Origin of the sequence: Pseudomonas sp. NPDC096917 (assembly GCF_044762555.1) — a bacterium.
Classification (GTDB): Bacteria; Pseudomonadota; Gammaproteobacteria; order Pseudomonadales; family Pseudomonadaceae; genus Aquipseudomonas.
Genome location: NZ_JBIWEO010000001.1, coordinates 237372 through 295042, shown reverse-complemented (window position 1 = coordinate 295042; position 57671 = coordinate 237372). Strand labels below are relative to the sequence as shown.

The window sequence follows — 57671 nt, the reverse complement described above, 5'->3', positions numbered from 1 at the left end:
CATTTGCTGCGGCAGACTGGCACGCGCCTGAAACTGGTTAACCACAATGCCTTCGACCAGCAACTCTTCGTTGTGGTCATCTTTGAGCTCTTCGATTTCGGCCATCAGGCCGTACAGCGCCTGGCGCGAAAAACTGTCGCAATCGAAGGGGATAAGCACACGATCACAGGCGATCAGCGCCGATACTGCGTAAAAATTCAACGCAGGAGGGGTGTCGATATAGATGCGGTCGTAGTCTTCGGCCAACTCATCCAGCAACTTCTTCAGCTTGTTGATCTTGTGCTTGGCTTCGAGCTTGGGCTGCAAATCAGCCAGCTCGGCGGTGGCCGTGATGATGTGCAGGTTTTCGAAAGGCGTTTCGTAAATATCGACCCGATTCTTCTTCGAACCCACACTGGCCGACAGGCTGTGCTTGAAGAACTCGGCAATCCCCATCGGGATATCGTCACCCGTCAACCCGGTGAGGTACTGAGTCGAGTTGGCCTGGGCATCCAGATCCACCAACAACGTTCGGTAACCCTCGCTGGCACTGACGGCCGCCAGGTTACAAGCGATGCTGGACTTGCCCACACCACCTTTTTGGTTGAACACCACGCGACGCATTTCAAAACCTCCCTGTATCAATAAGTGCCCGAGTGTAGATGCCATATAGACAGATTCGCTACTTAATAGGGAAATGAACTACAGCACAATCTGGATAACTAGACATAAAGACGAACTTATCCTGCTTTTATGACGCTTGATGTGTGTGTAGAGGCGATACAGACACGAAGGCGATGTGGCGCTCGCGGTGGAGCATTTGCTCCATCAGGTCAAGGCGTCTGTGGATACGTTGTTGCGCTCTTAAGCCAAAGCAGCTCGCTCCTACACGGGTTATGCACTCAAGGCGTTCGCCGTCTTGCGTGTCAGCAGCTGCGCAAACGCTTTGGCCATCGGCGATGGGCTTCCTTTGCGCTGCACCAGCCATACGGCGGTGTTGGCGTCCGGGTCGAGCAGGGGGCGGTAGACCACGCCTTTGATACGCATGTGCTGGAACGATGCCGGCAACACGGACACGCCCAATCCCGCCGATACCAGCCCAATGATGGTCATGGCTTCGCCCGCTTCTTGTGAGATGTGCGGGCTGAAACCGGCCTGGCGCGCCAGGCTCAGGAGTTGCGCATACAATCCGCTGCCGTAGCTGCGCGGGAAGAAGACAAAAGGCTCGTCAGCCAATGCCTTTATGTGGAGGCCGTGTTCGCTGCCCTGGGCCAGCGGGTGTTCCGCATGAATGACGGCCACTAAAGGCTCGCTGAACAGTTCCACCGCCACCAGGGTGTCCGGCAAGGCCAGCGGGCGCATCATGCCGATTTCGATGGATTCCTCCACCAGCGCTTCGGCGACCTCGCGGCTGCTCATTTCCTTGAGGTTGAGGTGCACCGCCGGGAAGGCCTGACGGAAGGCAAAAATGGCCTGCGGGATGCTTGAGCTGAACGGCGCCGATGAAGTGAAGCCAATCTTCATTGCGCCCAATTCGCCCAGTTGCGCACGGCGGGCCACGTCGGCGGCTTTGTCGACTTGCGCCAGCACTTGGCGCGCTTCCTCAAGAAACAATCGCCCCGCTTCGCTGAGTTCGACACGCCGATTGGTCCGCTCGAAAAGGCGCGCCCCGAGTTCTTGCTCCAGTGCCTGTATTTGCTGACTTAACGGCGGCTGCGAGATGCCCAGCAACTGGGCGGCTCGGCCAAAGTGCAGCTCTTCGGCGACGGCGATGAAGTAGCGTAAATGGCGCAGTTCCATACAAACTCCATTGAGTCGTTAAACCTATCAAACAGGTCGAATAATATATTGGAAAGAATCGTTAGCGACCTATATTCTTTTTGACATTGCCGCTCGGCTTTACGCGTTATGAGGTCCCCGTGAAAACTGCTGTCGCTCCCCTCGCTCACGAAATCCCGCCATCTGCGCTGGATGATGTTGTCGCGCAACTCAACGACGCGTTTATCGAGAAAGGCACTCCGATGTTTATGCGCACGGTGCTGGCACTGTTCTCAGGCGGTTTTGCAACCTTTGCCCTGCTGTATTGCGTGCAACCGATGATGCCGATGCTCTCCCATGAATACGGGATCAACGCCGCGCAAAGCAGTCTGATTCTGTCGGTGTCCACGGCGATGCTGGCGATTGGTCTGTTGATTACCGGGCCTATTTCCGATGCCGTCGGTCGCAAGCCGGTGATGGTGTTTGCGTTGTTCAGCGCAGCGGTTTTTACCCTACTCAGTGCGTTCATGCCGAGCTGGGAAGGCGTGCTCATTACCCGCGCGCTGGTCGGTTTATCGCTCAGCGGGCTGGCCGCCGTGGCGATGACGTATTTGAGTGAAGAGATCCACCCGCAACACATTGGCCTGGCGATGGGTTTGTATATCGGCGGCAATGCAATTGGCGGCATGAGCGGGCGTTTGATCACCGGCGTATTGATCGACTTTGTAAGCTGGCACACGGCAATGCTGGTGATCGGCAGCTTGGCGTTGATCGCCGCACTGGTGTTCGTGAGGATCTTGCCGGAGTCGCGCAACTTCCGCCCACAAACCATGAACCCGCGCAGTCTGTTGAACGGTTTCACCATGCACTTTCGCGATGCGGGTTTGCCGTGGCTGTTTCTGGAAGCGTTTCTGTTGATGGGCAGCTTCGTGACGCTGTTTAACTATATCGGTTACCGCTTGCTGGCCGACCCGTACAACATGAACCAGGCCGTGGTAGGCCTGCTCTCGGTGGTGTACTTGTCGGGCATTTACAGCTCGGCGCAGATTGGCGCACTGGCTGACAAACTGGGCCGGCGCAAGGTGTTGTGGGCCGTCATTGTGCTGATGCTGGCCGGTATCGTGCTGACCCTGCTCGAACCCATTGCGTTTGTGATTATTGGCATGCTGCTGTTCACCTTCGGCTTCTTTGGCGCGCACTCGGTGGCCAGTAGCTGGATCGGCCGCCGCGCGACCAAAGCCAAGGGCCAAGCCTCGTCGCTGTACCTGTTCAGTTACTACGCGGGCTCAAGTGTTGCCGGGACAGCCGGTGGCTTTTTCTGGCACTACGCGGGCTGGAATGGCATCGGTGCGTTTATCGTCGGTTTGCTGGTGATTGCCCTGCTGGTGGCGCTGCACCTGGCCAGGTTGCCTGCGTTGCCGGGTAATACGCCTAACGCGTGAATGCCCTAATACTCTACTTGCCACGCGATCTTTTAAAAGGTCAAAAGATCGCGAGGCAAGCTCACGCCTTAAGGGTTAGGCGTTGTTGATCTGTATCTGAACCTGCCACCTGCCTGAGTCCGACTTGTCGAGTTTTACTAGGCTAAATGCCTGGATTTTCGCGCCCCTACGCTCAATATCCCCAAGCCAGTACAGCAGATGAAGTGCGCTCCCGTTGATGGTCATGCGGATAACCTGGGCCTCGACTTCAAACTGCTTAAACTCCAAATGAGTGTGCTTACTCATCTCACTGAGGCGAGTCGATAACGGTTGATCATAATCAAACTCAACAGGATCAGGCTCGGCATACTTCATGATCTCGGCTAAATCATCGTGCTTTAAGTAAAGCGCTTGAGTCGCAATCAACCGCTTTTGTGCAGGCTCCCAAAGGCCATACCAAGCGAAAATCCCCAACAAGAATGCCGCCAGTACTGCAAGCATTTGCCGGTCACGACGTGATAATTGCTTCAACTTGTCACGTATACCCAGAACATCGCGCCTCATAACCTCTCCTCCAACGTCAGTACGACATGCACCTTGTTCCCCTGCTGACTCGCGGTGCCCAACTTGATGGGCAAACCACCTTGCACGCTATTGGAACGAAACTGCTCCAACTCGGCAAAACTATTGGCCGTAATGTTCAATATCCACCCTGTGTCGGCTTTCAGTTCTATGCGCTGCACTTCAATACTGCTCGCTGCCAACATCTGTTTCACCACTTGATCCAGCCTGCGCATGTAATTGCCACCGGGCTCAATGATTCGGCTGCTTAACATCTGACGCTGGGTTTTCAAATCACCCACACGCGGGTGATTGGGGTAAATCGTTTTAAAACGCTGCTCACTGAAATCACTCAACCGTGCTATTTGGGCTTCCATCGCGTAGATCCGGGCATAGGTAAATCCCAACTCCAGGACAAATACCATCATGAGTGAGCCGAGGATCAAGCGAAAAGGAAGGCGAGTTTTCTTCATAGGTTGAAACGTTCCTTGCAACAGGTTGATAGCGTGGCTTGGGGTAGCGCTCAGTAGCGCGCCTATCTGGGCCTCACTGCCTGCCTTACACTCAGTCACACCTTCGGCAAGCTCAGGTTTAACCGCTTCCAGGTCTGCCTTAGATAACGCCAGCCGCGCATGAATGCTCCCTCCAATCATCCAGCGCCCGTCCCACTCTGCGATGCACGGTTGATCACCCGGCAACAGGTCGGCGTCCACGTGTACGCTGACGATGTTCAATCCACGTTCATGCAACTGCGCCAAAATGCTTTTGAAGCGCTGGCGGTTAATCACCAGCAATGGATAGCGGCGTTGTGCATCCATGGGGCCGACGGCGATGTGCAGTTCATCAAGGTCATCGGCCAATTGGTCTTCCACCGAAAATGCCAGCGCCTGAAGGCTCGGTCGACGCCGACCCGGCCACGGTTCAGTGAGCAGCCAACTGCACAGTTCCATGGGCAAAATCAGCTTTACGTCACGTTCTTTGAGCGCCTCGACCGCGTCGTTCAGCGACGTTTGTTCCGCCGTTGTTTGCTCGTGCCATAGGTAGACGCGGGCGTGGTTGAGGTCGGTCTGCGCAACGCTTTGGGCAGTGAGATAAAGCCAGCTGTTCATCAAGAGGATTCGCTGTGTCCAGGCGCCAAAAAGCGCCGCTGTAAAAGGCGCCATTGGCCGGTTTTGAGGTCGCGGGCCATGTCGCTTTCAAGGCGTAGGCGGCTTTGCCCCAAACGCACATGGGTGGTGATGCGAAACCAGCGGCTGGTGGTGCCCAGGCCATTGGCGTGTACGCCAAGCCCGATCAACGCCGGGGTAAAGGTGAAGTCCTGAACGCTGGCAAAACCTTGCGCCGCACGTTCAGCAATTAATCGGCTCGCCAGGGCGGGCGTCACGCCTTCGAGCGTGGCGAGCAAGGTGGTGGAAGCGGTATTGATGTTGAGCGTCGCGTCTTTGCCCAGCAGCGCGATCCAGGGTTGCATGCGCGAATACCAATGCGCATCAACGCCCCGCACAAGACGCAATTGGCTGATGTCACTCAAGCTCAACCCTTGAAGCGCACGGGCGTCTATCGGGGGCAATTCAAGCAGGGTTTGCAGACGCAGCCAGCGTTGCACCAGCACTTCGTCGACAGGGCCCTGAGTGAGCAAGGCCGTGACGTTGAAGCGTGCTGCCAGGTCTTCGATTTCAACGTCGACCTGGCCGTTGTCGATCAGCAATTGGGGTTGCCCGTTGGACCAGGCTTGCCCGGCAGCGACAGCCAATTTTGGGTCAGGTAACCGCTCATGCAAACGCTGTCGCGCCCAGGCCTCGCCGGCAAAGCCCAACTGACGCAGTTGCAGTTGATGGATTTGTTGCGCGCTGCTGTGCAGGGCCAATCGGTGGCTGCGCAACATGCCTGCGGTGATCAATAACGCCAGGCTCGTCACCAGCAGCACGGTGATCAGTGCAATGCCCTGCTGGCCCCGGCGCATCACTCGCCCTCCGGCAGCAGAATGACGCGGCGAAGGTGCTCGAAACGCCCTGCCGAGAACTGTATTTCAAGGGCTTGCGGTATACCTTTGGGCGCCGTTTTGCCGGTCGGCCAATCGTTACGCCAGCCCACGTTGCGGTCGTACAGCCGCCAGCGCAGATCCCGCACGTCGCTGAGCAGTTTTTGCTGCTGCAACTCGCCGCCTTCAATCCCCTGGCTGTAACGCCAGAGCACGCCGTTTTCCAGGCGGTAGCTGACGTCTTGCAGTTCGCTGCGTGGTTGGCCCAGCGGGTTACGCCAGTTCGCACGGCGCAGGTTGAGCTGGTTGGGGTAAAGCGCCAGACCGGGGGCCTTGACCGAGGTTTGCAGGTGCAACACATCGCGTTCAATCAACGATACCGCACGCTGCACACCGCGCAGGGCTTGCTCGTGGGCGCTGTTGCTGCGTTCGGCGCGTATCACGCCGTCAAACAAGCGCCAGCAGCCCACCCCCAGCAGGGCGAAAATGGCGATCGCAATCACCAGTTCGAGCAAGGTGAAGCCCGCCTGCAGCTTAGTCATTCGTGGCTGCCAGCCAGTTGATCATGTTGAGCAACGGCTGTTCGCTGCCCGCGGGGCTGACACCCAGTTCCACACGTAACAGGCCGCTATCGGGCTCGGCCACGATGTATTGGGTCACGCGCCACTCACGCTGGGCAAAACGCTGAATGAGGGTCTTTCGGCCAGCCACCAAAGGCTGTGATTGCAAACGCAATTCGTTGAGGTGATTGTCGGCCACCCAGGTGGCAAACATCCGGGCTTCGACGCGGGAACTTTGCCCCAGCACATACTGGCTGGCCGACATGACCGCAGCCACCAGGGTGGCGAACACGGCCAGGGCAATCATGACTTCCAACAAGGTAAATCCTTTTTCAGCCTTCATGCGGCGTCTCGGGCACTTCGATCAGCGGATCGCCAAGGCCATCACTGCTGATGCTCAGCCAGCGCAGCGGCGGGCTGTCTAAATGCAAGGTAAAGGGGGTGTTCTCATCACTGCTCAGCCAGAGCAATTGCGGCGTGTCCACGCCCGCGGTGAGGCTGTGCGAGCGCCCTTCCAGGCTCAGGCTCAGCACAACCCCAGACGGCAACTGCACGGGTGCCTCTACGCTCTGCCAGGTGTCGGCCTCATAGCGCATCAGTTGGTAGGCTTCGGGCTCCAGCCGCAGGCCATACTCCAGCCCATCCAACACGGCCTTTTCGCGCAACCCCTGCATCAATCCAAGCAATACCTGAGCTTCTTGCTGCGCATCGCGGGCGCGGTTGTCGCCCTGGCTGATGTGCACCATTGAGACCAGCACACCTATCAGCACGATGACCACCATCAGCTCAATCAGGGTGAAGCCCAGCGATGAACCACGCATGCCTCATTGGCTCCAATTGCCGATGTCGGCAGCATGCTCTTCACCGCCGATCACACCGTCCGAGCCCAACGAAAACAGGTCATAGCCCGCCGAGTGGGTACCCGGATTGAGGTATTGATACGGTGTGCCCCAAGGGTCGACCGGCAGGCTTTTAAGGTAGCCCTGCGGGTTCCAGTTTTTCGCCACCGGGGCGCCGGACGGGCGGCTGACCAGCGCCTCAAGGCCTTGCTGGGTCGAGGGGTAGTTGAAGGTGTCGAGGCGGTACATTTCCAGCGCGGTGCTGATGGCCTGAATATCGGTGTGGGCAGCCGTGACTTTGGCCTGGTCAGGCCGGCTCATGAACTGCGGCACGACAATGGCGCCCAGCACGCCGATGATGACCACCACTACCATGATTTCAATCAGGGTAAAGCCACGCTGAGTAGATTTTCGAGAAGACTTCATCGGTCAATTCACCAGTTGATTGAGGCTAAGGATCGGCAACAGGATGGCCATGACGATCAGCAAAACCACGCCGCCCATCAGCACCAACATGATTGGTTCAAACAAACTCACCACCAGGGCAATGCGCGCCGCCAGGGTTTTTTCCTGCTGTTCGGCAGCCCGCGCCAACATGCTGTCCAGCTCACCGGCGCGTTCGCCGCTGGCAATCAGGTGCAGCATCATGGGCGGGATGTCCCCGCTGCGCTCCAGCCCACGGGCCAGGGTGCCGCCTTCGCGAACGCCGCGCGCGACATCGAGCATGCGTTGGCGAATGGCGAGGTTGGCAATGACCGTGGCCGAGATTTCCAGGGCATCCACCAGCGGCACGGCGCTCTTGCCCAGAATCGACAAGGTGCTGGCAAAACGGGCTGCCTCCATAGCGCGCAACACCCCGCCCACCATGGGCAGGTTGAGCAGCAGCGCATGCCAGCGACGTTTCAGTCGTGGTTGCAACAATGCCCATCGCGCCGCGCTTATTGCGCCGAGCAACAGCACCAGCAACAGCCAGCCGTAGTGACGCAAGCCATTGCTCAGGGCGATCATCGCCTGAGTCAGCACGGGCAGCGGCTGGCCGCTGTTGACGAAGATTTTGACCACGTCCGGTACGACGTAGCCCAGCAGAAAGCCGACGATGGCAAACGAGGCGATCAATAAAATCAGCGGATAAACCAGTGCCAGCTGGATCTTCTGGCGCGAGGCATGACGGGCTTCGGTGTAGTCAGCCAGTTGTTCGAGCACATGCCCCAAATGGCCGCTGCGCTCACCCGCCGCCACAGTGGCGCGAAACAGCTCCGGGAACGCTCGCGGGAATGCCGACAGCGCCGTGGCCAGGGCATGGCCTTCGGTGACGCGGCTGCGCACAGCGATCAATACCGTGCTCACGTGGCGCTTGGCGCTCTGTGCCGCTACCGCGCCCAAGGCTTCCTCAAGGGGCAGACCGGCATGGATCAAGGTCGACAGCTGCCGCGTGACAAGGGCCAGGTCGGTGACGCCAAGCCGTGCCCCTGACTGCGCCGAGCGGCTGGTTTTGGCTTCGCTCAAACGGCTCGGGCGCAAACCGCGCTCACGTAATAACTGCCGCGCCTGTCGCGCACTGTCGGCCTCTTGCTGACCTCGGCAGTTACGCCCGTTGGCGTCCTGCGCCCGATATTCGAAGGTCGGCATGTTCAGTCCTCCAGGGTCACGCGCAGCAGTTCGTCAAAGCTGGTCAGACCTTGGAGCACCAAACGCTGGCCGTCCTGAAACAAACTGGGAGAGTGTTCGCGCGCTTCACGGGTCAAGTCCGGTTCGCTGGCGCCCTGATGAATCAAACCCGCGAGCGCAGGCGTGATGCCGATCAGTTCATAAATCCCGGTGCGTCCGCGATAGCCCTGCTGGCACTGGCTACAGCCCTGCGGCTGATACAAGGTGACGACTGCCTGTGAATCAAGCCCCAAGCGCTGGCATTGTTGCGGCGCGGCGCGATAAGGGGTTTTGCAGTCAGCACACAAGGTGCGCAATAACCGCTGGGCCAGCACGCCGACCAGCGAGGACGCCAGCAGGTAGGCATCGATGCCCATGTCCACCAACCGGGTGACGGCGCCGATGGCACTGTTGGTGTGCAAGGTCGACAGCACGAGGTGCCCGGTCAACGAGGCCTGCACGGCAATTTCGGCGGTTTCGTGGTCGCGGATTTCGCCGACCATGACCACGTCAGGGTCCTGACGCAAAATCGCCCGTAAGCCACGGGCAAAGGTCATGTCAGCTTTGGTGTTGACCGGTGTTTGACCAATGCCGGGCAGGTGATATTCCACCGGGTCTTCGACGGTCAGGATGTTGCGCGTGGGGTGATTGAGGTGACTGAGCGCGGCATACAGGCTGGTGGTTTTGCCTGAACCTGTGGGGCCGGTCACCAGGAAGATGCCGTGGGGTCGGGCCAGGATGTGTTCAAAGCGGCTCAAGGTATGCGCGGTCATGCCCAGATAATTGAGGTCCAGGCGCCCGGCCTGTTTATCGAGCAGACGCATCACCACGCGCTCGCCGTGGGCCGAAGGCAAGGTCGAGACCCGCACATCCACTTCATGCCCCGCCAGGCGCAGGCTGATGCGGCCATCTTGCGGCACGCGTTTCTCGGCAATGTCCAAGCGCGCCATGACTTTGATCCGTGACACTAGCAGGTTGGCCAGCTCACGTTTGGGGCGCAGCACTTCGCGCAGTTGGCCGTCGATGCGCATGCGCACCGACAGGTAATGCTCGAAGGTTTCCAGGTGCACGTCTGAGGCCTTTTCGCGCATGGCTTCGCGCAACAGGGCGTTGATCAAGCGAATGATTGGCGCGTCACCTTCCTGCTCCAGCAAGTCGGCCGTTTGCGGCACTTGCTCGGCCACGCTCATCAGGTCGAGTTCGCTGTCCAGTCCTTGCGCCACTTGCTCGGCGGCGCTTTGCCCGGCGCTGTAGCTGCTGGTCAGGCGCTCGCTGAAGAGCGTATCCGGAACACGCTGCACCACCACGTCAACACCTGCCCAGCGCCGCACTTCGGCCAGCACGGTCAGCGGTGTATCGCTGCGTATCAACAGGCTCGCGGGGCAGGTCGAGTGGTCCAGCAACACCCCGAAACGCCGGGCAAAGCTGTAGGGCAAGCGCACGGGCGGCAGGCTCATGGGCGGACAGCTTTGGGTCGGCGCAGGTCAACGGCATCAGGGTCTTGCAGGTTGCCGTCAAACATCTGATGCGGGTCGCTGGGCAGTAACAACGAGTTGCTGTCTTTGGCCGAGGGCTGACTGAGATTTCGCAGAGCGTTGTAACGGTCTTCGCTGATCTCGCGGATATCGTTTTTGCTGCGCACGATGGTCGGGCGCAAAAACACCATCAGGTTGGTTTTGGTATGGGTGTCTTTGTTCCAGCGAAACAGCGCGCCCAAAAAGGGGATGTCGCGCAGCAATGGCACGCCGCTGACCTGAGTGCGCACGCTGTCCTTGATCAAACCGCCTATGACAATGATTTCGCCGTCTTCAGCCAAGATGGTGCTTTTAAGGGCGCGCTTATTGGTGATGAGGTCGGTTGAGTCCACCCCTTGCAGCGAAGGTGCAAGTTCGGAGTTTTCTTGCGCGACTTCCAGGCGCAACGAACTGCCGTCATTGATGTGCGGCTTGATTTTGAGGCTGATACCAATGTCTTGACGGGTCACCGTGGTGAAGGGGTTTTGCGAGCCTTCACCCGTTCCGGTGTAGGAGCCGGTTTTGAAAGGCACGTTTTGCCCGACCAAAATTTCGGCTTCCTGATTGTCCAGGGTGAGCAGGCTCGGCGTAGACAACACGTTGTTGTTGGTATCACTGGCCAAGGCCGAAATCAGCGCATTGAAGCGATCACCGCCCAATTGCAACACTGCACCTTCTGGCAGTTGCGGGGTGTCGCCCGCCATCGCGCCGATTTGAATGTTGGTGCCCGGGAAGGTAATACCCCCTTGGGCGCTGCCCCTATTCACACCCCATTGCACACCGAGTGTGTCCACAATATCGCCGGATATTTCGACGATGGCGGCATGGATCAACACTTGCGAGCGCGGCTGATCAAGCTGGCGAACGATGCTTTCCAGATTACGGACCTTGGCCGGATCCGCCATGATCACCAAGGCGTTTTGGCTTTCATCGGCAGCCACCATAACCTCGCTGACAGACCCCTTTTGCGCGGCACCGGCCAGCGCTGTTTCCTGCTGCATACCCTGTGCGACGGTTTCAAGCACCTCGGCCAATTGCTTGGCGTCACTGTGACGAAGGCGAATCACCCGCGAGTTATCGGACTGCTGGGTGGGCACAGTGTCCAGCGACTTCGCCAGCTTGCTCAGGCGTTCGCGTACCTTTTTATTGCCCAGTATCACCAACCGATTGGCCGAAGCATCGGCAATTACCTGGCTGACGGGGCCGGTGCTTTTTTTGTCCAGTGACTGTTGCATCACCTTGGCCACATCGCTGGCCAGAGCATGACGCAATGGCACCACCGAGTAGTCATGCCGGGTGCCGCCATCCAGTTGCCGAACCAGACCTGCAATGCGCCGGGTGTTGGAGGCCGTGTCGGTAATGATCAACGCATTGGCCGAAGCGGAAGGCCCGACATAGCCGTTAGCAGACACCAACGGACGCAGCAACCCGGCCAGATCGGTCGCCACACTGGCATTGAGTTCGATGACTTGAGTCACAAACGTTTGATCAGCCCCCTCGGGGTTGCCAGCGCGGGCCTTGGCCTCGGCGGCAGGAATGATCAGTAAACGATCGCCTTGGTCGACGATCGCAAAACCGTGTGCATCCAGCACCGCGTAAAACAACTCGCGCACGCCTTCACGGTCTAGCGGCGCTTCAGACATTACGGTGATACGGCCCTGCACACGTGGATCGAGTACCACCGTGGCGCCCAGTACCGTGGACATTTCCTGGACGACATCGCGCAACTCGGCGTCTTTCATCGCCAGTTGCCAATGCGGCTCCTCAGCGACAACCCCGCTTGGGAATAACGCGGTGCTCAACACCGCACAGCACAGTAAAAGACGGCCGATGCCGAACACGTTTGGCCTGATCATGAGGGTTCTCTAAGGTTGCTCGGCAAGGGGCCGCAAATGAAAGGAGGTTGTCGGTGCATGGGTGGCTGGCATCTGAGTGGCGGGCAATACGTACCGGCTCGCGGGTTTTAGCAGCAGACGTTCCTCCCGGTTGTTGCGCCAAAGCACCACGTGCGACACCTCAATCCGGCGCAGCACGCTGCCACCCGGCAGCCGTTCCCCGACTCGGTAAAAACGCGATTGCTGGCTGCCTGCCAGCAGTGCGTGCGACGCGCCGTTGCTGGACACAAAACTGGCGCGCAGCTCCAACGGCTCGGCACTGTGTGCCAACGGCCCTTGGGGCGAGAGGCCCAGCACAGCGGCGATGGCATCAGGCTTGAATGGCGCCGGCGCAGGTGCAGGTACGCGCTCAGGCAGGGCGGTCGGCACAGCCAATGATTGGCGATATCCCCACTCTTGCCAGGTCAAATACGCGCCATAGCCCACAGGCAAGCCCAGTAAAAGGACTCTCAACAAAAGGCCAGCATGGCGCGAAAGTGCGCCAGCAAAAATATTCAAAACCTTTCCATCAGTCAGCCAGTCATGAATTCAAAAAAACGTGTGGTATGACACGTGTATTTTCAAAATAAAAAAGTCATCAATTGTCAAACTTTAAGCATCGGACAAAGCCGGCCCTTACGTTAAACATTAAACAAAGGCTGGATTGTTTAATAAACAATCCAGCCTTGATCACACGGACTTACTTCTCAGTCCACGCCATGTTCCAGTTCGCGCCGATACCTGGCTCAAATCCATTGGCATTTGGGTTGTATTGAATGCAGTAGCCCGAGTTCGGGAATACCTGGCACTCGTACACTTTGTCATTTTTAGGCTGCAGAACCAAAGTACCAGCCTTGTAATTGGCAATACCTTCAGGGAATACATAGTCGTATTCATGAGCACCGCCTTCACCGGTCAGGTTGAGCGTTTTCAGTTCCTGGAAGTTCTCACGGCCATCTTCGCTGGTAGCGATCAGCTTCAAGAAGTGTTCACCCGGAGCACTGATTACCGCAAGGCTGACAGGTGCGGTGGTAGCGTTTACGGTTTGCTTGGTATAGCCCACTTGCTTGTTGGCAGCGTTGAACACCGTCGCTTCCAGAGTGATGTTTTTGTTGCTCATCACGCTAAAGCCTACGGTGCCACGGCCCTTCTCCAGCACATATTCCGGTGCGACATCGTGCACATGCATGTACGCATTTGGGTCCTGGACCATCACGGTTTGCATTTCGTAGCGGGTTACGCCACTTTCGGCCTTCGTATAAAGGGTGTTGGCACCTTTGATCGGTTCGATGTCACCGTTTTCATTACGAACGCCTGCACGCACTAAAGGCTTATTCGCCGCGTTGATGGCCTGTGCCAATTTGTACGACCAGTTGGCAGGCTGACCTTCCTCTGGCTTTTCAATGTCTACGCTAAAGCTGTATTCGGCGCTCTCCGAACTGCCCGTGAACGCACGAGCCCTGACCGAATCACCGGGTAGCAGGGTTTGGGTCTGTGAAATGCCGCCTACGTTTTTCCAGCCATCTGGATCCGGGCCTTGGGCGGTGATGTTCACATCCACGACGTCATAGAAAGAAGCGGCGGTGTCATCTACCGTCCAGACACCCAAAATAATGTGGTGACCGCTGCGATCTGATGGAATCGAGCAACTGTGTTTTTCTTTGCCTTGGCCATTGCCACCGGCAGCGCCATCAATCGGTACGCCACCGCCGCCGTCAACCTGGCAGAACGGCGTCAGCTCAAAGCTCTCACGAGAAATAGGCTCGTTGGGTTTCCAATCGCTTTTGGTAATGAAGTACTGCCAGCCTGTACTTTTATGCGCAGCGGTATAGAACCAGCTGAATTCGATGTTGTGATCCTTGATTTCAGTCAGGTGCCAACGGTTGGCAGACTGAGCATCGAGTGCCCCGAAGCTGGCATGGCCACCGCTTGCAATCTTGCCATCAGGCGGACCGAATTCAGGAAAACCCTTAGGGGCTTCGCCGACTGTCTGCGGCTCATACTGAGCCTGGCCGCAGTCAATATTCAGCCCTTGCTGGCAAGCATAGGCACGCGATGGCGGTGAGTTCATGTAACCGTGGGCGGCAGCTTGTTGAGCTGTAAACATGGCTGCCATCAACGTCAAGGATGATGCATAACCCATTAAAGCTCGCGACTTTAAAGGTGCAATATTCATATAAGCCTCATTCTATTTTTTATTAAACACATGGAATCTGCGCACTCAATCAATTGCACACAGATGAAAACAGTTGGATATGACAGATAGAACGAAAAAAAGCATGACTACTATTTATTAGGAAATATCCTACAAAGAAGCCCAACACTCTGTAATCCACTCACGATCGCGGTTGGAAAGTCTACTTAACTTAATGATTTAATATGTAGGATTAATCCCAAATAAGCTGTCGATATATCCTTATTCTAAATATATACCCCCCTTAAAAACAAAAACGCCCGGCATTAACCGGGCGTTGGCATACCTCTATCGCACTTACTCGTGATATTGCCCCGAGAACTCATGCACAGCACTGATAAATGCACCGGCATGTTCAGGTTTTACTTCAGGGGTAATGCCGTGGCCCAGGTTAAAGACATGGCCCGAACCTTTGCCGTAGCTGGCCAGAATGCGTTTGACCTCGGTGCGGATTACTTGCGGGTTGGCATACAGCACGGTCGGGTCCATGTTGCCTTGCAGGGCCACCTTGTTACCGACGCGTTTACGGGCTTCACCCAGGTCGCAGGTCCAGTCCAGACCCAGCGCATCGGCGCCCGCGTCGGCGATGCTTTCGAGCCACAGGCCACCGTTTTTGGTGAACAGGATCACCGGCACCTTGCGGCCTTCGTGCTCGCGAATCAGACCGCTGACGATTTTGCGCATGTAAGCCAGTGAGAATTCCTTATATGCCGCCGACGACAGGTTGCCACCCCAGGTGTCGAAAATCTGCACAGCCTGAGCGCCCGCCAGGATCTGCCCGTTAAGGTACGAGGTCACGGACTGCGCCAGCTTGTCGAGCAGCAAGTGCATGGCCTGCGGGGTGTCGTAGAGCATGGCCTTGGTTTTGCGGAAGTCTTTGGACGAGCCGCCTTCCACCATGTAGGTGGCCAGCGTCCATGGGCTGCCCGAGAAGCCGATCAGCGGCACACGACCATTGAGTTCGCGGCGAATGGTGCTGACTGCGTTCATCACGTAGCCAAGGTCTTTTTGTGGATCAGGAATCGGCAATGCTTCGATGTCAGCCAGCGTGCTCACGACCTTTTTGAAACGTGGGCCTTCGCCGGTTTCGAAGTAAAGGCCTTGGCCCATCGCATCGGGGATGGTCAGGATGTCGGAAAACAGAATGGCCGCGTCCAACTGAGGGAAGCGGTCCAGAGGCTGCATAGTGACTTCGCAGGCGAATTCGGCATTCTTGCACAAGCTCATGAAATCACCGGCCTTGGCGCGGCTGGCGCGGTACTCCGGCAGGTAGCGACCGGCCTGACGCATCATCCAGACAGGCGTTACGTCTACGGGTTGCTTGAGCAAAGCGCGAAGGAAACGGTCATTCTTGAGATCAGTCATGTCAGCATCCGGAAAAAAAGTGGGGGCATTTTCTCAGAGACGGACGCAAAAGGCACGGCAAGAGCCGTGCCTTTTATCTATCGGGTCGATTTGTCGCGGGATGACGACAATATCGACTTCCTGTAGTTGCTGGCGAAGGCTGCGACTACAGGTTTAAGACTGTTAAACGCCCAGGTAGTCCATGATCCCTTCTGCCGCCGTACGACCTTCGAAGATCGCCGTGACGACCAGGTCAGAACCGCGCACCATGTCACCACCGGCAAAAATCTTCGGGTGGCTGGTCTGGTGCTTGAACTGCGACTGCTCTGGGGCAATGACGCGGCCCTGGCTGTCGGTCTGGATGTCGAACTGCTCAAACCACGAAGCCGGGCTCGGACGGAAACCGAACGCGATGATCACGGCGTCTGCCGGGATAATCTCTTCGGAACCCGGAATCGGCTCAGGGCTGCGACGGCCACGGGCATCCGGCTCGCCGAGACGGGTCTCGACCACTTTCACGCCTTGAACCTTGCCTTCACCCACGATGGCAATCGGCTGACGGTTGTAGAGGAATTTGACACCTTCTTCCTTGGCGTTTTTCACCTCTTTGCGCGAACCGGGCATGTTGGCTTCGTCACGACGATACGCGCACGTCACCGATTTGGCGCCCTGGCGGATCGACGTCCGGTTGCAGTCCATGGCCGTGTCACCCCCACCGAGCACCACAATCTTTTTGCCTTTCATGTCAACGAAGTCTTCCGGCGACTTTTCAAAGCCCAGGTTGCGGTTGACGTTGGCGATCAGGAAGTCCAGCGCGTCGTGCACGCCCGGCAAGTCTTCACCGGCAAAGCCACCTTTCATGTAGGTGTAGGTGCCCATGCCCATAAAGACTGCGTCGTACTCTGCCAGCAGTTCTTCCATGCTGATGTCTTTGCCGATTTCGGTATTGAGACGGAACTCGATACCCATGCCGGTGAAGACTTCGCGACGATGGCTCAGAACGGTTTTTTCGAGTTTGAACTCCGGGATACCGAAGGTCAGTAGACCGCCGATTTCCGGGTTTTTGTCGAAGACCACCGGGGTCACGCCGCCACGCACCAGCACGTCAGCACAACCCAAGCCCGCAGGCCCGGCGCCGATAATGGCCACGCGCTTACCGGTCGGCACCACCTTGGACATGTCCGGGCGCCAGCCCATGGCAAAGGCGGTGTCAGTGATGTACTTCTCGACCGAACCGATGGTCACCGCGCCGAAACCATCGTTGAGGGTGCACGCACCCTCGCACAGACGGTCTTGCGGGCACACCCGGCCGCACACTTCGGGCAGGGTGTTGGTCTGGTGCGACAGTTCAGCGGCGGCGAGGATGTTGCCCTCGGCCACCAGCTTGAGCCAGTTGGGAATGAAGTTATGCACAGGGCATTTCCATTCACAGTAAGGGTTACCGCACCCCAGGCAGCGGTGGGCCTGCTCGGCCGACTGCTGGGGTTTGAAAGGTTCGTAGATTTCCACGAACTCTTTTTTGCGTTGACGTAACAGTTTCTTCTTCGGATCTTTGCGCCCGACATCGATGAACTGGAAGTCGTTACTCAGACGTTCAGCCATGGTTAAAACCTCATCAAACTTTTCAGGCGCATATCACTGCGGGTTGGCACGGATGCTGGAAAGCAACGACTTCAAGCTGGCAGCCTTAGGCTTCACCATCCAGAAACGACGCAGGTAATCATCGAGATTTTCCGAGAGGTTACGACCCCACTCGCTGTTGGTTTCCTCAACGTATTCGTTCAGAACATGTTGCAGATGGTTGCGATAGGCTTCCATCGCTTCGCCACTGATACGCTGGATTTCCACCAGTTCGTGGTTCACCTTGTCGACGAAAGTGTTGTCCTGATCCAGCACGTAGGCAAAACCACCAGTCATGCCAGAGCCGAAGTTGTAACCGGTTTTGCCCAATACGCAGACGAAACCGCCTGTCATGTATTCGCAGCAGTGATCGCCAGTGCCTTCAACCACGGTGTGAGCACCGGAGTTACGTACCGCGAAACGCTCACCCGCAGTGCCAGCGGCGAACAGCTTGCCGCCTGTGGCGCCGTACAGGCAGGTGTTGCCAATAATCGCGCTGTCCTGGGTTTTGTAGACGCTGCCTGCAGGCGGCACGATCACCAGCTTACCGCCGGTCATGCCTTTGCCTACGTAGTCGTTGGCGTCACCTTCCAGGTACATGTTCAGACCCCCGGCGTTCCACACACCAAAGCTCTGACCGGCAGTGCCTTTGAAGCGGAACGTAATCGGCGCCTTGGCCATGCCTTGGTTGCCGTGAGCACGGGCGATTTCACCCGAGATACGAGCACCAATCGAACGGTCACAGTTGCAGATGTCCAGCGCGAACTCAGCACCGCTCAGGTCGTTGATGGCCGAACTGGCCAGCTCGACCATCTTCTCGGCCAACAGGCCTTTGTCGAACGGCGGGTTGCGGTCAACCTGGCAGAACTGCGGCTTGTCAGCCGGAATGTGGTCGCTGCCCAGCAAAGGCGTCAGGTCGAGGTGCTGCTGCTTGGCCGTCTCGCCTTGCAGGATGTCCAGCAAGTCAGTACGACCGATCAGCTCTTCGAGGCTGCGTACGCCCAGCTTGGCCAGCCATTCGCGGGTTTCTTCGGCCACGTAGGTGAAGAAGTTGACCACCATGTCGACGGTACCGATGTAGTGGTTTTTACGCAGTGATTCGTTCTGCGTTGCTACACCGGTGGCGCAGTTGTTGAGGTGGCAAATACGCAGGTATTTGCAGCCCAGCGCGATCATGGGCGCGGTGCCGAAGCCGAAGCTTTCAGCGCCCAGGATGGCCGCCTTGATCACGTCGAGACCGGTTTTCAGGCCTCCGTCAGTCTGCACCCGAACTTTGCCACGCAGGTCGTTGCCGCGCAGGGTCTGGTGGGTTTCAGCCAGACCCAGCTCCCACGGAGCGCCCGCGTATTTGATTGAGGTCAGGGGTGATGCGCCGGTGCCGCCGTCATAACCGGAGATGGTAATCAGGTCGGCATAAGCCTTGGCCACGCCAGCGGCGATGGTGCCAACGCCCGCTTCAGCCACCAATTTGACCGAGACCAGCGCTTTAGGATTGACCTGCTTGAGGTCAAAAATCAGCTGCGACAAGTCTTCGATAGAGTAGATGTCGTGGTGCGGCGGTGGCGAGATCAGGGTCACACCGGGTACGGCGTAACGCAGTTTGGCGATCAGACCGTTGACCTTGCCGCCTGGCAGTTGCCCGCCCTCGCCCGGCTTGGCGCCTTGGGCAACCTTGATTTGCAGCACTTCGGCGTTGACCAGATATTCGGGAGTCACACCGAAACGGCCGGTCGCCACTTGTTTGATTTTCGAGCTTTTGATGGTGCCGTAGCGCGCCGGGTCTTCGCCGCCTTCACCGGAGTTGGAGCGTGCGCCCAAACGGTTCATGGCTTCGGCCAAGGCTTCATGGGCTTCTGGCGACAAGGCGCCGAGCGAGATACCGGCCGAGTCAAAGCGCTTGAGGATTGAGTCCAGCGGTTCGATTTCATCGATGGCCAATGGCGTATCGAGGGTTTTGACCTGGAACAAATCGCGGATCATCGACACCGGACGTTTGTCGACCAGTGCGGTGTATTCCTTGAACTTGCTGTAGTCGCCCTGTTGCACAGCCGCTTGCAGGGTAGCGACCACGTCGGGGTTGTAGGCGTGATATTCGCCGCCGTGCACGTACTTGAGCAGGCCGCCTTGCTGGATGGCCTTGCGCGGGCTCCAGGCTTCGGCTGCCAACAGCTTCTGTTCGGCTTCGAGGTCGACAAAACGTGCGCCCTTGATGCGGCTTGGCACGCCACGAAAGCTCAGGTTGCACACTTCTTCGGACAGACCGATGGCCTCGAACAGTTGCGCGCCACGGTAGGAGGCAATGGTCGAGATGCCCATCTTCGACAGGATCTTGAGCAGGCCCTTGGTGATGCCTTTACGGTAGTTTTTGAACACTTCATAAAGGTCGCCCAGCACCTCGCCGGTGCGAATCAAGTCACCCAGCACTTCATAGGCCAGGAATGGATACACCGCCGAGGCGCCAAAACCGATCAAGACCGCGAAATGGTGCGGGTCGCGGGCCGTGGCGGTTTCTACCAGGATGTTGCTGTCACAACGCAGGCCTTTTTCGGTCAGGCGGTGGTGAACAGCACCGACTGCCAGCGCAGCGTGAACCGGCAACTTGCCCGGCGCGATATGACGGTCGGTCAGCACGATCTGGCTATGACCCGCACGCGCAGCTTCTTCGGCCTGATCGGCGATGTTGCGCACGGCGGCTTCAAGACCCATCGACTGGTCGTAATTGAGGTCGATGATCTGACGCTCAAAGCCCGGCAGATCGAGGTTCATCAGCGAACGCCATTTAGCAGGCGAGATCACGGGTGAACTGAGGATGACGCGCGAGGCGTGCTCCGGCGATTCCTGGAAGATGTTGCGCTCGGCACCGAGGCAAATTTCCAGCGACATGACGATGGCTTCACGCAGCGGGTCGATCGGCGGGTTGGTGACCTGCGCGAACTGCTGACGGAAGTAGTCGTACGGCGTTCGCACGCGCTGGGACAGCACAGCCATTGGCGTGTCGTCACCCATCGAGCCCACAGCTTCGTAGCCCTGCTCGCCCAGTGGGCGCAGCACCTGATCACGCTCTTCAAACGTGACCTGGTACATCTTCATGTACTGCTTGAGCTGATCAACGCCGTAAAAAGCCGAACCGTGGTCATGGTCGTCGATCGTGGCCTGAATGCGCAGGGCATTCTTGCGCAGCCACTGTTTGTAAGGGTGGCGCGACTTCAAGCGGTTATCGATGGAGTCGGTGTCCAGCACCTGGCCGGTTTCAGTGTCGACCGCCAGGATTTGCCCAGGGCCCACACGCCCTTTAGCGATCACGTCTTCAGGCTTGTAATCCCACACGCCGATTTCGGAGGCGATGGTGATATAGCCATTGGTGGTCGTGACCCAGCGCGCCGGACGCAGGCCGTTACGGTCGAGCAGGCAGACCGCGTAACGACCGTCGGTCATGACCACGCCCGCCGGGCCGTCCCACGGCTCCATGTGCATGGAGTTGTACTCATAGAACGCCCGTAGGTCGGGGTCCATGGTTTCAACGTTCTGCCACGCAGGTGGAATCAGCATGCGCACGCCACGGAACAGGTCGATACCGCCGGTGACCATCAACTCCAGCATGTTGTCCATGCTGGAGGAGTCAGAACCCACGCGGTTAACCAACGGGCCAAGCTCATCGAGGTCGCCGATCAGGTCATTGGCAAACTTGGTGCGACGGGCCAGTGCCCAGTTGCGGTTGCCGGTAATGGTGTTGATCTCGCCGTTGTGGGCAAGAAAGCGGAATGGCTGAGCCAGCGGCCATTTCGGCAGGGTGTTGGTGGAGAAGCGCTGGTGGAACACGCAGATCGCGGTTTGCAGGCGCTCATCGCTCAGGTCTGGATAGAAGGCGGTGAGGTCCGCCGGCATCATCAGGCCTTTATAAATGATGGTCTTGTGAGAAAAGCTGCAAATGTAGTGATCGGTGTCGGCCGCGTTGGCGACCGAGGAGCGACGACGGGCGCTGAACAGCTTGATCGCCATGTCCTGATCGCTCAGGCCTTCACCTGCGATGAACACTTGTTCGATTTGCGGCAGACGTTCCAGCGCCAGACGACCCAGCACGCTGGTATCAATCGGCACTTTGCGCCAGCCGACCAACTGCAGGCCCGCCGCGAGGATTTCGCGGTTCATGTGGGCACGGGCTGCTTCGGCCTTGATGGGGTCCTGGTTGAAAAACACCATGCCGACTGCGTATTGCTTGGGCAGATCAGTGCCGAAGTGTTCTTTGGCGGTTGCACGCAAGAACAGGTCAGGCTTTTGAATCAGCAGGCCACAACCGTCACCGGTCTTGCCGTCTGCGTTGATCCCACCGCGGTGGGTCATGCAGGTCAGGGCCTCAATGGCGGTTTGCAATAGGGTATGACTGGGTTCGCCCTGCATGTGGGCAATCAGGCCGAAACCACAGTTATCCTTGAATTCATCGGGGTGGTACAGACCTGCTTTCATAGACACTTTCTCACCAGGCTGCCCCAAAAAGGGGCAAATTTCTTTTAATTCAACCACTTGCTTCCCGCGCTGAACGTACGCCAGCTTGGCAGGAGCAAAAGGGTGGTCATTCTACACACCGTCACAAACGCCCACAAATTAAGCGGCGATTAACCGTAAATTTATGTCGCAATGATGAAGGTTTAAAGTGATTGCTCGTGCTAGTCAAAACATTTTTTGATGTTGACCGCTGTACGGCGCAGACACCACAAAGCACACGGCTAGAAGCCGCATGCTCGTGCGAGTATTTTTGATGTGTAAGAACGGCGACCTGGGTAAGGTCGCCGGGACATCAGCGAGCTGCTGCCAGTTCTTGTTGGACGCTGGCGACAGTGCGAGGCCAAGGTTTACCAGCCTGAGTCTTCGCTGGCAAGTTCTTGATTGCTGCAGTGGCTGCGGCATGGCTTGGGAAGTTGCCATAAGTGACGACGTACAGCGGCTTGCCATTCAAGGTTTTCTTGAAGTAGCGGGCTTCGCCGCCCAACTCTTTAGCAACGTTTTGAGCGGAAGCCTCGGAGCTGGTGCCGACGATCTGCACTACGTAGTTGCTGGCTGGCTGGCTGGTGTACCAGCTACCGCCCGCTGCGGCCTTGGCCACGGTGACAGGCTTCTCGGCTGGCTTCTCGACCGCTTTGACCACAGGCTTGGGCGCAGGGGCTGGAGCAGGCTTGGCCACTGGTGCTGGTGCTGGCGCAGGTTTAGCGGCTGCAACGGCTGGCGCTGGGCGTGGTGCAGGCGTTGGACCGGCTGGCACGCCTGCCGGCGGCGCAGTGGTGGTCACGGTGGGTGGCTGAGCAACGCCACCGACCGATGGCACCGCACCATCATCGCCTTCAGCAATGCCACCCGCCTCTTCAGCCAGCGGCCCACGCATCACTGGCTGCGATTGGCCCACCAGCGGCAACGGCATTGGCTGTGAAGACCCGGCGAAATCAATCGACGGGTTGGCGCCGGCCTTCGGCGTAGCCTGACCCAACGGTAATTGCCCTTGTTCAGCAGTCGGCGCGGTTGGCGCCTTGCTGCGGCCTGGAATCAAAATGGCCGCGGCGACAGCCACTACCACTACTGCACCAATGGCCAATACGTGTTTCTTCGGCATCTTGAACCCCATACTTGGACGCTTGACCGCTGAACGGCTAGCAATCATGGCTTCGATCATTGCATCGCGGGCGACCTGATTGATGATGCCAGGCCAGCCTTCGGAGCTCTCGTGTATATCTGAGATCTGCTGCGCGCTAAAGAGTTCGATTCCGCGCCCTGCACCTTCAAGGCGCTGAGCCAGATACTCGCGGGTTTCCTCTTCGGTGTACGGCTGCAATTCGATCACGTGAAAGCGTTCTTCATCAGCACTTAGCTGCTCAAGCCCGGCAATCATTGATGGCTCGCCGAACAGGAACACATGCGGACGGCCTTCCGGCGTGCCCGCCGCCAGCCCCAGCAATGCTTCCAGAGCCGATTCGTCGAGCTGCTCGGCATCATCGACCAGCAAGTAGACTTCTTGCCCGGTGAGCGCCAATTGCACCACTTGAGCCAGGATCGCACCCACCTCAGGCCGCGCAACATTCAAGGTTTGCGCCACTTGGTGCAAGATCCCGGCCGCATCGCCAGCCCCCCGTGCCGATACCACCACACTCTGCACCGACTGCTTGTTGGTGCTCGCGACCAATGCCTGGCGCAACAAAGTCTTGCCGCTGCCCTCAGGCCCGGTCACCACCAACAGCAATTGACTGTAACGGGCAAGGTGATGCAACTGCCCGAGCACCGGCTTGCGTTGCGCAGGGAAAAACTTGAAGCCCGGCACCCGAGGGGCGAAGGGGTCGTGATTGAGCTGGAAGTGACCGAGGAACGCCTCGTCGGCATGCAAACTAGTCATCGCGATCTTATTAACCTTTAAGCTGAGCCAGTGCGCGGTAATCCGCACCCAGCGTGGCTTGTAGAACCTCTTGTGGATAATCGTCAGTCACTGTGGCTTCTCCGATGCGACGCAACAGCACCAGACGCATACGACCGTCGATCACTTTTTTATCAACTGCCATGTGTTGCATGAAATCGGCGGCAGTCATTTCAGCGGGTGGCACTACGGGCAAACCGGCGCGCTGAAGCAACCGAATTGCGCGATCACGATCCGCCTCGCTGATCCAACCAAGACGCGTGGACATTTCCAGCGCCATCGCGGTGCCCGCGCCTACGGCCTCACCGTGCAACCACACGCCATACCCCATGTGGGTTTCGATCGCATGACCAAACGTATGCCCCAAGTTGAGCGTGGCACGCACCCCCGATTCACGTTCGTCAGCGCCCACCACGTCAGCCTTGGCCTGGCATGAACGATGAATCGCAGCCGTCAGGGCTACCTGGTCAAGGCCACGCAGGGCGTCCATGTTGTCTTCAAGCCAGGTCAAAAACGGCTCATCGCAGATCAGACCGTATTTGATGACTTCGGCCAGGCCTGCCGACAACTCACGCGCAGGCAGGGTATTAAGGGTTTGGGTGTCAATCAGCACCAGATTGGGCTGATAGAAAGCACCGACCATGTTTTTACCCAGCGGGTGGTTGATCCCGGTTTTACCGCCCACCGACGAGTCCACTTGGGACAGCAAGGTGGTAGGCACCTGAATAAAATCAACACCGCGCTGGTAGCAGGCGGCTGCAAAACCGGCCATATCCCCCACCACGCCGCCGCCCAGGGCGACTACGGTAGTACGGCGATCGTGACGAGCAGTGAGCAGGCCATCGAAAATCAGTTGCAGGGTTTCCCAGTTTTTAAACGACTCGCCGTCCGGCAGGATGATCGGCACCACAGAATACTGCGCAAGGCTGCGGGTCAGACGCTCAAGATAGAGTGGCGCGACGGTTTCGTTGGTCACAATCGCCACCTGGCGACCGGCGATATGCGGGGCCAGCAACTCGGGCTGATCCAACAAACCTTCGCCAATATGAATTGGGTAGCTACGCTCGCCTAGATCAACCTTCAGTGTCTGCATGAAACCCCGCGTAGAAAGAGGACGCTGGCGCCCTGCTTCGCAAATATCAAATGATGGCCGCACCGCTGAACGGGCATGGTGGGCGCCGAGGATAACGCATTTCGTGGCGCACTTTAACGGGGAGGTAGCTGCGCCAGACGCTCGAGAATATCCAGAACAACCATTCGCGGGGGCCGCTCATCGGTTTCGACCACCAGGTCGGCGATTTCCCGATACAGCGGATCGCGCACGGCCAACAGGTCACGCAGGGTTTTCTCCGGGTTGGCGGTGCGCAGCAAAGGTCGATTGCGGTCGCGCGCGGTGCGGGCCACCTGCTGCTCGACAGAGGCATGCAAATACACGACCCGCCCGCCAGCACGCAGCGACTTGCGGTTTTCCGGGCGCATCACTGCGCCCCCACCGGTCGCCAACACCACGCCATCGGACTCGCATAGCTCGGCAATCATTGCCGCTTCGCGATCACGAAACCCCGGTTCGCCTTCTTTATCGAAGATCCACGGGATATTGGCACCGGTGCGCACTTCAATTTCCTTATCGGAATCTTTGAACGGCAGGTGCAGCTCTTTGGCCAGCAAACGTCCGATGGTGCTTTTACCAGCCCCCATGGGCCCAACAAGAATCAAATTTCGCACAGAATCAATGACTCACAGCAATCGCCTGGTTGTTCATGATACGCGGAGTCAGGAACACCAGCAGCTCGGATTTTTTTTCCTGGACAACGTCTTTACGGAAAAGTCGGCCAACATACGGCAGATCGCCCAAAAATGGCACTTTATCTACTACTTTGCTTTGAGTATTTGAGAACACACCGCCGATTACGATGGTTTCGCCGTCCTTGACCAACACCTTGGCCTTTACCTCGTTCTTTTTGATCGGCGGCACGTTATTGACCATGTTCATATAGTCCGGCTCATCCTTGGTGACCACGACCTCCATAATCACACTGCTGTCCGGGGTGATTTGTGGTGTCACTTGCAGCGACAGCGAGGCCTCCTTGAACGACACCGACGTGGCACCGCTGGAGCTGGACTCCTGATAGGGAATTTCGGTGCCTTTAAGGATCTTGGCGGTTTCTTTGTCGGAGGTGACCACTTTGGGCTGAGAGATGATTTCACCGTTGCCGGTTTTTTCCATCGCACTCAGTTCCAGGTCCAGCAAGACATTGTTGGAGATAAAGGCAATGCCTAACCCCGAGGTATTGCCCTTGACGCCCAAGTCGACAAAAGGCGCACTCACATTGCCGGGCTCTGCCCCCGCTTCAGTCACCGGAGCGATACCGCCTGCGCTCCATTTGCCACCCTTGTTCAAGGCTCCGCCCCAGCGCACGCCCAGATTGCGCTCAAAGTCGACTCCCGCTTCCACGATGCGGGCCTCGATCATGACCTGACGGACCGGCACATCCAGTTGCGCCACGATGCGCCGCAACTCGTCCAGCTGCGCGCCAGACTGGAACGCGATGATATTGTTGGTGCGTTCGTCCACCGTGATGGAGCCGCGCGCGCCATCACTGACCTGGCCCTCAGCAACGGACTGGAACAACTTGGCGATGTCTGCCGCTTTGGCGTAATTGACTTGCACCAGCTCGCGCCGCAAAGGCGCCAGTTCGGCCAGCTGATTACGCGCCTCCAGCTCATATCGCTCGCGGGCGGCTATTTCTTCGGCCGGGGCAATTAGTAGCACATTGCCTTCGAGGCGCTTGCCCAGGTCTTTGCTTTTAAGCACCAGGTCCAGCGCCTGATCCCACGGCACATCCTCCAGATTGAGGGTAATGCTGCCTTGAACGGCGTCACTGACCACCAGGTTGAACTGGGTGAAATCTGCCAATAACTGAAGCACCGTGCGCACTTCAATGGCTTGAAAGTTCAGCGACACTTTCTCCCCGGTATACACCGGGCTCGACGCACTACTAGCTGGTTTTACAAAAGCCGGGGGCTGGACGACAGCCAACACCGACGGCGAACTCAGCGCACTCCATAGCGCCAGTCCGCAGACCGGGAAAATCCTTTTCATGGTGTATATCCGTTAAGACTGCTGCTTCAAAGGGATGCTCAGGGAGCGCTCCAGCCAACCGCCCTGACCATCTGAAATCACTTCAAACACTTCAACGTATTCGGGATTGATAAAGGCCACCTGACCGTTATTGCGCCCCAGGTAATCACCGACTTTCAAACGATGGACAATCCCGTTGGCACGCAGCAAGGCGCTGGCGCCCTGATCGTTGGAAAATGTACCGACCATCTCGAATTGCTCAAGATCCAGCCCCTCCAGAAACTGCCGGGGCCGGTCGATGTCCAGCTCATCAGTCACCAGGAGGCTGACCTGCCAACTGCCCGCCCCTTCCTCACGCAAGACCTGAAAAGGGCTGCGTAACGTGCCTGCCTCATAAGCAACCACACGGGCAGGTTCTATGTCGGGAACAGGCGGGATCATGGCCTGCGGGGCGGGTAGGGGCGCCTGCAAATACGCGTGCAATTGCGCGGTGCTTTGGGCGTTATCGCAGCCCGCCAGCGCGGCCATCAACCCAAGACTAAACAGCCGAAAGCCAACACTCATGGGATCAATCCTTGATCGTAGGTGCGGTAAGTCTTGGCCAACAAGGTCATGCGCAGTTGGCCGTCCCCGCTTTCATTGAGCGGCGCAAGGGCGAAGTCATGCAGGGTGACGATGCGCGGCAGGCTCGCCAGGCTACTGACGAAAAGCCCGAGGTCGTGATAACCGCCGACCAGCACCATCTTTAAGGGCAGTTCGGCATAAAACGGTTGAAGCTCCTCGGGCGACCACTGAATGTGCTCGATCAACAAGCCGCTGGTCAGGCCAAGGCGCGATACCTCATCCAGCAAGCCGGGCACTTCTGCCTGACTGGGCAGTTGCTGTAACAAGCCACTGAAGGCCGTCTCGAGCTCGCGCAGGTGCATCAACCACGCTTCCAGGCCAGCTGCCTGGGTAGCTTTAGACGCAAATTCGGTTTTTAACGTGACCTCGACTTCGCGCTGTTGTGCAAGCCGGCCGATCGGTGATTGCAGGTGCAACCCGTACCCCATGATCAGCAACACGCCCACCAAGAGCAGCGCCACCAGGGTTTTAAACCTGAGCGACCACCAGCCCACACGTTCAACGTTCAGGTCTCGCAGATCGAATTGATCAAGACGGCCCAGCCATTGGGCCGCGTTCACAGTTGGCCGCCGCTGTGTACATGTCGGGTTTGGCGCACGGTCATTTCAAATAACCGTTCCGGCCCCTCTGCATGGATGGGCCCCGCTTGCACGTCAATCAGCACGGGGGTTTCGAGCCAATGCGAGGCATCGAGGTTGCGCATCAGCTCTGCGACAAGCTTATTGGACTGAGCCACGCCGGTGATCACGAGCGTCTGGCCAGCCATTTTCACATCCGTGAAATACACGCCATGGGGCAGGCTGCGCGCCAGTTGCTCCAAAATGATGCCGCTGTCAGATCGATTGCCCTGAAGCGTCTCGATGGTCTGCATGCGTTCGAGCAACTGTTCTCGGCGCACTTTCAACTGATCGATCTGTTCGGCACGACCATCCAGTTGCACCATGGCACTTCGGATCAAATCATTGCGCGCCAACTGGCGCTCCACCGCCCGGTCAATAAAGTGGTCAATCACAAACAAGCCACCTACCGCCATCGCTGACAGCGCGAGCAATACGATCACAAAACGCTTACGTCGTTTTTCTCGCAACAATGCGCGCCACGGCAGTAAGTTGATTCTTGCCATTAATCAAACCCCCTCAAGGCCAGACCGCAGGCAGTCAACAACATCGGAGCATCGCAAAGCAAGGCTTGAGGTGTTAGCAAAGGATTAACACTCATCAGCGCAAACGGGTTGGCAACCTGCGTGTGCACGCCCAGTTGAGCCTCCAGCCACGCACTCAGACCGCTGCGTGAGGCCGCCGCGCCAGACAGGACGAGTGAAGCAAGAGGTTCGACAAACGGTTCAAGAGCGCGCCTGATGTGTTGCAACGCAAGACGGTTGAATGCTTGATCCTCAAGCTCATCCCAACCAAACAGCAACTCTCGGGAATAAAGCACCTGCCCCTGCTGCACAACACTCAGTACCGTCGTACGGGGTGCAAAATCGACCACCGCCACTGCACCGGGCGTCAGCAAACCTGTTACAGAAGGCGTCAACGCCTCAACCGCTCGGGCCAAAGCGTGAGCTTGCACAGCAATCACCCGCGCCTTGAGCCCGGCATGGCTCAAAACCGCCTCGTACCAGTCAAGCGTCTGTTGACGGCACGTCACCAGCAGCACGTTCAACCGTTCAGGATTATTCGGTACACAGCCCAGGACCTCGAAGTCCAGTGCCACCTCATCCAGTGCATACGGAATGTATTGCTCGGCTTCAAGGCGAACGTAAAGCTCAAGGTCCTCTTCGCTGAGGCCTGCGTCCACCTCAAGGTTTTTACAGATGACCTGCGTGTCAGGGACTGCCACCACCGCATCACGCGCCACCACCGAGGCCGTGCCCAACACTTTGACCAATGCCTGCGCGGCACTTTTCGGATCGACACCGGTCAGATCGTCCAGGAGCACGCCAGCTAATGGCTCAATGCCATAACCCTGCAACTGGAAGGTACCGTGCGAACGGCTCAACTCGACAACTTTTATCGCGTGTAAACCGATGTCGACACCCAAATACCGCTGGCGGGCGTTGCGAAAATATCCGGACATTGTGGTTTTCCCTAATGCAATCCGTGACTTACGGAGGGTCAATGATGAGATCCGTTCATAACCCGTTCTGACATGCGGTCCCTGACGCTCACGACCGAAAAATGCTTATAATGCCGGGCGTTTTTTTCCGCACCGTCGACCCCGCATAACTGCGCACTACCCTGACGTGCACACCCATTTCTTAATCTGGAAATCCAAAAGCCTTGATTCGTCTGCTGAAGTTTTTCGGGTGGTCTTTCGTTGCCGTGTTCTGCGGGCTCTTGCTCGCGCTTAGCGGCGCGTATCTCTATCTTAGTCCTGGCTTGCCGTCCGTAGAGTCGCTGAGAAGCATCCAGTTGCAGATTCCTTTGCGGGTCTATACCAGCGACGGCAAATTGATTGCAGAGTTTGGCGAAATGCGCCGCTCTCCGATCAAGTTCGCCGACATTCCGCCCAATTTCATCAATGCTTTGCTCTCGGCAGAGGATGACAACTTCGCCAATCATTACGGGGTCGACCCCAGCAGCCTGATGCGTGCCGCCACCCAGTTGGTAAAAAGCGGACACATACAATCGGGTGGCAGCACCATCACGATGCAGGTGGCGAAGAACTATTTCCTGACCAGTGAGCGGAGCTTTTCCCGCAAAACCAACGAAATCCTATTGGCCCTGGAAATTGAACGCGAGCTGACCAAGGACGAAATCCTTGAGCTGTACGTGAACAAGATTTACCTCGGCAACCGCGCCTACGGCATCGAGTCCGCGGCGCAGGTCTACTACGGCAAATCGATCCGCGACCTGAGCCTGGCGCAGATGGCAATGATTGCCGGCCTGCCGAAAGCCCCTTCGCGCTTTAACCCGCTGGCCAACCCGGTGCGCAGCAAAGAACGCCGCGACTGGATCCTGGGCCGTATGTACAAGCTGGGCAAAATTGATCAGGCCAGCTACGAAGCCGCCATTGCCGAGCCGGTCAACGCCAGTTACCACGTGCAAAGCCCGGAAGTGAACGCGCCTTACATCGCCGAAATGGCCCGCGCCGAGATGGTCGGCCGTTATGGCAGCGAGGCGTACACCGAAGGTTATCGGGTGACCACCACCGTACCGAGCGACCTACAAGCGTTGGCCAACAAGTCGGTTGAAGACGGCCTGATGGCTTACGACCAGCGTCACGGCTATCGCGGCCCAGAATCACGCTTTGCGGGCAAAACCCAAGCGGTCTGGACCCAAGAGCTTGCCAAACAACGGCCGATCAGCGGGCTTGAGCCTGCCATCGTGACTCAGGTCGACAAAGACGGCCTGCACGTGCTGACCCGCAATGGCGAAGCGCACGTCCCGTGGGACAGCATGAAATGGGCCCGTAAGTTCCTGAACACCAACAGCATGGGCCCGATGCCCAAGCAGCCTTCAGACGTGGCGCAAGTGGGCGATTTGATTCGCGTGCAACCGCAAGCTAACGGCACCCTCAAGTTCAGCCAAGTGCCAAACGTGCAAGGCGCACTGGTATCGCTTGCTCCGGACAACGGCGCCATTCGCGCACTGGTCGGTGGCTTCGCCTTTGAGCAAAGCAACTACAACCGGGCGATGCAGGCCAAGCGTCAACCGGGCTCCAGCTTTAAGCCTTTCATTTACAGCGCGGCACTGGATAACGGCTACACCGCCGCCACGCTGGTGAACGACGCCCCGATCGTGTTTGTCGACGAGTACCTGGATAAAGTCTGGCGCCCGAAAAACGACACCAACACCTTCCTCGGCCCGATCCGCCTGCGCGAAGCCTTGTACAAGTCACGCAACCTGGTATCGATCCGCGTACTGCAAAGCTTGGGCGTTGACCGCACCATCGACTACATCAGCAAGTTCGGCTTTAACAAGCAGGACCTGCCGCGCAATCTGTCGCTGGCCTTGGGGACTGCCACCCTGACCCCGATGGAAGTCGCCACCGGCTGGAGCACCTTTGCCAACGGCGGTTACAAAATCACGCCGTACCTGATCGATAAAATCGAAAGCCGCAACGGCGAGACCCTGTTCGTGGCCAATCCGCCAAGCGTGCCGAAAAACGCCAGCAAAGACGTGCCTCCCGAGGCCGCAGCGCTGACCATCGACACCATCAACGCCGCACCCGGCCTGCCGACCACCGAAACCCAGGCTGTTGCTGAGCGCATCGTTGACGGGCGCACCACCTACATCCTTACCAGCATGTTGCAAGACGTGATCAAACTCGGCACCGGCCGTCGCGCCCTGGCGCTGGGCCGTACTGATCTGTCGGGCAAAACCGGTACCACCAACGAATCCAAAGACGCCTGGTTCTCCGGCTACAACGCTGATTACGTGACCACCGTGTGGACCGGTTTCGACCAACCGGAAAGCCTGGGGCGTCGTGAATACGGCGGTACCGTGGCCTTGCCGATCTGGATGAGCTACATGGGCGGCGCGCTCAAAGGCAAACCTGCACACAGCCAGGCCGAGCCCGAAGGCATCCTCAGCCTGCGCATCGACCCTGCCAGCGGCCGCATTGCATCACCCGGCACACCGGGCGCCTACTTTGAACTGTTCAAAAGCGAAGACACACCGCCGACCAACAGTGAACTGGGCAATGGCGTAGCACCGGGCAGCCCGCTGCCGGCAGAAGATGGGGCTCCGATCGATCTCTTCTGACCAAGAGCGCTGCATGGGGTTAGCTGCCTGTTAGACGCGGTTTTTAGCTTGCAGCTAGCGGTTCACCGCTACGGCAAATCGAGAATGTCGCCCAGGTAGGGCGCGCCGACTACATGGAGGCCCAGCGAGGCGTCCAACTCGGCCATGGAAAGCCCCTTGGGTGCCATGGCCAGTTGCTCAACGCGGGTGCTGTCGCTGTTGGCCTGCCAGCGCTCGATACTTTCAGCCAGGCCTTCAGCGTCTGCCGTGCGATTGCCATACACGTCGGTCGGTTGCACAACGTTGTAGCTCAGCGTTCGCAACCGATCACGGGTCATCTTCATCTTTGCGGCTTCCTCGAGCAGCGAATCAATCGCCCTAACGGTAATAAGGGCGCGCGGCAGCGGTTGATGAATCATCTCGCCGACTTTGTCTTTCACCTGCTTCTCAACACGCGACAACATCTCATCTACCCACTCCAGTTCTCGCCCGGTCACTCGTGGGCGATTGTTTGCCTGTGCTTCTTGCCAACGGCGAAGCGTGGCCCAGCAGTGCGGGACATAGCTGCCAGTCATCGAGTGATTACCCGCGTCCATTACTTGCTGGATAAAGCTCCCTCGGGCTGGCAGCCCATCGTGTTGCGCAATAGCGAGGGTGCACGCTGCGTGCTGGGCCAAGGTCTCGCAGCCCGGCGCCCACAAAATATGTGAAACCTCTCCGTCATCGAAATCCACCGGCATAAAGTGCTGCAGTTGCCCGTGGTGCATATAGGCTTCGCCACCCACATTGACCATGCTGGTGACATAAGCCGCGAACTGGGCCGGCACTTGTAGGAAACGGATACCAAAACCAGGCATCGGATCGCCCGGCTTAACTTTCATCCAAGGCGCTGGAACGCTTGGTACAGGGTCGTTGTGATTGACCATACGGTGATGCACCAAGGACTCGGCCGCTTTGACGAAGGTTGCGTCTCCAGCGCGAGGGGAGCCGTAGGTGTGGAGCAGAATGTCGTAAGTAAAACCAGGTCTGCGGCGCAACATCTCCGACAGTATTAAAGCGATAGCCCCGCCCAAACTGTGGCCACAGATCAGAATTTTTTGGCCTGCGTGGAATTTATCTAGATATTTTGTTGCAAACTCATAAGCCTGTTTGGCAGCCCCATAAAAACCGCGATGAACAGCGCCTTCACCTTCCTCAAAAGGTACCTGAAACGCATCGGCATCTCGAAGAGCATCAGGGACCCCCTCACTGGTGCCACGAATAGCGATCAAGATGATTTCATCGCTATGAGTAGCGAAGGCTTGGGTATCGGTATCGATGACATCGCCTCGGTCATCCAAGAAGTGGATTTTAGCCGGGCTTTCTTGATCGGGCCCCTGCTGAGGTTGATTTATCGGGTACAGCGCTGGGTCGAAAGGTACGATTTCAAAACGTCTGGAATACGCCACATCCTCATACAGCGGGTAATACGCTTGAACCTGCCCGGCATCGACTCGCCAGAGTTGCCGATACTTGGCCAAAACATCACCAAACCAGTTACCCGAACTTGGTACTTGCTTAAAGCTGACACTGGCCTCGTGAATCGGATGCTGATCCGGCGCTTGACCAAAAGGGCAGTAACTCAATGTGGCCATTAACGACAACTGATAAAGGTTTAGCGCGCAAAATTGCGGGTCAGTCGAGAACATTGGGCGTAAAGCCCGTAGAGGTCGCACTTGCAGAATGCTGTGTCGGCTGCCGAGCATACATACGCCCCGGGGGCTGTGCCTGACCATCAACTGTCGGGCGCCCTCGGAAGGCGGGTAATGGCATGCCACTACGGGCGGTAAGTGCGACACATGCTCCACCAAATGCCGGACTTCTATTTGGTAAAAATCCGTGTTCGCAAGAAGAAGTGCAGGGTTATTCGACGTGCGACTACCGTCTTTATTGAAGTAACGTGTTTGTTCGGCCCGGACTTGAAGTTCGGTGATTTTTAGGGGGTAGTGCTGGCGAGCCATTAGTCCACCGTACCGGTCATCCAACCCTTGATAGGAGGAGAGCATTGTCAGCGCTATAGGCCCCGCAAAGTGATTTATGACTTCCCCCGTTCCGGACGAATCTAAAAAACCGTTGTATTTAAAGCCTTCAAAGTCAACTGCCTCATAGGCCAATCCAGCGTAGGGCTTTCCATCATCAAACTCATCCACCAGCTGAAAGGTTGACCGTTTCCCTTGCACTGGACAGGTAAACATACGTCCTTTCAAATCGACACCTTTAACTTTCTCAGACACCATGTGTCTCCTACCTTTTTTATTCAGTACAGCCAGGATAAATAGTGCACTGCCTGCCATCAGGCATAATGAAATGACTAAAATCTTTGTCATTACCTCTACAAAAAGCATAGGGATCCTTAAACTCTTTACCCATACACTTTTTCCAGCCGCCAAGAACCTCCACCCAGGTATCACCCATAGAAGGGCTTTCTTTTTCAGCCAAATTAATCTTCATTTTCACTGTCTTACCCGGAATCTGATCCAGGGTGTAGGCTCCTACGGGTCCACCCAGCGGAGGAGGATGTTTTAAGTTTGCATCTTTACAATTTAGCAACTTTATTAGACGCCTATTAATTCCAACTGTCCTGAACGTCCATCCACACTGCCCATAAAAAGTGCTTACGCCTGCCTCATTGAATGACTCTGCATACCTCTTGTCATCCAGTTTATCTCTAACAAGTATCTGAGCCGCTGACGAACTAAAATCACCTCGATCCTTGCCATAAACCGCGTTGATTACTAACTCGATGCTATACACAACCAACGGACATCCTTTACGCGTTCGTCGAATTGTTATTTCCGAGTCAGGCTTATAATCCTCGCGCCACCAATAGTTGAAGGTAGGCGCCTTATTATATTTGGTCTCTACAGTGCACGTCTCACCCGGCGCAGGGGCATAATTAACCACGGCCTTATATTTAAAACCCGGCGGCATATCAACACTAAACGTAAAGGTATTCGGCTCCTTTAAATACCAACCTATTGCTGCAACACTAAAAACAACCAATACCAAACAACCAATGACTCGTCTCATAGCCATAACCTTTTATTCAGTACAGCCAGGATAAATAGTGCACTGCCTGCCATCAGGCATCATGAAATGACTAAAATCTTTGTCGTTTCCATTGCAGAACGCATAGTGATCTTCAAAACCATCCCCCAAACAGCGCTTCCAACCATTGGGAGCCTCCACCCAGGTATCGCCAATAGAAGGGCTTTCTTTTTCAGCCAAATTAATTTTCATTTTTACGGTCTTGCCCGGTAGTTGATCCAAGGTATAAACCGCTATTGGCCCACCATACGGAGCAGGGTGTTTGATATTTAAATCTTTACAACTCAGTAACTTTCTAAGTACTCGAGTAGTACCAGAGGTGCGAAAGGTCCAACTACACTCTCCGTAAAAAGTGCTCATACCTGCCTCGTCGAAATACTCTCGATATGCCTCAGCATTCAACTTATCTTTAACGACCACCTGAGCCGGCGCTGAACTAAAGTCACTCCGATGCCTGCCATAGACCGCATAAATTTCTAACTCGATATTGTACACAACCAACGGACAGCCTTTACGCGTTCGGCGAATCGTTATTTCCGAGTCGGGTTTATAGTCTTCTCGCCACCACTCATTAAATACCGGCCTCTTATTATCTTTCGTCTCTACCTTGCACGTTTCACCCGGCGCTGGCACGTAATAAACGGCCGCCCTATATTTAAAACCCGGAGGCATATCAACACTAAACGTAAAGGTATTCGGCTCCTTTAAATACCAACCTATTGCTGCAACACTAAAAACAACCAATACCAAACAACCAATGACCCGTTTCATAGCCATACCTTTTATTCAGTACAGCCAGGATAAATAGTGCACTGCCTGCCATCAGGCATCATGAAATGACTAAAATCTTTGTCATTACCTCTACAAAAAGCATAGGGATCCTTAAACTCTTTACCCATACACTTTTTCCAGCCACCAAGAACCTCCACCCAAGTATCCCCCATAGAAGGGCTTTCTTTTTCAGCCAAATTGATTTTCATTTTTACGGTCTTGCCCGGTAGTTGATCCAAGGTATAAACCGCTATTGGCCCACCATACGGAGCAGGGTGTTTGATATTTAAATCTTTACAACTCAGTAACTTTCTAAGTACTCGAGTAGTACCAGAGGTGCGAAAGGTCCAACTACACTCTCCGTAAAAAGTGCTCATACCTGCCTCGTCGAAATACTCTCGATATGCCTCAGCATTCAACTTATCTTTAACGACCACTTGTGCCGGCGCTGAACTAAAGTCACTCCGATGCCTGCCATAGACCGCATAAATTTCTAACTCGATATTGTACACAACCAACGGACAGCCTTTACGCGTTCGGCGAATCGTTATTTCCGAGTCGGGTTTATAGTCTTCTCGCCACCACTCATTAAATACCGGCCTCTTATTATCTTTCGTCTCTACCTTGCACGTTTCACCCGGCGCTGGCACGTAATAAACGGCCGCCCTATATTTAAAACCCGGCGGCATATCAACACTAAACGTAAAGGTATTCGGCTCCTTTAAATACCAACCTATTGCTGCAACACTAAAAACAACCAAGACCAAACAACCAATGACCCGTTTCATAGCCATACCTTTTATTCAGTACAGCCAGGATAAATAGTGCACTGCCTGCCATCAGGCATCATGAAATGACTAAAATCTTTGTCGTTACCTCTACAAAAAGCATAGGGATCCTTAAACTCTTTACCCATACACTTTTTCCAGCCACCAAGAACCTCCACCCAAGTATCGCCCATAGAAGGGCTTTCTTTTTCAGCCAAATTGATTTTCATTTTTACTGTCTTCCCCGGCAATTGATCCAGGGTATAAAGCGCCACAGGCCCACCCGGTAAAGGAGGGCGACTTATATTTACGCCTTTACAATCAAGCAACTTTACAAGCCGTCTATTCCCCCCAACAGTCCGGAACGTCCACCTACACTCTCCAAAAAAAGTACTTACGTCCGCAGCGTCGAAATGCTCTCTATACATTTCAGCATCCAATTTTTCTTTAAAAACTATCTGAGCCGCTGACTCACCAAAGTCACCTCGATCTTTACCGTAGGTTGCGTAAATCCTCAGCTTTATGTTGTACACAACCAACGGACAGCCTTTACGCGTTCGGCGAATCGTTATTTCCGAGTCGGGTTTATAGTCTTCTCGCCACCACTCATTAAATACCGGCCTCTTATTATCTTTCGTCTCTACCTTGCACGTTTCACCCGGCGCTGGCACGTAATAAACGGCCGCCCTATATTTAAAACCCGGCGGCATATCAACACTAAACGTAAAGGTATTCGGCTCCTTTAAATACCAACCTATTGCTGCAACACTAAAAACAACCAATACCAAACAACCAATGACTCGTTTCATACCGCCCCCTCCCCTGCCCAAAACTTCGCTATCTGGCTAATGCGCTGAAAATGCGCAGCCGAATCTTCGTGAGGATGCGGATGCCATTGCGCTGGCAGTTCATAACCGGGGAATTTCAGGCTGTGGGTTAACAAAAACTCCAACTGCTCTGACTCGCCCCAGCCCCAGGCATCTGCCTGTTTGCACCTCAGGCTTATCCACTCCAGAAGCGGAAACCTATCAACGACTTGCAAGCAGCCGAGTTGATGCTGCTCCATTAAAAAGCGCAGCGCGTTGGCTTCTTGGATGACCGCTTGCTGGGAGTTCACATCGGGCACATTCAGCCAAGCCGGGACGTCGGGCAGCGGATGTTCGCCAGGGGCCGGGTTGTCAGTGACGGCCCACTGCTCACCCTGCCAGTAGCAAACGCTGATGGCTTGCCCCAGATAGGCCGGGAGCAGGTCTGCTGACAAATGCCTCAGTGCACGGGTCAGCACGCGGCTGTCCTGAAACCGATACAAGGCCCGCTCAGGACGTGTGCCGATCAGCAAACGTGCACGCCAGTGCTCAAGCCATGCAGGTAAATCGCCCGGCGCGAGGCTGGCCAACCAGCCCCAATGACGTTCGGGGGCGCTAAGCAGTTCGGTCAGACATTCGCTGTCAGCCGTGTCGAGCCCAATCAAAAAAGGCCCGGCATTAGCCAGTTCAGCCACAGGCGTTTGGCTGTAAACACTGTAATAACGGTTGTGGGCGCGCCCATTCAGCAAACCCGTACGGGCCTCGATTTCCTTTTGAGAATCCAGTACCAGACACACGTCGCGGCCTTGGCCGCGTTGCTCATCCATCCACTGGCTTGGCAGTACGGGGCTCATTGCGATGCGCCTTCAGGCAGGCACACGCCGTTTTTGCAGGCCTCGCACACTGGGCAAAAGTCAGCGCCCAGTGCGTGGGTGTCGGCCATTAGCGCCAGCTGTGTCGGCGCGATGGCCGTTGGCAAGGCTTCAGGCGCCAGCAAGCGCTCTGACTCACCCGGCAGCAGCGGCACCGCTGGCAGCCCCGGCAGCGGCGCACCGCCCAGCAGGATCGGGCAACTGGCATAAATGCCCGCTGCGCCAATCAGCAAATGCTGCCCGCCTGCCATCAAGGTGATGTTGGCCCCCGCATCGATCACCACACTCGCTCCGCCCTTGAGGTGCACGTGCATCCCAGCGTCGGCGACCAGCGCCACCCCGACTCGGGTATGGCTGCTGCCGGCGACCATCAGGTGGTCGTTGGCGTTGAGCTGGACTTTGCGATCAAGGCTGACGGTGCGTTGCTCTTCGGCGTCGAACACCGAAATGTTGTTACCCGTGATGGTTTCTTCGCGTTTGCCATCGACCTGCAACAAGCTGTCGTTTTTTATGTGTTGCTGCATATCGCGCTGAGCGTGGAGGTAGATCTGCTCCTGGCCTTTGCGGTCTTCGATGCGCAACTCGTTGTAGCCGCTGCCGCCGGGAGTGCTGCGGCTGCGAAACACACTTTGGGTTTTGTTGGCCGGGAGTTTGAGTGGCGCCGGATTGAGGCTGTTGATCAGGCAGGCAGAAATGACCGGCTGATCCGGGTCGCCGTCCAGGTAGACCACCAACACTTCCATGCCCACGCGGGGGATGACCACGCCGCCATGGCTGTCGCCCGCCCAGCTCGACGACACCCGCAGCCAGCAACTGCTTTGATCGTCGTCGATGCCGCTGCGGTCCCAATGGAATTTAACGCGAACCCGACCGTATTCATCGCAATGGATTTCTTCACCTGTGGGCCCGGTGACGCGGGCGGTTTGGCTGCCGAGGATGCGTGGTTTGGCGAAGACTTCCTGCGCACGGTAGGTCACGTCCTCGGGGATAGCGTGAAAGGTGTTGCGATACCCCTGAGTAAAGTCGCCTTCATCCGCCATCTGCGTGCTGGGGCTCTGTTCTTCCAGGACCTGAGGCTGTTTGCCCTCGTGAATGACCTGAGTCAGCAACCAGCCCATGTTGAGCGCCGCGCGGGGATGCGCGCTCATCTGTAAAAAATGGCCACTGCTCAGGGTCGGCTGATCGCTGCGACCGCTTGCCTGACGATAGCCGGTTTGGTGATGTTCCAGCGTGCGCTGACTCTGCTCTTGGCCCTGAGCAATGTCGATGAAGCGACCAGGGTAGGTGTAGTTCTCAAGAACACGCCCGCCACACCCTGGGCTGCTGTCGGCCTCCAGCGTGCGGCTGGCTTTTTGAAAGTCATAATCGCGACGGGCCGTGCGGTTGGTCGTGGTTTTAAAGCGCAGTTCAACGTGATTGATCGAGGGCTCTTCGGCCACCATGCCTGCACGTTGCACGTAGGGTGTCGGGTGCTTCAACCGGGTAAACGCTTGCTGTTTGTCACCGAACACCAACTGATGGCCGTCAGGCGAATGCCGAAAGTAGTAGTGGAAACCTTCCTCAAAACACAGGCGCTGGATAAAGCGCAAATCAGACTCGCCGTACTGCACGCAATATTCGCGTGGCGTGTAAGACGAGAACGAGTTGAAGGTGTAGGCATTGCCGAGGATGCCGTGCTCTTCCAGTATTTCTTCGATGATTTGTTGCACCGTCAGGCGCTGAAAAATGCGGTGATTGGTGCGATAGGCCAGGTAGGCCAACTGCGGCTCCAGCGTCAGCCAGTAGTGAGTCAGGCGCGCGCCGGGACTGCTGAGGCTAATGCTGGAGATCTGCCCGTGGACGCCATTGCCCTGCGTGTCAAACGCCAGAAAGGCTGGCTGGTGCAGTAGCGCTTCGAGATCCAGACCTGAACGATTGCTGACCAGTTCGACATCAAAGGAGAAGGGCCTGCTGATGGCTTCATTGCCGGCAAAAGCCAAAACCCGAAGCTCATGTTCAACACCGGGAATGGTCAGGCTAAAGCGGAATTGACGGTCAAACGTGGACATCCGTGGCTCCTCAGACGCAGAGAGCACTCTTATGAGCAAAGCCCCCTCGCAAAGAGAGCGACGTTAACGGACGAGCATCAAAGCGGATGTAGGAGACATCCCTATTACCAATGGGAAGTGAGCAATTCAATACACGATCTTTCAAAAACGCACGAGAAAGGCCTGTCAACCAAACCAAAAACGGCCCCTGAGGGAGCGAGCTTGCTCCCACGCTGCGCGGCTCAAGACATGCCGGGTCACGATGCCCCTCGTCGGCGCCAACATCAATGGGCTAAGGCCCGCGACAAAGCCCCCCAAGCTCAGGCGACTCATTCATGAGCTCAAGCATTGACTGCACGCCATCAGTCGACAGCCGGGTATTCACCCAACGGCTCGGCCCGCTGGGCAACGGGTCGTGATGGTTGACCATCCGCCAATCGCACCACTGCCTGTGGCATCCAGATAACCGAATGTGAGCGGCCCGTCACTACTTACAACCTCGTAGGCCAGCCCGGCAAAAGGTTGACCGGCGCCCTGCTCGTCGACCCATTGAAAGCGAGTGCGCGCGCATCAGAGTGTGTGGGCATATCCATGTGCGTTATAGGAGGGGCAAAAGAGAAAGGGCTGACGCTAACGGATCGTTGCAGGGCTGGATGTAGGACAAATCAAAAAGCACGCAAGAAGCAGATAAAACAGACCGCCAAAGGCATGGCGTGAAGCAAAAAGCCCCGACTCTTTCGAGCCGGGGCTTTTTGTTTGACGCTATCGCGGCTTAGCCGTTGAACACGTCATCCACGCTTTTCAGCGGGTAGTTTTTTGGGTACGGCAGGGTTGCCACACCGGTCTCGATAGCGGCTTTAGCCACAGCATCGGAGATCAGGGTGATCAGGCGCGAATCCATTGGTTTCGGGATGATGTACTCACGACCGAATTCCAGCTTGATGCCGCCGTAGGCATCGCACACTTCTTGCGGCACTGGCAGTTTGGCCAGTTCACGCAGTGCGTTGGCCGCTGCGATTTTCATTTCTTCGTTGATGCGCTTGGCGCGAACGTCCAGAGCACCACGGAAGATGAATGGGAAGCCCAGTACGTTGTTGACCTGGTTCGGGTAGTCCGAACGGCCAGTGGCCATGATCACGTCGTCACGGGTGGCGTGAGCCAGTTCCGGGGAAATTTCCGGGTCCGGGTTGGAGCACGCGAACACAATCGGGTTCGCTGCCATGGACTTCAGGCCTTCAGCGCTGAGCAGGTTCGGGCCCGACAGGCCTACGAACACGTCAGCACCGTGCAGGGCGTCAGCCAGGGTGCGTTTTTCAGTGGCGTGAGCGAACACCGCTTTGTACTGGTTCAGGTCATCACGGCCGGAGTGAATAACACCGGTACGGTCAACCATGAAGATGTTTTCGATGGTTGCGCCCATGCTCACCAGCAGTTTCATGCAGGAGATGGCAGCAGCGCCGGCGCCCAGGCAAACGATCTTGGCTTCAGCCAGAGTTTTGCCAGCGATTTCCAGTGCGTTGATCATGCCGGCAGCGGTAACGATCGCGGTGCCGTGCTGGTCATCGTGGAACACCGGGATGTCGCACTGTTCGATCAGGGCACGTTCGATCTCAAAGCACTCGGGGGCCTTGATGTCTTCGAGGTTGATACCGCCGAAGGTGATGGAGATGCGCTTAACGGTATCGATAAAGGCTTGCGGGCTTTCGGCGTCGACTTCGATGTCAAACACATCCACACCGGCAAAGCGCTTGAAAAGTACGCCTTTGCCTTCCATAACAGGCTTGGAAGCCAACGGGCCGAGGTTACCCAGACCCAAAATTGCAGTGCCGTCAGAAATTACGGCGACCAGGTTGCCCTTGCCAGTGTATTTGTAAGCCAGTTCAGGATCGCGGGCGATTTCGCGTACTGGTTCGGCTACACCTGGGCTGTAAGCCAGCGCTAGATCGCGGGCAGTAGCGGTAGGTTTGGTGAGCTCGACACTCAGTTTCCCTGGACGGGGCTGGGCATGATATTCGAGAGCGGCGGTTTTCAAATCAGACATAGGGGCGTTCCGCTTTTTTCTGTTGGACGACGGATGGCCGAGCATACGCGTGTCGCAAAGTCCCTACAAGACTGACCAGTCAGCAGTGTCAAGGGCTTTACCCTACGACTTTGGGCCAAGAGCCGCGCCCTGCAAGGGCTGAGTGTCCACAATCTGCATTTAAAATTGTCTACAATTTTTTAGTGCTCAGTCACTTTTAGCATTCCGGGATGCGTCAATGACAACATCCAGCGTGCCTGACCCGTTTTCAGGCCACCGCGCTGTGCGCGATCCAGGACCCAACCCCGCACCTCAAGCTCTCTACCTCGTAGGTTTGACAGGTTTACTTGGTTGAAATTGTCCAATTGATCAGGGGCGATGCGTACCACTAAGCCGCCCTCCAGATCGATCCACAGACCGCCGCGATTGCGCTGGACCTTGCTGACTTTGCCACCGACCAGTGCGAAGCCTGAGTGACTGATTTGCTGCGGCGCCTGCACCGGCGATTGTCGCCACAAACCCTTTTTGGCCGAACGCGCCCCACGCTCAGCCGCTTGCTGGCAGTCGAGCATTTCCACGTTAGGCGCCAACGCAACTTGAAAGCCCAAGCCATCAGCCAGCAATTGCGCTTCGAAGTTGCTGCCATTGGCGCCAAAGACATGGGCCAGCGTGCGGCCATAGCGGTCTTGAGGCTGCTTGCCTGGCAATAATCCGACACGCCCGCCGCTCTGCGATACCAGGCTTTGCAGGCGTTTGCGCGCCGCATCGGCAAAAGGCTCGTCAGTGCGCCCTTTTTTACCGGTCTCAGGGGCGTTGAGACCGATCAAACGAACGCTGCGGCCATCTTTTAGGCGCAGCGAGTCACCATCGGCCACCCGCTCAACCTGTGCGTAAGTCACCGCACGCGGCGCCGGGCACAGCACCTGGGCCTGAGCGGCTGAAAACCAAATCGCAGGCACAAAAAAGGCGCCCGCGAGGGACGCCTTTTTTATTAACCTGGCCAGACCCAAAAGCCTGCCCAAGGTCATGTGCCTTACTCGGCGACTTTTTTAGCGCCGAAAGCGCCAAAACGAGTCTTGAAGCGATCAACACGACCGCCAACGTCCAGAGTTTTTTGCTTACCGGTGTAGAACGGGTGGCACTCGTTGCATACGTCAGTACCCAGTGGCTTGCACAGGTTCGAACGAGTTTCGAACTTGTTACCGCAGCTGCAAGTTACTTCGATGACTTCGTACGCTGGATGGATATCGGCTTTCATGGGGTATTCCTCAGGCTAGCGTGCCGCCACTCAACACCATTGTTGAATACCGCACGTAAATTAGGGCGGTGATAATACCAGACCTTTACATAGACGCAAGCGCCGGGGGTCGGCTCTTGCCCCACGCACCTTGAGAATTCTTTGCCTCGGGGCGGGCCTGCTTTTAGTACCCAGACGCTTTGTCTGCTAGGCTCCCGGCCATATTGACCGTCCATCACATGAGAGCCCCGCGTGCCCGACGCCATTTTGCGCCTTGCCCTGCCTTCACCCTTGCGCCGCTTGTTTGATTACCGGGCGCCTGCGGGCGTGCTGCGCAGTCAATTACAGCCTGGCATGCGCTTGCGGGTGCCGTTCGGGCGGCGCGAGATGATCGGCATCCTGGTCGAGGTGGTCGATCACAGCGAGGTCCCGGCCGACAAACTTAAACCCGCCATCGCCTTGCTTGACGCCACGCCGCCACTGCCCGCTTCGCTGTTCAAGCTGTGCCTGTGGACGTCGCAGTATTACCAGCACAGCCTGGGCGATACGCTGAGCTGGGCGTTGCCCGTGCTGCTGCGCCAGGGCGAGCTGGCCGAAACCCGCCAGGAACGCTTTTGGCAGATAGCCCGCGGGGCCAAGCTGGATGACCCGCGCATCGCCCGTGCCCCGCGCCAGCGTGAAGCCTTGGCCACCCTCGCCCAGCACCCGCATGGCGTGGCCCATCAGCTGTTGAGCAAGTTAAAGCTGAACAAAGACAGCCTCGACCTGCTGCTGGCCAAAGAGCTGGTGACGGTCGAAATTCGTCGCCACGCGCCCAGCGCACGCCATGAACATTGGTTGGCCCAGCCAGAACTGCCACTCAACGATGAACAACGCGCTGCCTGCGAAGCGATTCGCGCCGGGTTCGACAGCTTTCATGCCTTTTTACTGGCCGGGGTGACGGGCAGCGGCAAAACCGAAGTGTATTTGCAACTGATCCGCGAAACCCTGGAAGCCGGCAAGCAAGCATTGGTATTGATCCCAGAGATCAACCTGGGGCCGCAAACCCTGGCGCGCTTCGAGCAGCGTTTCAATGCACGTATCGCGCTGGTGCATTCAGCGGTCAATGACCGTGAGCGGCTCGAAAGCTGGCTGGCTGCCCGCGACGGCGAAGCCGACATTATTATCGGCACCCGCTCGGCACTGTTCACCCCGATGAAAAACCCGGGGCTGATCATCATCGACGAAGAGCACGACGGCTCTTATAAACAGCAAGAAGGTTTGCGCTACCACGCTCGTGACCTGGCACTCGTGCGCGCCCGCCAGGAAAACATCCCGATTGTGCTGGGCTCAGCCACGCCGTCCCTCGAAAGCTTGCATAACGCCTACACCGGTCGTTATGGCCTGCTGCGCCTAAATGAACGTGCAGGCGGAGCCAAACAACCGCGTTTCCTGCGTCTGGACGTAAAAAGTCGCCCGCTGGACAGCGGTATTTCCGGGCCGATGCAGCAAGCCATTGGCCAGACCCTGGCAGCGGGCCAGCAAGTGTTGGTGTTTCTCAATCGCCGCGGCTTCGCACCGACACTGCTGTGCCATGACTGCGGCTGGATGTCGGAATGCCAACGCTGCGATGCGCGCATGACCGTTCATCAGCGTTCTGGCGAGTTGCGCTGCCATCACTGCGGCCACGTCGAACGCGTGCCGCGTAACTGCCCGCAATGTGGCAAGGTCGACCTGCGGCCGGTAGGCGCAGGCACCGAGCGGGCAGAAGAACGGTTGGGGATTTTATTCCCGGACTACCCGGTGCTGCGCGTCGACCGCGACAGTACCTCGCGCAAAGACGCGATGAACCAGCTGTTTGCGACGATTCAAAAAGGCCAGCCATGCATTCTGGTGGGCACGCAAATGCTCGCCAAGGGCCATCATTTCCCTCGGGTGACACTGGTGTCGATTCTGGATGCCGATGGCGGTTTGTTCTCTGGCGATTTCCGCGCCAGCGAACGCATGGCGCAGTTGATCGTTCAGGTGGCAGGCCGTGCGGGCCGGGCCGAAGAGCCAGGCCGAGTGATTATCCAGACTCACCTGGCCGACCATCCTTTGCTGATCCAACTGACTGAGCAGGGTTACTTTGCCTTTGCCGAACAGGCGTTGAGCGAACGCCGGGCCGCGGGCTTGCCACCCTTTGCGCATTTGGCACTGTTGCGTGCTGAAGCCCACAAGCCGGGGCAGGCCGAAGGCTTTCTGGATGAGGCGTGCAGTGCAGCCGAGCGCTTGCTGGGCGAGATGAACCTGGGCGGTATTGAACTGCTCGGCCCCGTGCCTGCGCCAATGGAACGCAGGGCCGGACGCTACCGTGCTCAACTACTATTACAAGCCAACGCCCGAGCGCCGCTGCATCGGCTGCTCAGCCACTGGCTGCTGATCCTTGAACAAATGCCCAGCGGCAGGCAAGTCCGCTGGTCGCTGGACGTGGATCCGGTCGATCTTTATTGACCCACGTCCGTGTAGCCGCTGCCGAAGGCTGCGATAAGGGCCGCTGGGCCTTCGCTTTTTATTCAAAAGCAGGGCCGCTATGCGTTCCATCGCAGCCTGCGGCAGCGGCTACAGATTTAACAAAGCCTGACTGCTAAGGTTGGCAAGCCCGACCCGGCAACGGATAATACCCAGTTTTTCCACCTGCGCACTGAAGCGCTACCGCGCTTGCGGTCGAAAGAGAAGACCATGAAAGACACCATTCGCCAGCTGATTCAACAAGCCCTCGCTCAACTCGTCACAGAAGGTGTGTTGCCTGAAGGCCTGACGCCAGCGATTCAGGTGGAAAACGCCCGTGACAAGACTCACGGTGACTTCGCCAGCAACATCGCCATGATGCTGGCCAAGCCTGCCGGTATGAAGCCACGTGACCTGGCAGAAAAAATCATCGCCGCCCTGCCGGCCGATGAGCAGATCAGCAAGACCGAAATCGCGGGTCCCGGCTTCCTGAACTTCTTCCAGAACACCCAAGCCCTGGCTTCGCGCCTGGACGCTGCACTGGCCGACCCGAAAATCGGTGTGCACACGTCCCGCCCGGCATTGCGCACGGTTGTCGACATGTCGGCCCCTAACCTGGCCAAAGAGATGCACGTGGGTCACCTGCGCTCGACCATCATTGGCGACGGCGTGGCCCGGGTGCTGGAGTTCCTTGGCGACGAAGTGATCCGTCAAAACCACGTGGGCGACTGGGGCACCCAGTTCGGCATGCTCATGGCGTATCTGGAAGAAAATCCGATCACCAGCGAAGAGCTGTCTGACCTCGAGAACTTCTACCGCGCCGCCAAACAGCGCTTCGATGAATCCCCCGAGTTTGCTGACCGCGCCCGTAGCCTGGTGGTCAAGCTGCAAGCTGGTGACCCGGACTGCCTGGCGCTGTGGACCAAATTCAAAGACATCTCGCTGTCGCACTGCCAGAAAATCTACGAACTGCTGAACGTTAAACTGACCATGGCCGACGTGATGGGCGAAAGCGCCTACAACGACGACCTGATCAACGTGGTCAACGACCTCAAAGCCAAAGGCATGTTGGTCGAGAGCAACGGCGCCCAGTGCGTATTCCTCGACGAGTTCAAAAATGCCGAAGGCGAGCCGCTGCCGGTGATTATCGTCAAGGCAGACGGCGGCTACCTGTACGCCACCACTGACTTGGCGGCCATCCGCTATCGCAGCGGCGTACTAAAAGCCGACCGCGCGCTGTACTTCGTCGACCAGCGTCAGGCCCTGCACTTCCAACAAGTGTTTGCCGTGGCGCGCAAGGCCGGCTTTGTGACCCACCCGATGGAAATGGAACACATGGGCTTCGGCACCATGAACGGCGCTGATGGCCGTCCATTCAAGACCCGTGATGGTGGCACTGTCAAACTGATCGACCTGCTCAACGAAGCCAAAGAGCGTGCCTACGCACTGGTGAAAGAGAAGAACCCTGAACTGCCGGAAGAGGAACTGCGCGCCATTGCCAAGGTGGTCGGGATCGGCGCTGTGAAATACGCCGACCTGTCCAAGCACCGCGCCAGCGATTACAGCTTTAACTTTGACCTGATGTTGAACTTTGAAGGCAATACTGCGCCTTACCTGCTGTATGCCTACACCCGTGTCGCGGGCGTGTTCCGCAAGCTGGGTAAAACCTTCGACCAGGTAGAAGGCCACATCGTACTGGCTGCCCCGCAAGAGCAAGAGCTGGCCGCCAAATTGGCCCAGTTCGGTGAGGTGCTGAACAACGTTGCCGAAAAAGGCACGCCGCACACGCTGTGCACCTACTTGTACGAAGTGGCAGGTCTGTTCTCCAGCTTCTATGAGAACTGCCCGATCCTGAACGCTGAAGACGAAACACAAAAACAAAGCCGTCTACGCCTGGCAGCCTTGGCGGGCCGTACCCTCAAGCAAGGCCTGGAACTGCTGGGTCTGGAAACTCTGGAGCGCATGTAAGTTGGCCGCCAAGAAAAAACCTGTCCCCAAGCGAGGCGCCAGCCGCTATCAGGCGCCCGCCAAGAAACCGATTCCGGGCTGGCTGTGGATGGCCATTGGCCTCACGGTTGGCGCATTCATCGTGTTTCTGATGAAGCTCGAGCCCGGCAAGGGCGACGACGTCAAACGGGTCAAGCAAGAGCAACAGAAAGAGTCACAAGTGGCGCAAGCCAACAAGACTGCGCCGAGCCCGACTCAGCCGGTCAAGCCCAAGTACGACTTCTATACGTTGCTGCCCGAGTCGGAAGTGATCGTGCCGCCAGAAGCTGTACCGGAAAAAACCCTGCCGACGCCGCAAACTGCGCCTCTGGCACCGGTGACGCCCGCCGAAGCGGCGAAAATCGACACAGTACGCGCTCAAGCCGCCTTGAACGGCCTGACGCCACCGCCTGCGCCACCGGTGGTCAAAGCGGCCCCCGTGACCAAGTTCTTCCTGCAGGCGGGTTCTTTCCGCAAACAGGCAGATGCTGACAAAGTGCGGGCGCAAATCCTGCTGCTCGGCCAGACCGCTTCGGTTGAGTCGGGTACGGTGAAAGATGAAACCTGGTACCGGGTACTGGTCGGTCCGTTCAGCAATCGCGAACAACTGACCGTGGCACAGAAACAATTGGCAAGTGGCGGTTTCAACAACCTGCTGCTGCAACAGCGCCGCTGATACCACCCGCTCCCACAGGCAAGAGATAAACCCTGTGGGAGCGGGCTTGCTCGTGATGGAATCAACTCGCTCGCACGGATACACCCCCCCGCTTGGGTCGCGAACAAGCCCGCTCCCACAGATTGCGCACTAAATCTTTCCGCCCATTCATCTGCATTCCCTACCCCCGGTTGAAAAACCCGCCACAACCCCCATATGTATTTTCATCAGGCATTTTCGCCCCGCTGCGTGGAGACTCTCCCTTGACCACCATCGTTTCAGTTCGCCGCCACGGCAAAGTCGTTATGGCTGGCGACGGCCAAGTTTCACTTGGTAACACCGTGATGAAAGGCAACGCGAAAAAAGTCCGTCGTCTGTACCACGGCCAGGTTATCGCCGGTTTTGCCGGTGCTACTGCCGATGCATTTACGTTGTTCGAACGCTTTGAAGGCCAACTGGAAAAACACCAGGGCCATCTGGTTCGCGCGGCTGTCGAGTTGGCCAAAGAATGGCGTACCGACCGCTCGCTGAGCCGCCTGGAAGCCATGTTGGCGGTTGCCAACAAAGACGCGTCCCTGATCATCACCGGTAACGGTGACGTGGTTGAGCCAGAAGATGGCTTGATCGCAATGGGTTCGGGCGGTGCATTCGCCCAAGCGGCAGCCCGCGCCCTGTTGATGAAAACCGAACTGTCGGCCCGCGAAATCGCTGAGACCGCATTGGGTATTGCGGGCGACATCTGTGTATTCACCAACCACAACATCACTATTGAGGAGCAGGACCTCGCTGAGTAAGCCACCTGCCGGGCCAGTTCGCTGGCCCGTGTGTGCACCTTAATTAGCTAGAGGAACGCCAACTACTATGTCCATGACTCCCCGCGAAATCGTTCACGAACTGAATCGCCACATCATCGGCCAGGACGACGCCAAACGCGCCGTCGCCATCGCTTTGCGTAACCGCTGGCGTCGGATGCAGCTCCCAGAAGAGCTGCGCGTTGAAGTGACCCCAAAAAACATTCTGATGATCGGCCCTACCGGTGTCGGTAAAACCGAAATTGCTCGCCGTCTGGCCAAGCTGGCTAACGCGCCGTTCATCAAGGTTGAAGCGACCAAGTTCACCGAAGTGGGCTATGTCGGGCGCGACGTTGAATCGATCATTCGCGATCTGGCTGATGCAGCGATCAAACTGCTGCGCGAGCAAGAAATCGTCAAAGTCCGTCACCGTGCCGAAGACGCTGCTGAAGAGCGCATCCTCGACGCGCTATTGCCGCCTGCCCGCACATTTGGCGAAGAAGCCGCTGCACCCCAGGACTCCAACACCCGACAGCTGTTCCGCAAGCGCCTGCGTGAAGGCCAGTTGGACGACAAGGAAATCGAAATCGAAGTAGCCGATATTGCCGGCGTCGATATTTCCGCGCCGCCCGGCATGGAAGAAATGACGAACCAGCTGCAAAGCCTGTTTGCCAACATGGGCAAAGGCAAGCGCAAGAACCGTAAGCTGAAAGTCAAAGAAGCCCTGAAAATGGTGCGTGACGAAGAAGCCAGCCGCCTGGTCAACGACGAAGAACTCAAAGCCAAGGCTCTTGAGGCCGTCGAGCAGCACGGCATCGTGTTCATCGACGAAATCGACAAGGTTGCCAAGCGCGGCAACGTGGGCGGCGCTGATGTCTCCCGCGAGGGCGTACAACGTGACCTGCTGCCGCTGATCGAAGGTTGCACCGTCAACACCAAGCTGGGCATGGTCAAAACTGACCACATCCTGTTTATCGCGTCCGGCGCGTTCCACCTGAGCAAGCCAAGTGATCTGGTACCTGAGCTGCAAGGCCGTCTGCCGATTCGTGTCGAACTCAAGGCGCTGACCCCGGAAGACTTCGAGCGCATCCTCAGCGAGCCGCACGCTTCGTTGACCGAGCAATATCGCGAACTGCTGAAGACCGAAGGCCTGAATATCGAATTCATGCCTGAAGGCATCAAGCGTCTTGCGCAAATTGCCTGGCAGGTCAACGAGAAAACCGAAAACATCGGTGCTCGTCGCCTGCACACGCTGCTTGAGCGCCTGCTTGAAGAGGTGTCTTTCAGTGCCGGCGACATCGCCAGCGCACAGAACGAAGAACCTATTCGAATTGACGCCGAGTACGTGAACAGCCACTTGGGCGAACTGGCCGAGAACGAAGACCTCTCGCGCTACATTTTGTAAGACGCGTCAACACCTGTAGCCGCTGCTGCACGTTGTAACCAGGCCCAGCCTGATTTACGGCCTGCACCAGCGGCTTCTCTGTTTGTGTGAGGACCAAAGGCTATGACCAAGATTCCCAGCGCGATCAATCTGCACAAAGCTTCAAAAACCCTGACCCTTAAATACGCGTCGGGCGAGGAGTATCACCTGCCCGCCGAGCTTCTGCGCGTGCACTCCCCGTCTGCGGAAGTACAAGGGCATGGCAAACCGATTCTTCAATTCGGCAAGATTAACGTCGGCTTGAGCAAGATCGAGCCTGCAGGCCAATACGCACTGAAACTGACGTTTGACGATGGTCATGACAGTGGGCTTTTTACCTGGGACTACCTGTATGAACTCGGGGTACGCCAAGAAGCGTTGTGGGAAGACTATCTGGCCGAACTCAAAAAGGCCGGCAAGTCGCGCGACCCGTCGGAGTCAGTTGTTAAGTTGATGTTGTGACGGTGTGAACCTGCAAACCGTTGTGACTGACGACTGCTGCTCACTTAAGGTTTGCGCACGTACACCTGCAGGAGCGGGCTTGTCTCGCGATCTTTTGATTTTTTTAAAACACCTTCTGTCGCTCTGAGTTCGTATTTATGTGCACCTATCCATGGGATGCGCAATACCTTTTCGCGTTCGCGCATTGCGCCCTTGCGACGTGTCAGTGTGAAGAGAGTGACGACGTAACCTAAGTGCTTGGCACCCCGCGATCGGCCAGCGTGGTTTAGGGGGCTCCTTTCATCAAGCCCCAGATCAAAGGCTCAGCAGCCTTATGGCTGAACTGTTTTTGTAGCCGCTGCGGCAGGCTGCGATGGGCTGCGCAGGGACCCCGTTGTTGAAGGTCCTTCGGTCCTTATCTCAGGCTGCGCCAGCGGCTACAGGTTCGGTCGTTTTCGTTATGAAGAGGTTGTCTCAGAAGTGGGCGCTGGAGCAGTTGGCGCCGCAGGCGTTTTGGCTGCAGCCGGTTTCTTGGCAGCCGCCGGTTTTTTAGCCGCAGGTTTAGCCGCAGCCGATTTGGCTGCTGCAGGCTTGCTCGCAGCAGCAGACGCTTTGGCCGCAGGCTTGGCAACGGGTTTTGGCGCAGTACTGGCCGCAGCCTTAGCAGGAGCTTTTGCTGGGGCTTTAACTGCAGATTTTGTAGCAGGCTTGGCAGGTGCTTTCGCTGCTGGGGTTGATGGCGCTTTGGCGGCTGGTTTTGCTGTTGTTTCGGTGGCAGGTTTTACCGCTGCCGTTTTGGCAGGTGCAGGCTTACTGGCAGCCGGGGCTTTGGTAGCGGTAACTTTTGCAGCAGCAGCGCTCAACTTTTCGATGTGCTTGGTCAACGTCTCGACTTGAGCATGCAGCGTTTTCACCTCTTCACGGCTCGGTACACCCAGACGAGATATGGCGCTAGTCAGGCGTTTATCGAAAGCCTCTTCAAACTCGCTCCACTTCTCCAACGCCAAGTCTTTAACATCCTCAACGCGTGAACGCGCAGAAGAAGTGGATGCTTTTGCCTCTTCAACCAATTTGCTGCCTGCACTCTTGGCCAGCTTTTCGGCTTTCTCACCATCTTTGACCAGAGAATCAAACAGCTTGCTGCCGTCTGTATCGATTTTCGAATACACGCCCAAACCGGCTAGCCAAATTTTGCGCGAGTACTCCTCAACCTTGCCTACCCATGTGTTGCTTTCTTTAGCTGTCGGTTTTTTAGCCGCCATCATGTTCCCCTTAATGTTCGGTTGCGACGCCTGTGAGCAAAAGCGTCGAATCATCAAGATGAACAACGTGCTCACCTTCATCAGTTTTAGACGCTAAACCGCCTTGTTTCAAGGACACTGAGGGCGAATTAACAAACAGAGAACATAAACACTCTGGGTTTTAAGGCAATGGCGCAAGTAGCGACGCCGGAGCTCTTTCATAACCGGCAAAAACAGATTCCATCAAACCAATCATTTCTGTTTCTAACGCATGAGCATCAGCCAAGGTTTCTGGCCCACCCATCACATACACATAGAATTGAACCAATTGCGAAAAAATGGACACAAAACCTACTTGCTGGCCAGAAAGCTCTTCAATCGTATAGCCAGTCCTACCCACACTTGGCGAAAACTCATAAACATGAGTTTCAGTGAATACTGCCAGCACATCTTTCATCATTTGGCTCACCGTTTCATCGGCCAAATTGGTTTTATATACAACTGAACAAATATGAAACGCCATATCAAAAAATCCTTTTAAATTTTCTTGTTTAACTTGAAGAGGACGCGTACATCTCTGCGTGTAGAACACGACTTACCGCGTTCATAAAAACGCCCCCCTTTTTACAATCGGGGAGCGTTCTGCGTCGCAGCATGACCTAAATGTTCATTAAACTGAGCGCTGCAACAAATAATTACGCTTCAACGGAACCTGGAAAAGCGCCTTCCATCAGTTCCCGAATGTCACTTTCAGCGGTCCAGGCATCGTCAGCGGCTTCAACGCCGAAGATTAAAAACACGATGCGATTATCGGCAATACTTACCAGCCCTGTGACACTACCCGCCTTGTTTTGGATAAAGTAGTTGACCCCGGCTTTAAGGTCTACAACTGGCGCCCACGTAAGGTCACGCGATTCAACATAAGTGGTCAATACTTCTTCAGCCTTGATGTTAATATCTTTGGCGCTGAGTTGCGGGCGATGAATAACAGCATATTGATAAACAGACATTTTTAGTTCCTTGGTTGACTTGGTTGGTTTTAACGCTTGAAACCAATACTAGTCTTTCTTTTAAAAATGCCAACCCAACTACATGCCCACTTAATTATCGAGCACATGAGATAAATAAAGGCTTTTAGCCGATTCAGACTTTATGAATTAATTAAATGGACATGATAATTGGGGAATTCCTACGCACCTCCCATCCAGCCCCCACGCCCAAAGCCCTCATGGCGATGCAGATCACCTGTCATCGCCATGAGCAGCCTCTTGAAATCACGCCTTCACGCCAGAGCTTTGTCCAGCGAGCGCTCAATTTCGGATTGGATCATGCCGCTCATCGGCGACATCAACAGACCCAGCTCAACGTCAACCTTGATGGTTTTCTCACCAATCTCCAGGGTGCCGTTCACCCCTGAACGCTTCAGTTTTACTGTGTCGCCCGCCCAGTCAGGGGTCAGGCCGTACTGCCCGGCCAGCTTATCAACCAGCGGTTGAGCTTTTTCACGTGCGACCTCAAGACCCAGGCTGTGGGTCCGTTCAACGCTAATACGAGCCATTGGTTCACTCCAAGTAAATTAGGCCGTCACTATACGGGCTAGGGTCTGTTCCCGTTTCATTGCAAGCCGCGTCGCTGGGTCAAATTTAGCCAGGCAAGGCGCAGAGCGAAGGGAATGGTTGTTCCCTTCTCAAGCTCTGCAACACAGCCTGGTTAAATTTGACACGAGGCCCCTAGGGACGAAAGCCCACGTGGCGCAGGGCGGCGTTACTCGAAGCTTATTGGGAACAACCAAACTACGCTTCTCGCGCCTTGCCCTGCACCACGTGGGCCTTCGTCGCGGCTGCAATGAAATGGGAACAGACCTTAGAGGCCACAATCAAACCTCAACAGCGCCCGGCCAAGACAAAGCGGGCCACCGGGATTAGAATGGCCAGCATTCTCTTCTGGTGACAGCGATATGACTGATCAGCGCAAAGGCAGCGATGCCGAACCCACCACACACTTCGGCTTCAAGAACGTGCCGGAAAGCCAAAAGGCGGAAAAAGTCGCCGAGGTTTTCCACTCCGTAGCCGGTAAATATGACCTGATGAACGACGTTCTGTCGGGCGGCATGCACCGTCTGTGGAAGCGTTTCACCATCGAATTGTCTGGCGTACGCCCTGGCAACAAGGTGCTGGACATCGCTGGCGGTACGGGTGACCTGGCGCGCAAGTTCTCGCACCTGGTCGGCCCAACCGGCCAAGTGGTGCTGGCCGACATCAACGCCTCGATGCTCAAGGTCGGCCGTGATCGCCTGCTGGACAAAGGGGTGGCAGGCAATATTGAGTTCGTTCAGGCCGACGCCGAAAAGCTGCCATTCCCGGACAACTACTTCGATTGCGTCACCATCGCCTTTGGCCTGCGTAACGTGACCCATAAAGAAGACGCGCTGCGCTCCATGCTGCGTGTGCTCAAGCCGGGTGGCCGCTTGCTGGTGCTGGAATTTTCCAAGCCCACCAACGCGCTGATGTCCAAGGTGTACGACGCCTATTCGTTCGCCTTTATGCCAATGGTCGGCAAGCTGGTCCTCAACGACCCGCAGAGCTATCGCTACTTGGCTGAGTCGATCCGCATGCACCCGAACCAAGAGACGCTGAAGTCGATGATGGTCGAGGCCGGCTTTGACCGCGTGACCTATCACAACATGACCTCCGGCATCGTCGCCCTGCACCGCGGCATCAAACCCTGATGTTGTTGCGCGGCCTTCTCGCCAGCGTCGAAAACGGTGTCAACCGGGTCTTACGCCTGGACGGCACCGCGATGGCGCGCTTGCGTCCTTTGACCGGCAAGGTGATTGCCGTTCAAGGCACAAGCCCAACGTTGCAGCTGTTTATCTTGCCCAGCGATGAAGGCCTGCTCCTCGCCCCGCAATGGGCCGCCGAGGCTGACTGTACCTTGCGTGCGCCTGCAGCGAGCCTGCTGCGACTGGCGCTGAGCAAAGACAAAAGCGCCATTTTGCATAGCCCTGAAGTCGAGCTTGAGGGCGACAGCGCAGCGCTGATGGAGTTGGCCGCCGTGCTGCAAGACCTGGAGCTGGACTGGGAGTACGAACTCTCGCGCTGGCTAGGCCCGGTGGCCACGGCCATGATCGGCGGCCACCTGCGCAGTCGCGCTAACTGGTATCAGCAAGGGTTCGCCAGCATTAATCAGAATCTGGCCGAATACCTGAGCGAAGAAGCCCGCACTTTGGTCGGCGAACGTGAAGCGCAAGCGCGTTTCGATGAACTCGACCAACTCAAACTCGACCTGGACCGCCTTGAGGCACGCTTCGAGCGCCTCAGCCGATCCCTCAATACCAGCGATAACGCATGAAGCTGCTTGCCATACGCCGTTTGTTTCGCATCCAGCGCATCGTTATTCGCTACCGTCTGGATGACCTGCTGTTTGCCCTGCCTTTGCCGTGGTGGATGCTGTCATTGCGCTACGTGCTGCCGTGGCGATGGTTCCCGCGTAAAAAGCTGGAGCTCAGTCGAGGGGCTGCCCTGCGCCTGGCACTCCAGGATTTGGGACCGATCTTCATCAAGTTCGGGCAAATTCTCTCAACTCGCCGCGACTTATTGCCCCCGGACATCGCTGACGAGTTGATGCTGCTGCAAGATCGAGTGCCGCCGTTTGACCCGCAGTTGGCGGTCAAGCTGATCGAAGAACAGCTCGGCGCCAAAATCAGCGAAGTCTTCAGCCGTTTTGACATTACACCGTTGGCCTCGGCCTCGGTGGCTCAGGTTCACTCAGCCAAGCTCAAAACCGGCGAAGAAGTGGTGGTCAAGGTTGTGCGTCCAGGCCTTAAACCCATTATCGGCTCCGATCTGGCCTGGCTCTTCATTCTGGCCAAGACCGCTGAGCGCCTGAGCGCCGACGCCCGCCTGCTGCACCCGGTGGACGTGGTCAGCGACTACGAAAAGACCATTTACGACGAACTCGATTTGCTCCGCGAAGCGGCCAATGCCAGCCAGCTCAAGCGCAACTTCGACGGTTCGCCGCTGCTCTACGTGCCGCAGATTTACTGGGACTGGTGCCGCCCCAAAGTGTTGGTGATGGAGCGCATCTACGGAATACAAGTCACCGACCTGGCAGCCTTGGCCGATCAGCGCACCGACATGAAGATGCTCGCCGAACGCGGCGTCGAAATTTTCTTCACTCAAGTGTTCCGCGACAGCTTCTTCCATGCCGACATGCACCCCGGCAACATCTTCGTCAGCACGGTCAGCCCGTGGAGCCCGCAGTACATCGCCATCGACTGTGGCATCGTCGGCAGCCTGACGCCCGAAGACCAGGACTATCTGGCGCGTAACCTGTTCGCTTTCTTCAAGCGCGACTACCGGCGTGTGGCGCAATTACACATCGATTCGGGCTGGGTGCCCGCGAACACCAAGCTCAATGAGTTTGAAGCTGCGATTCGGACCGTGTGCGAACCGATTTTTGAAAAGCCGCTTAAGGAAATTTCCTTTGGGCAGGTCCTGATGCGTCTGTTCCAGACCGCTCGGCGCTTCAATATGGAAGTTCAACCGCAGTTGGTATTGCTGCAAAAAACCCTGCTCAACATCGAAGGCCTTGGCCGTCAGTTGTACCCCGACCTCGACCTGTGGAGCACCGCGCAGCCGTTCCTTGAGCGCTGGATGCGTGAGCGTGTCAGCCCTAAAACCTTGCTGCGCAACTTGCATAGCCAGGTTGAGCAGATCCCGCATCTGGCCGGCATGACCCGCGATTTGCTGGAGCGTCTGTCGCAACCCCACGCTAAAAACCAGCAGCTGAGGGCGCAAGAGCCCAGGGATGGCTGGTTCTTGCGACTGCTGGGGGCCGGGCATTTAGCCGCAGGCGCCTTGCTGGCCAGTATCGGGCCGCTGCACACTGCGGGTTACTGGCCCGCCGGGATTTTGCTGACCATAGGTCTTTACCTGATCGTGCGCCGATCGTAGAAGTTGACACTGCCTGCAATCTTTTGACGCAGGTGCACGGATC

49 protein-coding genes and 1 pseudogene (1 of these 50 only partly in view) are annotated in these 57671 nt (G+C 56.9%); 11 read left to right on the top strand and 39 right to left on the bottom strand.

Annotated features, from left to right (window positions below):
• Together ACIQYF_RS01380 and ACIQYF_RS01375 are read right to left on the bottom strand one after the other, a co-directional pair.
• Positions 1 to 603: the 5' portion of a ParA family protein gene (locus ACIQYF_RS01380; RefSeq protein WP_402855745.1), read on the bottom strand. Its footprint begins 171 nt before the window's first position; only the first 603 of its 774 coding nucleotides appear in the window; it begins with the start codon at positions 601 to 603; its stop codon lies off the left edge, out of view.
• Between the two features lie 270 nt (positions 604 to 873).
• Positions 874 to 1779, bottom strand: coding sequence for a LysR substrate-binding domain-containing protein (locus ACIQYF_RS01375; protein WP_402855742.1), 906 nt, complete (start codon positions 1777 to 1779; stop codon positions 874 to 876).
• Positions 1780 to 2000: 221 nt separating this feature from the next.
• On the opposite strand from ACIQYF_RS01375, the gene ACIQYF_RS01370 reads away from it, so the two are divergent.
• Entirely contained in the window at positions 2001 to 3179 is a 1179-nt protein-coding gene (locus ACIQYF_RS01370) for an MFS transporter (protein ID WP_402856178.1), read from the top strand.
• Between the two features lie 75 nt (positions 3180 to 3254).
• On the opposite strand, the gene gspM is transcribed toward ACIQYF_RS01370, so the two are convergent.
• The 23 genes and pseudogenes from gspM to pilM form a co-directional block, all read right to left on the bottom strand.
• Positions 3255 to 3722, bottom strand: a complete 468-nt coding sequence (gspM, locus tag ACIQYF_RS01365; protein WP_402855739.1) for a type II secretion system protein GspM — start codon at positions 3720 to 3722, stop codon at positions 3255 to 3257.
• A complete protein-coding gene (gspL, locus tag ACIQYF_RS01360; RefSeq protein ID WP_402855736.1) occupies positions 3719 to 4828 on the bottom strand; it encodes a type II secretion system protein GspL in 1110 nt (369 codons plus the stop codon). The genes gspM and gspL overlap by 4 nt, the downstream gene beginning before the upstream one ends.
• Positions 4828 to 5682, bottom strand: coding sequence for a type II secretion system protein GspK (locus ACIQYF_RS01355; RefSeq protein WP_402855732.1), 855 nt, complete (start codon positions 5680 to 5682; stop codon positions 4828 to 4830). The genes gspL and ACIQYF_RS01355 overlap by 1 nt, the downstream gene beginning before the upstream one ends.
• Positions 5682 to 6242, bottom strand: a complete 561-nt coding sequence (gene gspJ, locus ACIQYF_RS01350; protein WP_402855729.1) for a type II secretion system minor pseudopilin GspJ — start codon at positions 6240 to 6242, stop codon at positions 5682 to 5684. The genes ACIQYF_RS01355 and gspJ overlap by 1 nt, the downstream gene beginning before the upstream one ends.
• The gene (gspI, locus tag ACIQYF_RS01345; protein WP_402855726.1) at positions 6235 to 6603 is read right to left on the bottom strand and encodes a type II secretion system minor pseudopilin GspI; all 369 of its coding nucleotides are present in this window, start codon (positions 6601 to 6603) and stop codon (positions 6235 to 6237) included. Before gspI ends, gspJ begins: the two co-directional genes overlap by 8 nt.
• A complete protein-coding gene (gspH, locus tag ACIQYF_RS01340; RefSeq protein WP_402855723.1) occupies positions 6593 to 7081 on the bottom strand; it encodes a type II secretion system minor pseudopilin GspH in 489 nt (162 codons plus the stop codon). Before gspH ends, gspI begins: the two co-directional genes overlap by 11 nt.
• Before the next feature lie 3 nt (positions 7082 to 7084).
• A complete protein-coding gene (gene gspG / locus ACIQYF_RS01335; RefSeq protein ID WP_402855720.1) occupies positions 7085 to 7525 on the bottom strand; it encodes a type II secretion system major pseudopilin GspG in 441 nt (146 codons plus the stop codon).
• A gap of 3 nt (positions 7526 to 7528) precedes the next feature.
• Positions 7529 to 8728, bottom strand: coding sequence for a type II secretion system inner membrane protein GspF (gene gspF / locus ACIQYF_RS01330; RefSeq protein ID WP_402855717.1), 1200 nt, complete (start codon positions 8726 to 8728; stop codon positions 7529 to 7531).
• 2 nt (positions 8729 to 8730) lie between these two features.
• On the bottom strand, positions 8731 to 10203 hold the full coding sequence (gene gspE / locus ACIQYF_RS01325) for a type II secretion system ATPase GspE (protein WP_402855714.1): 1473 nt from the start codon (positions 10201 to 10203) through the stop codon (positions 8731 to 8733).
• Complete coding sequence (gene gspD / locus ACIQYF_RS01320; protein WP_402855712.1) at positions 10200 to 12116, bottom strand: type II secretion system secretin GspD; 1917 nt, start codon at positions 12114 to 12116, stop codon at positions 10200 to 10202. Before gspD ends, gspE begins: the two co-directional genes overlap by 4 nt.
• 9 nt (positions 12117 to 12125) lie before the next feature.
• Positions 12126 to 12653, bottom strand: a complete 528-nt coding sequence (locus tag ACIQYF_RS01315; protein ID WP_402855709.1) for a type II secretion system protein N — start codon at positions 12651 to 12653, stop codon at positions 12126 to 12128.
• A 181-nt stretch (positions 12654 to 12834) separates the two neighbouring features.
• Positions 12835 to 14310 (bottom strand): N-acetylglucosamine-binding protein GbpA, encoded by a 1476-nt coding sequence (gene gbpA / locus ACIQYF_RS01310; protein ID WP_402855706.1) that lies wholly within the window; start codon positions 14308 to 14310, stop codon positions 12835 to 12837.
• 315 nt (positions 14311 to 14625) lie between these two features.
• Positions 14626 to 15693, bottom strand: coding sequence for a uroporphyrinogen decarboxylase (gene hemE / locus ACIQYF_RS01305; protein WP_402855703.1), 1068 nt, complete (start codon positions 15691 to 15693; stop codon positions 14626 to 14628).
• Positions 15694 to 15855: 162 nt separating this feature from the next.
• Positions 15856 to 17274, bottom strand: coding sequence for an FAD-dependent oxidoreductase (locus ACIQYF_RS01300; RefSeq protein WP_402855700.1), 1419 nt, complete (start codon positions 17272 to 17274; stop codon positions 15856 to 15858).
• A 33-nt stretch (positions 17275 to 17307) separates the two neighbouring features.
• A complete protein-coding gene (gene gltB / locus ACIQYF_RS01295) occupies positions 17308 to 21756 on the bottom strand; it encodes a glutamate synthase large subunit (protein ID WP_402855697.1) in 4449 nt (1482 codons plus the stop codon).
• A gap of 331 nt (positions 21757 to 22087) precedes the next feature.
• Positions 22088 to 23668: an AAA family ATPase gene (locus ACIQYF_RS01290; RefSeq protein ID WP_402855694.1), complete on the bottom strand. Its 1581-nt coding sequence runs from the start codon at positions 23666 to 23668 to the stop codon at positions 22088 to 22090.
• A gap of 10 nt (positions 23669 to 23678) precedes the next feature.
• Positions 23679 to 24779 (bottom strand): 3-dehydroquinate synthase, encoded by a 1101-nt coding sequence (gene aroB, locus ACIQYF_RS01285; RefSeq protein WP_402855691.1) that lies wholly within the window; start codon positions 24777 to 24779, stop codon positions 23679 to 23681.
• A gap of 113 nt (positions 24780 to 24892) precedes the next feature.
• Positions 24893 to 25411, bottom strand: a complete 519-nt coding sequence (gene aroK / locus ACIQYF_RS01280) for a shikimate kinase AroK (protein WP_402855688.1) — start codon at positions 25409 to 25411, stop codon at positions 24893 to 24895.
• A gap of 4 nt (positions 25412 to 25415) precedes the next feature.
• Positions 25416 to 26666, bottom strand: a pseudogene (locus ACIQYF_RS01275) (type IV pilus secretin PilQ); the annotation flags it as partial.
• A gap of 135 nt (positions 26667 to 26801) precedes the next feature.
• Positions 26802 to 27332 carry a pilus assembly protein PilP gene (locus tag ACIQYF_RS01270; RefSeq protein WP_402855686.1) on the bottom strand — a complete coding sequence of 177 codons (531 nt, stop codon included), beginning with the start codon at positions 27330 to 27332 and terminating at the stop codon, positions 26802 to 26804.
• Positions 27329 to 27952 carry a type 4a pilus biogenesis protein PilO gene (locus ACIQYF_RS01265; RefSeq protein WP_402855683.1) on the bottom strand — a complete coding sequence of 208 codons (624 nt, stop codon included), beginning with the start codon at positions 27950 to 27952 and terminating at the stop codon, positions 27329 to 27331. Before ACIQYF_RS01265 ends, ACIQYF_RS01270 begins: the two co-directional genes overlap by 4 nt.
• Positions 27949 to 28515, bottom strand: coding sequence for a PilN domain-containing protein (locus ACIQYF_RS01260; protein WP_402855681.1), 567 nt, complete (start codon positions 28513 to 28515; stop codon positions 27949 to 27951). Before ACIQYF_RS01260 ends, ACIQYF_RS01265 begins: the two co-directional genes overlap by 4 nt.
• Positions 28515 to 29471: a type IV pilus assembly protein PilM gene (pilM, locus tag ACIQYF_RS01255; RefSeq protein WP_402855678.1), complete on the bottom strand. Its 957-nt coding sequence runs from the start codon at positions 29469 to 29471 to the stop codon at positions 28515 to 28517. Before pilM ends, ACIQYF_RS01260 begins: the two co-directional genes overlap by 1 nt.
• A gap of 206 nt (positions 29472 to 29677) precedes the next feature.
• Between pilM and ACIQYF_RS01250 the strand changes: the two genes are divergently transcribed.
• Entirely contained in the window at positions 29678 to 32101 is a 2424-nt protein-coding gene (locus ACIQYF_RS01250) for a penicillin-binding protein 1A (protein WP_402856175.1), read from the top strand.
• A 68-nt stretch (positions 32102 to 32169) separates the two neighbouring features.
• Here ACIQYF_RS01250 and ACIQYF_RS01245 read toward each other — a convergent pair whose 3' ends face one another.
• The 10 genes from ACIQYF_RS01245 to rpmE form a co-directional block, all read right to left on the bottom strand.
• Positions 32170 to 34464 carry a lipase family protein gene (locus tag ACIQYF_RS01245; RefSeq protein ID WP_402855675.1) on the bottom strand — a complete coding sequence of 765 codons (2295 nt, stop codon included), beginning with the start codon at positions 34462 to 34464 and terminating at the stop codon, positions 32170 to 32172.
• Positions 34373 to 35149, bottom strand: coding sequence for a hypothetical protein (locus tag ACIQYF_RS01240; protein WP_402855672.1), 777 nt, complete (start codon positions 35147 to 35149; stop codon positions 34373 to 34375). The genes ACIQYF_RS01245 and ACIQYF_RS01240 overlap by 92 nt, the downstream gene beginning before the upstream one ends.
• 12 nt (positions 35150 to 35161) lie before the next feature.
• Positions 35162 to 35938 carry a hypothetical protein gene (locus ACIQYF_RS01235; protein ID WP_402855669.1) on the bottom strand — a complete coding sequence of 259 codons (777 nt, stop codon included), beginning with the start codon at positions 35936 to 35938 and terminating at the stop codon, positions 35162 to 35164.
• An 11-nt stretch (positions 35939 to 35949) separates the two neighbouring features.
• A complete protein-coding gene (locus tag ACIQYF_RS01230) occupies positions 35950 to 36726 on the bottom strand; it encodes a hypothetical protein (protein ID WP_402855666.1) in 777 nt (258 codons plus the stop codon).
• Between the two features lie 11 nt (positions 36727 to 36737).
• The gene (locus ACIQYF_RS01225; protein ID WP_402855663.1) at positions 36738 to 37514 is read right to left on the bottom strand and encodes a hypothetical protein; all 777 of its coding nucleotides are present in this window, start codon (positions 37512 to 37514) and stop codon (positions 36738 to 36740) included.
• Positions 37511 to 38365 carry a DUF4123 domain-containing protein gene (locus ACIQYF_RS01220; protein WP_402855660.1) on the bottom strand — a complete coding sequence of 285 codons (855 nt, stop codon included), beginning with the start codon at positions 38363 to 38365 and terminating at the stop codon, positions 37511 to 37513. The genes ACIQYF_RS01225 and ACIQYF_RS01220 overlap by 4 nt, the downstream gene beginning before the upstream one ends.
• On the bottom strand, positions 38362 to 40431 hold the full coding sequence (locus tag ACIQYF_RS01215; RefSeq protein ID WP_402855657.1) for a type VI secretion system tip protein VgrG: 2070 nt from the start codon (positions 40429 to 40431) through the stop codon (positions 38362 to 38364). The genes ACIQYF_RS01220 and ACIQYF_RS01215 overlap by 4 nt, the downstream gene beginning before the upstream one ends.
• 751 nt (positions 40432 to 41182) lie before the next feature.
• Positions 41183 to 42451, bottom strand: a complete 1269-nt coding sequence (locus ACIQYF_RS01210) for a malic enzyme-like NAD(P)-binding protein (protein WP_402855655.1) — start codon at positions 42449 to 42451, stop codon at positions 41183 to 41185.
• A gap of 179 nt (positions 42452 to 42630) precedes the next feature.
• The gene (locus ACIQYF_RS01205; protein WP_402855652.1) at positions 42631 to 43458 is read right to left on the bottom strand and encodes a thermonuclease family protein; all 828 of its coding nucleotides are present in this window, start codon (positions 43456 to 43458) and stop codon (positions 42631 to 42633) included.
• A gap of 5 nt (positions 43459 to 43463) precedes the next feature.
• Positions 43464 to 43688: a 50S ribosomal protein L31 gene (rpmE, locus tag ACIQYF_RS01200; RefSeq protein WP_048366720.1), complete on the bottom strand. Its 225-nt coding sequence runs from the start codon at positions 43686 to 43688 to the stop codon at positions 43464 to 43466.
• A gap of 231 nt (positions 43689 to 43919) precedes the next feature.
• On the opposite strand from rpmE, the gene ACIQYF_RS01195 reads away from it, so the two are divergent.
• The 6 genes from ACIQYF_RS01195 (at position 43920) to ACIQYF_RS01170 (ending at position 51453) form a co-directional block, all read left to right on the top strand.
• A complete protein-coding gene (locus ACIQYF_RS01195) occupies positions 43920 to 46139 on the top strand; it encodes a primosomal protein N' (RefSeq protein ID WP_402855649.1) in 2220 nt (739 codons plus the stop codon).
• A gap of 228 nt (positions 46140 to 46367) precedes the next feature.
• Positions 46368 to 48104 (top strand): arginine--tRNA ligase, encoded by a 1737-nt coding sequence (argS, locus tag ACIQYF_RS01190; protein WP_402855646.1) that lies wholly within the window; start codon positions 46368 to 46370, stop codon positions 48102 to 48104.
• Position 48105: 1 nt separating this feature from the next.
• Positions 48106 to 48798, top strand: coding sequence for an SPOR domain-containing protein (locus tag ACIQYF_RS01185; RefSeq protein ID WP_402855643.1), 693 nt, complete (start codon positions 48106 to 48108; stop codon positions 48796 to 48798).
• Positions 48799 to 49040: 242 nt separating this feature from the next.
• Entirely contained in the window at positions 49041 to 49571 is a 531-nt protein-coding gene (gene hslV / locus ACIQYF_RS01180; RefSeq protein ID WP_016783176.1) for an ATP-dependent protease subunit HslV, read from the top strand.
• Between the two features lie 67 nt (positions 49572 to 49638).
• Positions 49639 to 50973 carry an ATP-dependent protease ATPase subunit HslU gene (gene hslU / locus ACIQYF_RS01175; RefSeq protein ID WP_402855640.1) on the top strand — a complete coding sequence of 445 codons (1335 nt, stop codon included), beginning with the start codon at positions 49639 to 49641 and terminating at the stop codon, positions 50971 to 50973.
• A gap of 102 nt (positions 50974 to 51075) precedes the next feature.
• Positions 51076 to 51453 carry a gamma-butyrobetaine hydroxylase-like domain-containing protein gene (locus tag ACIQYF_RS01170; RefSeq protein ID WP_402855637.1) on the top strand — a complete coding sequence of 126 codons (378 nt, stop codon included), beginning with the start codon at positions 51076 to 51078 and terminating at the stop codon, positions 51451 to 51453.
• 437 nt (positions 51454 to 51890) lie between these two features.
• Here ACIQYF_RS01170 and ACIQYF_RS01165 read toward each other — a convergent pair whose 3' ends face one another.
• The 4 genes from ACIQYF_RS01165 to ACIQYF_RS01150 form a co-directional block, all read right to left on the bottom strand.
• Positions 51891 to 52694 carry a phasin family protein gene (locus ACIQYF_RS01165; protein WP_402855634.1) on the bottom strand — a complete coding sequence of 268 codons (804 nt, stop codon included), beginning with the start codon at positions 52692 to 52694 and terminating at the stop codon, positions 51891 to 51893.
• A gap of 160 nt (positions 52695 to 52854) precedes the next feature.
• The gene (locus ACIQYF_RS01160; RefSeq protein ID WP_402855631.1) at positions 52855 to 53196 is read right to left on the bottom strand and encodes a hypothetical protein; all 342 of its coding nucleotides are present in this window, start codon (positions 53194 to 53196) and stop codon (positions 52855 to 52857) included.
• Positions 53197 to 53368: 172 nt separating this feature from the next.
• Positions 53369 to 53683 carry a hypothetical protein gene (locus ACIQYF_RS01155; RefSeq protein WP_402855628.1) on the bottom strand — a complete coding sequence of 105 codons (315 nt, stop codon included), beginning with the start codon at positions 53681 to 53683 and terminating at the stop codon, positions 53369 to 53371.
• Positions 53684 to 53955: 272 nt separating this feature from the next.
• The gene (locus ACIQYF_RS01150; RefSeq protein WP_402855625.1) at positions 53956 to 54231 is read right to left on the bottom strand and encodes a polyhydroxyalkanoic acid system family protein; all 276 of its coding nucleotides are present in this window, start codon (positions 54229 to 54231) and stop codon (positions 53956 to 53958) included.
• A gap of 399 nt (positions 54232 to 54630) precedes the next feature.
• Between ACIQYF_RS01150 and ubiE the strand changes: the two genes are divergently transcribed.
• Genes ubiE through ubiB form a run of 3 tightly spaced genes read left to right on the top strand, consistent with a single transcriptional unit; the run spans position 54631 to position 57628 of the window.
• On the top strand, positions 54631 to 55401 hold the full coding sequence (ubiE, locus tag ACIQYF_RS01145; protein WP_402855622.1) for a bifunctional demethylmenaquinone methyltransferase/2-methoxy-6-polyprenyl-1,4-benzoquinol methylase UbiE: 771 nt from the start codon (positions 54631 to 54633) through the stop codon (positions 55399 to 55401).
• A complete protein-coding gene (locus ACIQYF_RS01140) occupies positions 55401 to 56024 on the top strand; it encodes an SCP2 domain-containing protein (RefSeq protein WP_402855619.1) in 624 nt (207 codons plus the stop codon). The genes ubiE and ACIQYF_RS01140 overlap by 1 nt, the downstream gene beginning before the upstream one ends.
• A complete protein-coding gene (ubiB, locus tag ACIQYF_RS01135) occupies positions 56021 to 57628 on the top strand; it encodes a ubiquinone biosynthesis regulatory protein kinase UbiB (protein ID WP_402855616.1) in 1608 nt (535 codons plus the stop codon). Before ACIQYF_RS01140 ends, ubiB begins: the two co-directional genes overlap by 4 nt.
• The last annotated feature ends 43 nt before the right edge of the window (positions 57629 to 57671 follow it).

Bases quoted from the DNA above. Each gene is read 5' to 3' on its own strand.
- hemE (WP_402855703.1), bottom strand. From the start codon at position 15,693: ATGACTGATCTCAAGAATGACCGTTTCCTTCGCGCTTTGCTCAAGCAA.
- gltB (WP_402855697.1), bottom strand. From the start codon at position 21,756: ATGAAAGCAGGTCTGTACCACCCCGATGAATTCAAGGATAACTGTGGT.
- argS (WP_402855646.1), top strand. From the start codon at position 46,368: ATGAAAGACACCATTCGCCAGCTGATTCAACAAGCCCTCGCTCAACTC.
- gspG (WP_402855720.1), bottom strand. From the start codon at position 7,525: ATGAAGTCTTCTCGAAAATCTACTCAGCGTGGCTTTACCCTGATTGAA.
- aroB (WP_402855691.1), bottom strand. From the start codon at position 24,779: ATGCAGACACTGAAGGTTGATCTAGGCGAGCGTAGCTACCCAATTCAT.
- ACIQYF_RS01355 (WP_402855732.1), bottom strand. From the start codon at position 5,682: ATGCGCCGGGGCCAGCAGGGCATTGCACTGATCACCGTGCTGCTGGTG.
- hslU (WP_402855640.1), top strand. From the start codon at position 49,639: ATGTCCATGACTCCCCGCGAAATCGTTCACGAACTGAATCGCCACATC.
- pilM (WP_402855678.1), bottom strand. From the start codon at position 29,471: ATGTCCGGATATTTTCGCAACGCCCGCCAGCGGTATTTGGGTGTCGAC.
- ACIQYF_RS01140 (WP_402855619.1), top strand. From the start codon at position 55,401: ATGTTGTTGCGCGGCCTTCTCGCCAGCGTCGAAAACGGTGTCAACCGG.
- ACIQYF_RS01210 (WP_402855655.1), bottom strand. From the start codon at position 42,451: ATGTCTGATTTGAAAACCGCCGCTCTCGAATATCATGCCCAGCCCCGT.
- ACIQYF_RS01260 (WP_402855681.1), bottom strand. From the start codon at position 28,515: ATGGCAAGAATCAACTTACTGCCGTGGCGCGCATTGTTGCGAGAAAAA.
- ACIQYF_RS01270 (WP_402855686.1), bottom strand. From the start codon at position 27,332: ATGAGTGTTGGCTTTCGGCTGTTTAGTCTTGGGTTGATGGCCGCGCTG.
- gbpA (WP_402855706.1), bottom strand. From the start codon at position 14,310: ATGAATATTGCACCTTTAAAGTCGCGAGCTTTAATGGGTTATGCATCA.
- ACIQYF_RS01150 (WP_402855625.1), bottom strand. From the start codon at position 54,231: ATGGCTCGTATTAGCGTTGAACGGACCCACAGCCTGGGTCTTGAGGTC.
- ACIQYF_RS01215 (WP_402855657.1), bottom strand. From the start codon at position 40,431: ATGTCCACGTTTGACCGTCAATTCCGCTTTAGCCTGACCATTCCCGGT.
- ACIQYF_RS01165 (WP_402855634.1), bottom strand. From the start codon at position 52,694: ATGGCGGCTAAAAAACCGACAGCTAAAGAAAGCAACACATGGGTAGGC.
- ACIQYF_RS01290 (WP_402855694.1), bottom strand. From the start codon at position 23,668: ATGACTAGTTTGCATGCCGACGAGGCGTTCCTCGGTCACTTCCAGCTC.
- gspL (WP_402855736.1), bottom strand. From the start codon at position 4,828: ATGAACAGCTGGCTTTATCTCACTGCCCAAAGCGTTGCGCAGACCGAC.
- gspH (WP_402855723.1), bottom strand. From the start codon at position 7,081: ATGCGTGGTTCATCGCTGGGCTTCACCCTGATTGAGCTGATGGTGGTC.
- ACIQYF_RS01370 (WP_402856178.1), top strand. From the start codon at position 2,001: ATGTTTATGCGCACGGTGCTGGCACTGTTCTCAGGCGGTTTTGCAACC.
- ubiB (WP_402855616.1), top strand. From the start codon at position 56,021: ATGAAGCTGCTTGCCATACGCCGTTTGTTTCGCATCCAGCGCATCGTT.
- ACIQYF_RS01205 (WP_402855652.1), bottom strand. From the start codon at position 43,458: ATGACCTTGGGCAGGCTTTTGGGTCTGGCCAGGTTAATAAAAAAGGCG.
- ACIQYF_RS01155 (WP_402855628.1), bottom strand. From the start codon at position 53,683: ATGTCTGTTTATCAATATGCTGTTATTCATCGCCCGCAACTCAGCGCC.
- gspI (WP_402855726.1), bottom strand. From the start codon at position 6,603: ATGAAGGCTGAAAAAGGATTTACCTTGTTGGAAGTCATGATTGCCCTG.
- ACIQYF_RS01230 (WP_402855666.1), bottom strand. From the start codon at position 36,726: ATGAAACGGGTCATTGGTTGTTTGGTCTTGGTTGTTTTTAGTGTTGCA.
- gspM (WP_402855739.1), bottom strand. From the start codon at position 3,722: ATGAGGCGCGATGTTCTGGGTATACGTGACAAGTTGAAGCAATTATCA.
- ACIQYF_RS01245 (WP_402855675.1), bottom strand. From the start codon at position 34,464: ATGCTTTTTGTAGAGGTAATGACAAAGATTTTAGTCATTTCATTATGC.
- rpmE (WP_048366720.1), bottom strand. From the start codon at position 43,688: ATGAAAGCCGATATCCATCCAGCGTACGAAGTCATCGAAGTAACTTGC.
- ACIQYF_RS01300 (WP_402855700.1), bottom strand. From the start codon at position 17,274: ATGGCTGAACGTCTGAGTAACGACTTCCAGTTCATCGATGTCGGGCGC.
- gspD (WP_402855712.1), bottom strand. From the start codon at position 12,116: ATGATCAGGCCAAACGTGTTCGGCATCGGCCGTCTTTTACTGTGCTGT.
- gspE (WP_402855714.1), bottom strand. From the start codon at position 10,203: ATGAGCCTGCCGCCCGTGCGCTTGCCCTACAGCTTTGCCCGGCGTTTC.
- ACIQYF_RS01225 (WP_402855663.1), bottom strand. From the start codon at position 37,514: ATGAAACGAGTCATTGGTTGTTTGGTATTGGTTGTTTTTAGTGTTGCA.
- gspF (WP_402855717.1), bottom strand. From the start codon at position 8,728: ATGCCGACCTTCGAATATCGGGCGCAGGACGCCAACGGGCGTAACTGC.
- ubiE (WP_402855622.1), top strand. From the start codon at position 54,631: ATGACTGATCAGCGCAAAGGCAGCGATGCCGAACCCACCACACACTTC.
- gspJ (WP_402855729.1), bottom strand. From the start codon at position 6,242: ATGACTAAGCTGCAGGCGGGCTTCACCTTGCTCGAACTGGTGATTGCG.
- ACIQYF_RS01235 (WP_402855669.1), bottom strand. From the start codon at position 35,938: ATGAAACGGGTCATTGGTTGTTTGGTATTGGTTGTTTTTAGTGTTGCA.
- ACIQYF_RS01170 (WP_402855637.1), top strand. From the start codon at position 51,076: ATGACCAAGATTCCCAGCGCGATCAATCTGCACAAAGCTTCAAAAACC.
- ACIQYF_RS01375 (WP_402855742.1), bottom strand. From the start codon at position 1,779: ATGGAACTGCGCCATTTACGCTACTTCATCGCCGTCGCCGAAGAGCTG.
- ACIQYF_RS01160 (WP_402855631.1), bottom strand. From the start codon at position 53,196: ATGGCGTTTCATATTTGTTCAGTTGTATATAAAACCAATTTGGCCGAT.
- ACIQYF_RS01220 (WP_402855660.1), bottom strand. From the start codon at position 38,365: ATGAGCCCCGTACTGCCAAGCCAGTGGATGGATGAGCAACGCGGCCAA.
- ACIQYF_RS01240 (WP_402855672.1), bottom strand. From the start codon at position 35,149: ATGAGACGAGTCATTGGTTGTTTGGTATTGGTTGTTTTTAGTGTTGCA.